The sequence below is a fragment of the Lentzea sp. NPDC003310 genome, assembly GCF_040610935.1.
Lineage (GTDB): Bacteria > Actinomycetota > Actinomycetes > Mycobacteriales > Pseudonocardiaceae > Lentzea.
This window is the reverse complement of record NZ_JBEXNC010000012.1, coordinates 1-55599: the sequence shown is the minus strand read 5'-3', so window position 1 is coordinate 55599 and position 55599 is coordinate 1. Positions and strand designations below refer to the sequence as shown.

The window sequence follows — 55599 nt, the reverse complement described above, 5'->3', positions numbered from 1 at the left end:
GAACCTCGTGCCGAGGTCGGTCTTGGTGGGCGCCGAGCCGGTCATGCCACGACAGTGCCACGGCCGCACGGGACGAAAGCGGCGAAACGGCCTGTGATCAACAGGGTGTCCCCAGGTGTTCAGCGGGCGTTCAGGTGGTTGAACCGGCGCCACCGCGTGGGGCTCATCCCGTGCACCTTGCCGAACGTCCGCGCGAAGTAGCCCTGGTCCGGGATGCCCACCTGCCGCCCGATGTCCCCGACCGGCAGGTCGGTCACGGCGAGCAGCCGCCGCGCCTGGACCATGCGGCGCTCGGTGATCCACTCCTGCACCGTGCGGCCGGTCCGCCTGCGCACGGTCGAGGTGAGGTGGCCGGGGGAGATGCTGACCGCGGCGGCGACCTCGCGCAGCGACAGCGGTTCCGGGTAGCGCCGCTCGATCACGTCGAACACCTCGGCCAGCAGCGGTTCGGCGTTCTCGCGCAGGTCGCCGACGACGTCCGCGGCGAGCCTCGACACCCCGACCAGCACCAGCGTCAGGTGTGCGGACACCGCCTCCCGGTAGCCGTCACGGCGGTGGTGGAGCTCGTCGTGCAGCGCCTCGACGCGGGTGGTCCACTCGGCGCGCGCGTCCTCGGGGACCCGCAGCCGCAACGCGCCGGTCGCCCCGCCGTGGACGAACGGGAACAGCAGCGGGTGCGTGCGCCAGGCCAGGTGCGCGCCGGGCGTCTCCGGGCCGAGCGCGTCCGCTGTGAAGAAGACGCCCCAGCCGCGGGCGCCCAGCAGGTCGTCGCTGCGGGCCTGGCCCATCACGTCGCCGGGCGCGATGACGAACAGGTCGCCTGCCTCGACGTGGCGGACCTGGCGGCCGTGCCGCACCACGCCGCCTGCGGCCTGGAAGTAGGCGATGCCGGGGAAGTCGTGCGAGTGGGCCTCGTGCGAGCCGTCGAAGTCCGCGCCGTGGCCGAGCCGCATCGCCGCCACGGCCAGCTCCCCGGGTTGCGGCCGCCAGGCGTACTGCGCGGGCTCGTCACCGGTCACGGGCGTTCGCTGGGTTCGCACCGTCAGATCATCCCATTCAAACCGTGGATCGACACAGAATCCGGGTCACGCGGCGGTTCAGAATGAGTTCATGACCGAAATATCGTCCCAGGAGCGGAACTACCTGCCCGGCATGGGCAAGCACTACCTGCTGCCCCTCTACGAGGTCGTGCACCGGGTGTCCGGGCTCTCCGGCGTGCACGGCGAGATGGTCGCGGCGGCGGGGCTGAGCAGCGGTCAGCGCGTGCTCGACGTCGGGTGCGGGACCGGGAACCTGTTGCGGACCACGGGGAAGCGGCACCCCGGCGTCGAGCTGTTCGGCGTCGACCCCGACCTGAAGATGCTCGCGCGGGCGGAGCGCAAACTGCGCCGCGCCGGGCTGCCCGCGCGGCTCGACAAGGGTTTCGCGCAGGAGTTGGCGTTCCCGGACGCGTCGTTCGACGTCGTGTTCTCCAGCCTGATGCTGCACCACCTCGACACCCCGTCGAAGGACGAGATGCTCGCCGAGGTCCGGCGCGTGCTGCGGCCCGGTGGTGCGCTGGTGCTCGCCGACGCCGTGTTCCACGACCACGGCCACGCGAAGGACCACCTGCGCGACAACGTCGGCGACGCCGTGCCGAAGCGGATCGCGGCGGCCGGGTTCACGGCCGAGCCGACCAGGCTGCACAAGCTGCGGTTGTTCGGCACCGTGGGGATCGAGGTCGCGAGAGTCCACTAGGGACAGGTCCATTGTCGACCTATTGAACGCGCACGATGTTGCTTGGCTACCAACGGATCCAATGGATCACGAACTTTCCGGTTGTTGTCGTGGGAGCGCGTTCGCCCATCTAAGCTGCGCGCCGTGACAGACGCGAGTGGAAGTCTGGTGGCGCAGCGCTACCGGCTCGTCCAGGTGATCGGTGCCGGCGGCATGGGCCGGGTGTGGCTCGGCCGTGACGAGGTCATCGGCCGTGAGGTGGCCATCAAGGAACTGCTGCTGCCCGCCGGGCTCGACGCGCAGCAGCGGGCGTTGCTGTGCCAGCGCGCCATGCGCGAGGCCCAGCTCGCGGGCCAGCTCAACCACCCCGGCATCGTCACCGTGCACGACGTGGTCGAGTACAACGGCACCCCGATGATCGTGATGGAGTTCGTCCGCGGCGGGTCGCTGTCGGACGCCATCAAGGCGCAGGGCGCGCTGCCGCCGGACCAGGTCGCGTACATCGCCACGTCGATGCTGAGCGCGTTGCGGGTGGCCCACCAGGCCGGAATCGTGCACCGCGATCTCAAGCCCGCCAACGTGTTGCTGTCCGGCGACCGGGTCGTCATCACCGACTTCGGCATCGCGCGGCTCACCGGCGACGTCCCGCTCACCACGGACGGCTCCATCGTCGGCACGCCCGCGTACATGGCGCCCGAGCAGGGCACCGGGGCGCCGATCACCCCGGCGACGGACCTGTGGTCGCTCGGCGCGACCCTCTACGCCGCCGTCGAGGGCAGGCCGCCGTACCAGGGCCAGGACTTCATGACGACCCTGTCGATGCTGCTCACCCAGGACCCGCCGCCGCCGCAACGTGCCGGGCACCTCGCGTCGTTGCTGGGTGGGCTGCTGCGCAAGAACCCCGCCGAGCGCGCGTCGGTCGACCAGGCTCTCGCGATGCTCGCCGGAGCACCCGTCGTGCTGCCGGTCGTGGCCCGGAAGTCCTCCGTGCACCGCCGCACGGCGCTGCTGGCCGGTGTCGGTGCGGTCGTCGCGCTCGGTGGCGGCACCGCGTGGTGGCTCACCTCGAAGAACAAGGACGGCGAGTCGGCCCAGTTGCCGTCCACCGGTGGCAACGACAAGCCCGCCGCGAACAAGGAGGGCGGGTCCGAGCAGTCCACGACCTCGGTCTCACAGCCGAGCGGCCCGCAGGAGATCGCCGAGCACGTCCAGCTCGCCGACCACAAGGCGTCGGTCTCCTCGCTCGCGTGGAGCCCGGACGGCAAGGTCCTAGCGAGCGCCGAGGACGGCCTGGGCGACGGCGGCGCCCTCGTGCGCATCTGGGACACCTCCACCAACAAGATCATCGGCACCGTCCAGAACCCGGACGGCCCCGGCGGCGCGTCGGCGTGCGCGGTGGCGATCAGCCCGGACGGCAAGATCCTCGCGGCCGGCGGCAACCGCACCGGCGACTTCACCACGTACCTGTGGAACCTCTCCGACCGCTCGATGATCGGCGGCCTGGACGAGAGCCGCTCGATCATGAAGACCCTGCGCTTCCACCCTGACGGCAAGACGCTGGTCGGCATCACGCACACGGGCCGCCTGCAGGTCTGGGACGTGGCCACGCGCAAGGTCAAGATCGGCCTGACCGAGGCGCGGGGCAGCAGCGCCCTGTCGTACAACCGCGACGGCTCGCTGCTCGCCTACGCGGGCAGCAAGTACCAGGAGATCAAGATCGTCGACCCGGCCACCGGCAAGACGGTCAAGACGATCAACGACTCCACCGGCGACGGCGGCTCGTTCTCGCCCGACGGCAAGACCCTCGCGGTGGTCGACGGCGACGGCAAGAACAGCATGCAGCTCTGGGACGTGGCGTCCGGGCAGAGCAAGTCGGTGTTCCTGCGCGCGGACGACGGCCTGACGCTGTCCAGCGCGGTGTTCCACCCCGACGGCCAGACGGTCGCGGCCTGGGGCCAGGGCAACTTCATCCAGCTGTGGGACGTGGAGACGAAGAAGATCCGGGCCACGGTGATCGGGGCGAGCGGGCAGATCGAGGCGGTGGCGTTCTCGCCGGACGGCAAGCGGATCGCGGCCGGCGGCGACGACAAGATCGTGCGGATCTGGAAGCTCTAGAGGGCTTCCAGTTCGGTTACTTCGATCCCGTGCCGTTCCAGGGTGTCCGCGAACGCCTCGATGACGTTGCCGTACTGCCAGCGCTCTGCGGCGGACGTCAGGAGGATCCCGGCGTCCTTGAAGGCGCCGGGCTGGGTCGTGCTCGGCGTGCGGGAGACCGGCACGAGCAACCCGGACGCGATCCGGACCTCTTGGTCCCCGACCCGGTCGTGCTGGGTGCGGTCGGCGGGGACCCGGTGGTCACAAGGTCGTCCATGGCTGGTGAACATAGCGTCACCGATCCGTCACACAGGAGGAGAACCACCGAAACGAGTGCTTCGTAGCGTCGAACTCCATGACCCTTGATGAGGTTGTGGAGCGCGCGCCGGCTCCCGCGGCGTCCAAGGAGACGCTCGAGGACTACACGCTGCGGTTCGCCCCGCGGTCGTACCGGCGCTGGACGCCCGCGGTCGTCGGGGCGTCCGCACTGGGCGGCATCGCCTACATGGCGGACTTCTCGATCGGCGCCGGGATCGCCCTGACCCACGGCACCGGCAACGCGTTGCTGGCCATCGGCTTCGCGGCGATCGTCATCTTCGTGACCGGGTTCCCGCTCGCCTACTACGCGGCCCGGTACAACATCGACCTCGACCTGATCACCCGCGGATCGGGCTTCGGCTACTACGGCTCGGTGATCACCAGCGTGATCTTCGCGAGCTTCACGTTCATCTTCTTCGCGCTCGAGGGCTCGATCATGGCCCAGGGCCTGCGGTACGCACTGGGCCTGCCGCTGTGGCTCGGGTACCTGGTGTCGACGCTGGTGATCATCCCGCTGGTGATCTACGGGATGAAGGTCCTCGCGAAGCTGCAGAGCTGGACGAACCCGCTGTGGCTGCTGCTGATGGTGGCGCCGCTGCTCTACCTGGTGGTCGCGGACCCGTCGTCGGTGAGCCGGTGGCTGTCGTACGGCGACAAGGGCGTGAACGCCGCGGCGGTCATGCTCGGCGCCGGGGTGTGCCTGTCGCTGATGGCGCAGATCGGCGAGCAGATCGACTACCTGCGGTTCATGCCGCCGCGCACCGCCGCGAACCGCCGCGCGTGGTGGACCGCGACGGTGCTCGCCGGGCCCGGGTGGGTCGTGTTCGGCGCGATCAAGCAGGCGATCGGCGCGTTCCTCGCGATCTACGTGCTGGACGCGGTCGGCAAGGCCGCGGCGGTCGAGCCGATCGAGCAGTTCACGGGCGTGTTCAAGCAGTTCATGCCGGCGTGGCTGGTGGTGCCGCTCGCGCTGGTGCTCGTCGTGCTGAGCCAGGTGAAGATCAACGTCACCAACGCCTACTCGGGGTCGCTCGCGTGGACGAACTCGTTCACCCGCGTCACCCGGCGCTATCCGGGGCGGCTGGTGTTCGTGCTGGTCAACCTCGCGATCGCGCTGGTGCTGATGGAGGCGGACATGTTCAGCTTCCTCAACAACCTGCTGAGCTTCTACTCGAACTGCGCGATGGCGTGGGTCGTCACCGTCGCGGCGGACATCGCGATCAACAAGTACGTGCTGAAGCTGTCGCCGAAGCAGCCGGAGTTCCGCCGCGGCATGCTGTTCGCGGTGAACCCGGTGGGCGTCGGCTCGTTCCTCGCGTCCTCGATTCTGTCCATCTCGGTCTACTTCGGACTGTTCGGGCCGGGCATCCAGCCGTACTCGCCGCTCGTCGCGGTCGGCATCCCGGTCGTGCTGACGCCGTTGCTCGCGATCGTCACACGCGGCCGGTTCTACCTGCGCCGCACCGACGACGGCATCGCGGAGCCGCTGCTCGACGAGGACGGTAACCCCAGCGGCACGCGGTACGACTGCGTGGTGTGCGGGGAGTCGTACGAGCGGCCGGACATGACGGCCGGCGCGCAGGGCGGTGAGATCTGCTCGCTGTGCCTGAGCACCGACCGTGACGGGCACCACGTGCTCCCCGCCTCCTGACCGGCGTGGCTCCCCGGGCGAGGTCCGTTCCGATCGAGCAAACTGCACGTCATGCAGGAATGGGCCTTGCTCGCCGTCACGGCCGTGCTGATCATCGTCGCGGTGTCGTACTTCGCGCCGAAGCTGGGGGTCGCGGCACCTGTGCTGCTCGTGCTGGTCGGCATGGCCTGCAGTCAGCTCCCCGGAGCGCCACACCTGTTCGTGGAACCCGAGTGGATCCTGACGATCGTGCTGCCGCCGATCCTGTACTCGGCGGCGGTGAACGTGCCGGTCGTGGACTTCCGGCGCGACTTCCGGACGATCGGCGCGCTGTCGGTGCTGCTCGTCGTCGTGTCCGCTTTCGGCACCGGCCTGCTGATCTGGTGGCTGCTGCCGGAGATCGGCTTCGCGGCGGCGCTGGCTCTCGGCGCCGTGATCAGCCCGCCGGACGCGGTCGCGGCCACGTCGATCGGCAAGCGCCTGGGCCTGCCGCCGCGGCTCGTCACCATCCTGGAGGGTGAGGGCCTGGTCAACGACGCGACCGCGCTCGTCCTGCTCCGCACCGCGATCGTCGCCATCACGGCCAGCGTCACGTTCGCGGGCGCCCTGGGCGACTTCGCGTTCGCCGTGGCGGTGGGCGTGGTCGTCGGCTTCGTCGTCGGCCTGGTGTCGGTGTGGGTGCGCTCGCGGATCCAGGGCCAGCCGGTGCTCACCACCGCGATCTCGTTCGTCGTCCCGTTCCTCGCGTTCATCCCGGCCGAGGAGCTGCACGCGTCCGGCGTGATCTCCGTGGTGGTCGCGGGCCTGATCACCGGGCACCTGAGCGCGCGCAAGTTCAGCGCGCACGACCGGCTGTCCGAACGCACCAACTGGCGCACGATCCAGCTGCTGCTGGAGAACGGCGTCTTCCTGCTGATGGGCTTCGAGCTCACCTCCGTCATCGGCGCCGTCGCGGACGACGGCGTGGCGCGGACGTTGCTGATCGGCGTGCTGGCCACGGTGGCGCTGGTCGTGCTGCGGGTGACGTTCATGATCCCGACCATCGCGATGCTGCGCCGCCAGCAACGCCGGGCCGACGAGTTCACGAGCAAGCTCGACTCCTTCGTGGACCGCTTCCTCGCGCGCGGCCCGCAACCCGGTTCCGAGAAGCGCTACGACCGCGGAGTCCGCGCGCTGCAACGCAAACAGGCCGACGTCGCCTTCTACGCGAGCGAGGGCCTGAGCTGGCGCGGCGGCGCGGTGCTCGCCTGGTCGGGCATGCGCGGCGTGGTCACGCTGGCTGCGGCCCAGACCCTGCCGACCGACCTCGCGCACCGCGACGAGCTGATCCTGATCGCCTTCAGCGTCGCCATCCTGACCCTGGTCGTGCAGGGCGGGTCGCTGCCGCTGGTCATCCGCTGGCTCGGCATCCGCGGTAACGACGAGGAGCATGAGCGCCGCGAGTACGCCCGGCTGGCGGCCGAGCTGATGACGGCGAGCCGGACGTTGCTGGAGAGCTCGACGCTGTGCCGCGAGGACGGGCGGCCGTTCGACGACCACCTGCTGGAGCAGACGCTGGAACGCGTCGTCGCGATGAGCGAGGGCATCGAGAAGAAGTTCCTGGAGCAGGACCCGGACAGGGCGCTGCACCAGCGGCTGGAGCTGCAGCGGATGATGACCGACGCGCAGCAGAGCGCCCTGCTGGACGCGCGGGCGAGCGGCACCTACGCGTCGCACACGCTGGAGCGGGCGCAGAACTTCATCGACAGCCAGAGCGCGCGGTTCACGGCCTGATCAGAACGGGTCCCCGCCCACCCGCGCCCGCACGTCCACGGTGTTGCGCGGCGACGCCCCCAGCGTCAGCCGCGACACGATCCGGTACCGGTCCCCGCGGTAGATCGAGTGCACGTACTCGACCTGCCGCCCCTGCTCGTCGGTCGTCAGCCGTTCGAACAGCAGAGCCGGTGCCAGCACGGGAACCGCGAGCAGCGACGCCTCCGAGTCGTTCACGACCGTGGGCTCGATCGACTGCACCGCCTCGGAAACGTGGACGCCGTGCTCGCGCAGCCGTTCGTAGAAGTCGCCGGACTCCATGTCGTGCAACGTCAAGCCCGGCGCGACCGCGGCCGGCACGTGCAGGTACTCGAGCGCCATCGGCTCGCCGTCGACCAGCCGCAGCCGGGCGATGTAGTGGATCTCGGCGGCGGGGGAGAGGTGCAGGCGCCGGCCCACCCGTGCGCCGGCCGGGATGCGGGCGTGTTCGAGCACGCGGGACGACCAGGTGCCCGAGGCCTGGGGCAGGGACATGGAGCCGGTGTCGGACACCATCTCCTGGGTGATCTTGGCGCGCGCCACGAACGTGCCCCGGCCGTGCTGGCGGACGAGCAGGCCGGTGCTGACCAGTTCCTCGACGGCCGAGCGGACGGTGGGGCGGGACACCGAGAGTTGCTGGCACAGCACGCGTTCGGCGGGGATCGGGGCGCCCGCCGGGTGGGTCTCGATGAGTTCGAGCAGGTAGTCGCGGACCCGCTCCCGCTTGAGGATCGCCTCGGCCATGCCCCTCCGCTCCGTCGGCGGCCAGTATGGCATACCACTGGTAAGTAACCAGTCTGTTGAAGCGCGGGACCGCTCTCACGCGTCCAGCCAGGGGATTGACCTGAGAAGTGGTCTATGCCACTTTCTACTTCACCCGTCGAGACCTGACCAATTGGTCACATCCCAGCGAGAGGTGAGTCGTGTCGCGCTCCGCTGCCTTACTCGTCCTGGCGCTCGCCCTGTCCGCCTGCGGTTCGCCCGCCGGTGGAGGGGAGAAGCAGGAGATCACCGTGTGGCTCATGAAGGACACGGCCACGGACGACTTCGTCCAGAAGTTCGAGACCGAGTTCGAACGGGACCACTCGAACCTCGACCTCAAGATCCAGATCCAGGAGTGGAACGGCATCACGCAGAAGGTGACCAGTGCTCTGGCCAGCACTGATCCGCCCGACGTGATCGAGGTCGGCAACACCCAGGTCGCCCAGTACGTGGCCAGCAAGGGCGTGACCGACCTGTCCGGCAAGAAGAGCGAACTGCAGGGTGACGACTGGATCCCGGGGCTCGCCGAACCGGGCGCGGTCGACGGCAAGCAGTTCGGCATCCCGTTCTACGCGGCCAACCGCGTGGTCATCTACCGCACGGACCTGTTCGAGGCCGCGCAGGTCACGCCGCCCAAGACGCGCGCGGAGTGGCTCGCCGCGACCGCCAAGCTCGACCAGGGCGAGCAGCAGGGCATCTACCTGCCCGGCCAGAACTGGTACACGCTGTCCGGCTTCGTCTGGGACGAGGGCGGCGACCTCGCCGAGCAGGACGGCGACAGGTGGAAGGGCACGCTGAACACGCCGGAGGCGTTGGCGGGCATGGACTTCTACAAGCAGCTCCAGGCGCTCGGCGACGGGCCGAAGGACGCCGACGAGGCCAAGCCGCAGCAGACGGACGTGGTCGCGGGCGGCAAGGTGGCGCAGTACATCGCGGCACCCGGCTCGGCGAAGCTCGTCATCAAGGCCAACCCGGCGCTGGAGGGCAAGATCGGGTTCTTCCCGATCCCCGGCAAGACCGCGGACAAGCCCGGTGCGGTGTTCACCGGCGGTTCCGACCTGATCATCCCGCTCGCGTCGAGCCGCCAGGACGGCGCGTACGAGGTGGTCAAGGCGCTCGCCGGCGAGAAGTGGCAGGTCGAGCTCGCCAAGACGATGAACTACGTGCCGAACCGCAAGTCGCTCGCGTCGTCGGTCGGCGACGACCCCGGCACCAAGGCGATGGCGGCCGGCGCGGCCAACGGGTTCGCCACCCCGAACTCGCCCAACTGGGCGGCGGTCGAGGCCCGCAACCCGATCAAGGAGTTCCAGACCGCGGTCCTCACCGGCGCCGATCCGAAGTCGGCGGCGGCGAAGGCCGACGAAGTGATCACCCAAGCGCTCAACTCCGGCAAATGACGCTCCTCGCGGAAAGGCCGGTGCGGGAGACCGCGCCGGCCGTCCCGAAACGCCGCAAGCGCTCGGTCCTGCCGTACCTGCTGATCGCGCCGACCGTGCTCACCACGGCCTACCTGCTGCTGTACCCGTTGGTCCGCAACGTGATCATCTCGCTGCAGGAGTTCGGCCTGCCGCAGCTGGTGCGCGGTGACGCGAGGTTCGTCGGCCTGGCGAACTACGCGAAGGTGCTGAACGACCCCGAGTTCTGGGGCGTGGTCCGCCGGACGCTCGTGTTCACGGCGATCAACGTCGTGCTGATCATGGTGCTGTCCACGCTGGTCGCGCTGCTGCTCGTCCGGCTCGGGAAGTGGTTGCGGTTCCTCGTGATGGGCGGGCTCGTGCTCACCTGGGCGACGCCGATCATCGCGGCGACCACGGTGTTCCAGTGGCTCTTCCAGTCGCGGCTCGGCGTCGTGAACTGGGCCCTGGTCGCGCTCGGCTTCGAGGAGTACCGCGGCTACACGTGGTTCGCCGACGGCGACGCGACGTTCGGCATCCTCGTGGCGCTGATCGTCTGGCAGTCGGTCCCGTTCGCCGCGCTGTCGCTGTACGCGGCGATGATCACCGTGCCGCAGGAGCTGTACGAGTCGGCGCGGATCGACGGCGCGGGTGCCTTGCGGGTGTTCACCACCATCACGTTCCCGATGCTGCGCGCGATGTTCGGCCTCATCACGTGCCTGGAGGTGATCTGGGTCGTCAAGGCGTTCGTGCAGATCTGGGTGATCAGCCAGGGCGGGCCCGGCCGGGCCACGACGACGCTGCCGGTCTACGCGTTCCAGGTGGCGCAGTCGTTGCAGCGCTACGACCTCGGCGCGGCGGTGTCGATGCTCATGGTGCTGCTGCTCGTGCTCGCACTGCTGGCGTACTTCCGCCAGCTCTACCGGCAGGAGCAGGAAGCATGATCCTCGGACGGATCTCCCGCACCACGGCGGCACTGGTGGTGTTCGTCCTCTCGGTGTTCCCCGTGTACTGGATGGTCCTCACGGCCTTCAAGCCCACCAAGGACATCCAGAGCGAGACGCCGACGTTCCTGCCGCTGCCGATCACGTTCGAGCACTTCGGCACGGCGATCGCCGCGAAGGGGTTCTTCTCCTTCTGGCGCAACAGCCTCCTCGTCGCCGGCGGTGCCGTGCTGCTGGCCCTCGGCGTGGCGCTGCTCGCGGCGTTCGCGATCGCGCGGCTGCGCTGGAAGGGCCGGAGGGCGTTCGTGCTCATGGTGTTCATCGCGCAGATGACGCCCTGGGAGGCGCTGCTGATCCCGATCTACGTGATCGCGAGGGACACCGGCATGCTCGACACGCTCTGGGTCCTCACGCTCGTCTACTTCATGATGACGCTGCCGTTCACCATCGTGACGCTGCGCGGGTTCCTCGCCGCCATCCCGGTCGACCTGGAGGAAGCGGCGCAGGTCGACGGCTGCACGCGCGGGCAGGCGTTCCGCAAGGTCGTGTTCCCGCTGCTCGCGCCGGGTCTGCTCGCGACCTCGCTGTTCGGGTTCATCACCGCGTGGAACGAGTTCGCCTTCGCCAACGTGCTCATCATCAAGGACCAGGACGACCGCACGCTGCCGGTCTGGCTGTCGTCGTTCAACAACACCTTCGGCACCGACTGGGGGGCCACCATGGCCGCGTCGACGCTGTTCATGCTGCCCGTGCTGCTGATCTTCATCGTGCTGCAGGGCCGGGTCACCACCGGCATCGTCGGAGGGGCGGTGAAGGGGTGATCGTCCCGCTCCCGACCAGGATGGTCCGCCGCGGCAAGGGGTTCACGCTCGACTCCGGCACGAGCGTGCGCGTCACGCCCGGCGCCGAGCCCGCGGCACGGCTGCTGCGCACGCTGCTCCGGCCCGCCACCGGACTCCCGCTGCCGCTCTCGGACGACGGCCAGGTGCTCTTCGCGCTGGACCCGAAGCTCGTCGGCCTCGGCGCGGAGGGCTACGCGCTCACCGTCAACGAGCACGGCGTGATGCTGCGTGCCGCCACCGCGAACGGTCTCGCGCACGGCGTCCAGACCCTCCGCCAGCTGCTGCCGGTGGAGGCGCTGCGGGCGCGCCGGGTGTCCGATGTGGACTGGGCGTTGCCCGGCACCGACATCCGCGACGTGCCCAGGCTGCCGTGGCGCGGGTTCATGCTCGACGTGGCACGGCACTTCCAGCCCGTGCCCGTGCTGCGCCGGTTCATCGACCTGATGGCGTTCCACAAGCTCAACGTCCTGCACCTGCACCTGACCGACGACCAGGGCTGGCGCATGCCGGTGCCGAGCCACCCGCTGCTGACGTCGGTCGGCGGCTGGCGCAGCGAGACCAACGGCGACGGCGTCCCGCACGGCGGCACCTACACCCGTGCCGAGCTGGAAGGCCTTGTCGCGCTCGCCGCCGAGCGCGGCGTCACGGTCATGCCCGAGATCGAGATGCCCGGCCACGCCCGCGCCGCGCTCGCCGCCTACCCCGACCTCGGTGTCGCGCCGGAACCCCTGCCGGTCTGGACCCGCTGGGGCATCAGCGACGCCGCGTTCGGCCTGCACGCGCTCGGGTTCGTCCGCGAGGTGCTCGCCGAGGTGCTGGAGGTGTTCCCGGGCGAGCATGTCCACCTCGGCGGCGACGAGTGCCTGCTGCCCGAGGACGTGCACGGCCAGTTCCTGCGCCAGGCGAGCCGGTACGTGCTGGACCGGGGCCGTGTGCCCGCCGCCTGGGAACCCACCGGCGACGCGCGCTCGGTCCTGATGCCGTGGAAGGACGAGACCCAGGCGGAGAAGGCGCTCGACCGCGGCCAGCCCGTCGTGATGGCCCCGCACACGTCCACCTACCTCGACTACCCGCGGTCGGACGACCCGCGCGAACCCGCCGGCCAGCCCGGCTACGTCGTCACGACCCGCGACGTCTACCACGTGCCGCTGCCCGACGGCGTGCTCGGTGCCCAGTGCCAGCTGTGGACCGAGCACGTGCGGTCGCGGGACCACCTGGAGTACCTGGCATTTCCCCGACTCGCCGCGCTGGCCGACACCCTCTGGTCCCAGCGCCCCGAGTGGGAGGGCTTCACCACCCGGATGCGCCTCCACTCGGAAAGGCTCGCCGCCCTGTCCGTCCCTGCCGAAATGAGGAGAGAACGTTGCGAGCACTCGTAGCCGCGTCGTGCGCGGCGCTGGCGGTGGCCGCACTGGCCGTCGCACCGAACGCGTTCGCCGCCGACGCGATCACCGCCCAGTACCGGACCAGCGCGTCCGGTGCGACCACCGACCAGTCCGAACCGTGGTTCAAGCTGGTCAACTCCGGTACGACGAGCGTGCCGCTGTCCGACGTGAAGATCCGCTACTACTTCAAGAGCGAGACCCCCGACGTGGGGTACCGGTTCGCCTGCTCGTGGGCCGTGCGCGGCTGCGGCAACGTGACCGGCCAGTTCGGCACCCTCAACGGCGGTGCCGCCGACCGGTACCTGGAGGTCGGCTTCACCTCCGGCGCCGGTGCGCTCAACCCCGGCGCCGACTCCGGCGACCTGCAACTCCGCTTCTACCGCACCAACTGGGGCCCGATCACCCAGACCGACGACTACTCGTTCCGCGCCCAGAGCTCCTACTCGGCCTGGAACAACGTGACCGTGCACCGCGGCGGCACGCTGCTGTGGGGCACCCCTCCCGGTGGCACCCCGCCCACCACCACGACGACCACGACGACGCCGCCGAACCCCAACGGCGCCAAGATGTTCGACGACTTCGCCTACAACAACTCGAGCGACTCGCGGATCAGCCAGCGCGGCTGGACCGTGCGTTCGGGCGCGGGCGGCCCCGGTGTCCCCGGAGCCGAGTGGGACGCGTCGCGCGTGACGTTCCCGACCGTCGACGGCCAGAAGGTCCTGCGCCTCGACTCGTGGAACAACGGGTCCGCCGCGAAGCAGACGGAACTGTTCCACCAGCGCAAGTTCTTCGAGGGCACCTACGCGGCCCGCGTGAAGTTCAGCGACGCCCCGGTCTTCGGCCCGGACGGTGACCACGTCGTGCAGACGTTCTTCACCATCACCCCGCTCGACGCTCCGATGGCGCCGAACTACGGCGAGATCGACTTCGAGTACCTGCCCAACGGCGGCTGGGGCGAGCAGGGCAACATCATGTACGAGACCACCTGGGAGACCTACCAGAACGAGCCGTGGGTCGCGGACAACATCCACAACTCCCAGCGCCAGAGCTACAACGGCTGGCACGACCTCGTGTTCCAGGTGGCGAACGGCAGGGTGAAGTACTACATCGACGGCAACCTCGTCGCCGATCACGGCGACAAGTACTACCCGGAGACGCCGATGTCGGTCAACTTCAACCTGTGGTTCATCTCGGGCGGCCTGCAGGGCAGCAGCGCCGAACGCGCGTACCAGCAGGACGTCGACTACGTGTACTTCGCCAAGGACCAGGTGCTCAGCCCGGCCCAGGTGAAGACGGCGGTGCAGGACTACCGCACCGCGGGCGTCACGCACACCGACACCGTGTGAGGCCTCGGCGGGCGTCCCGGCTCTCTCCGGGGCGCCCGCCTACTCACCGGCCAGGTCGTCCACCAGCCGCGCGACGTCCGGCTCGCCGCACCCGCGCCGCAGGTGGTGGGACGGCGCGTCCGCCAGGTGCGCGAGGTCGGGCGGCAACACGCCTTTGTCGAGCGAGAAGCGCAGTCCGACGAGCACTGGGACGACCTCGCGTTCCGCCTGGTGCGCCAGCACCAGTTCGCGGCGCACGCGGTCCTCCGGGTCGTCCAGCAGCCGCACCCCGTCGGCGTCCGTCAGGTTCTCCCAGTGCCTGCCCACCAGTGCGATCACCGTCTCGCACCCGCGCACGGCCTGCTCGACCGCCGTGGCGTGCTCCGGTGCCGGGCGCGCGTCGCGGAACACCGCCTGCTCGCCGAACCGCCCGCTCAGTTCCCGGTGCAGCAGTTCGGGAACCGCCTCGGCGTCGGCGCCGCGGTAACTGATGAAGAAGCGGGGACCGGTGGGCGACGGCGGGGCGACCCGCACACCGTGCGGCTCCAGCACTTCCGCCAGCCACGGCAGGTGCTCCGGCGCGTCGAGCGCCCGTGCTTCCCCTGTCGAGGCGGGCGCCTCGCACCGGTCGTCGAACAGCACGATCGTCTCGCGCGGGCTGTCGGCGGCCGACTGCCAGAGCAGGCCGTCCGCCCACGGCACCTGGTCGTGCAGCCAGGCGGCCCACTCCCTGGTCGTGCCGAACCGGTGCGGAGGGGCGGTCGTGAGCCACCTGTCCTGGTGCACCCCGTCGAGGTCCTGCGCGGAGTACAGGCGGACGAGGTTCAGCTCGGCGGTGGTGCGCACCTCCGACAGGACCTGGCCCGCGAGCGCGGCGCGCGGCAGGATCCGCCGCAGGCCCGGGGTGCCCGCGAACTCGCGCAGGAACCGTTCCGCGACAGCGGTCTCCGGTGCGGCGGACAGGCAGAGGGTCCGGTGCGCGGCACCGGCGCCCGCGTCGAACCGGCCGCCGCCGAACACCCCGCGGTGCCGCGGGTCGAACACCCCGGCGTCGCGCGCGGCGGGGTGCACGCGGAAGAACACCCGGCCGGCGGGGACGATCTCGCGCACGGGGTGGCCGGTGAGCCACGGCGGAGGCGGGTGGTCCGGCACCGGGTCAACCCTCCACGACCGCGACGGCGGCGGTCACCAGCACGTCGTCCGGCAGGCGGTCGACGAGGTCGAACGGCGGTCCGGCGAGCCAGACGTTCGTGCTGAACCACCAGTCCGCCGCGCCCCACGGGTCGTCGTGCGCGCGCAACACCCGGTTCACCCGCACCACGACCTCCAACGGCTCGCCGCATTCGTCGAACTGGAACAGCGGCACCGCCGCGGTGCCGTCGTCGCGCGGCAGCCGGATCACCCCGGGCACGTCGACCACGTGCCCGTGCGCGCGCAGCTTCGCCGCCGACTCCCAGTCGTGGGTCAGGATCCGCTCCTCGGCGCTGCGCGGGCGTCCGAACCGCAGCGGGTCGCCCGACAACGAGACCAGCAGGCGGTCCAGGCTCGCCACCTCCTCGGCGCTCGTGCGCCGCGGGCCCGCCTCGGCGAACACCGGGTCGTCGTGCGGCAGGCGTTCGCCGAGGATCCGGGTGAGCGCGTGCGCGAGGGCCACGCGCTGGGAGGCCTTGGCGGCGGACCGCACGGCGCCCACCAGTTCGCGCACCTGCCTGCGCCCGTCGTCGCCGAGCAGACCGGTCACCCTGTCCCAGTCCGCCACGAGCGCGCCGATGATGTGCCGCGTCGCCACCGCCACCACTCCCGATCTCGTGCTGACGATTGTGCCTCGCGGGCACCGGGAATGTTCGGACAGAAACAGGACAGTTGCCGGTCGCCGGACACGACAGGGGATCAGGCTGGGTCGACCGGCGTGCCGCCGGCGCGAGGCCCACCACCACAGGGGTTTGAGGAGCTGGGCAGGCAGATCCCGGGACGTGCAGCCGGCACGAGGTCCACCACCGCAGGGTTTGAGGCGGGGCCGGGCAGGCCGATCCCCGAACACGCGGCCGGCACCTGGGGGTCCGGCGCTGGGGGAAGGGAGCGGCCGTCGTGTCGCCACGCTGGAAGCAAGCGTCGATCGTGCTCGGCCTGGTCCTGCTGGGGGTGGTGGTGGGGGCGGTGTGCGCCCTGCTCGGGATCGAGCGCCCGGCGGTCTACGTGGTCCTGGCCGCCGTCGTGCTGGTCGTGGTGCCGCCGCTGGTCAGGCGCCGAGAGCGGCGTCGCAGGTGACCGTCTCGCCCGGCTTGCCGGTCTTCGCCGCGAGCTCCTTCACCCCGTCCAGCAGGATGCGGCACGTCAGCGCCTGAGCGCCGCGGGGTGTCGCGGACACCTTCGCCGTCTCCCGGGCGTTGACGACGACCTCGAGCTGCCACGGCAACGGCTTCTCGGTGGTCACGGTCTGCGGGCGCTGGTTGCGGTACCGGGTGGCGGACTCCGCGTACGTGACCTCCGCGAGCGTCTCGGCGGGCTCCGCCGACACCTCGTAGGTGATGGCCCAGGCCTTGCCGGTCAACGTCGTCCAGCCGCCGAAGTGGTTCACCAGCAGCACGGTGCCGCCGCCCACCACGCCCAGCACGGCGAGGACGACCAGGAGCGTCTTCATAGGACAGACGGTAGTCACGGCCGGACGCACCGGCATCGTTCAGCGGAGTGACTCGCGGGTCATCCCGCAGGACGACTCACTTGAGCAGCAGGCGGACCGTGAGCTCGAGGCGGTTCGCGACGTCGGTCGCGGTGGCGCGGCGGGTGACCCAGGCGACCAGGTTCGACAGCCACACGTCGCTGATCACGCGGGCGATGGCCTTCTGCTCGTCCGTGGCCGGCTCGTCGCTCATCGCCTTGGTGAACATGGACTCCATCAGCAGCGAGACCCGGTCGATCTCGGCGCCCGCCGACGCGTCGGCGAAGGTGAACGCGCGCGTCATCGCCTCGGTGAGGTGCGGGTTGCGCTGCAGCCCGCGGGTGATGCGGCCGAGGACGAACAGCACGCGCTCGTACGGCGACTCGCCGGGCACGGTGGTGCGGTCCATCTTCTCCTGGGCGCGCTCCAGCTCCACGGCGAGGCTCGACACCAGCAGGTGGACCTTCGAGGGGAAGTAGCGGTACAACGTGCCCAGCGCGACGTCCGCCCGGTCCGCCACCGCGCGCATCTGGACGGCGTCGAACCCGCCCTTGGACGCCAGCGCGATGGTCGCGTCGACGATCCGCTTGCGACGTTCGCGCTGTGCGGCCGAGCTGAGCTCGTCGCCCGCCATGAGCGCGTCCGTGCGCGACTTCGAAGGTGACACGGAGATGATCCTCCTGAAACGTGTTGCAGCTGCCTCCGCATCATACTCGATCGGTTTCGCAGCCATGATCTGTTGCTCGAAATAGAACACGTTCTATAAACTTCTTCACGTCCTGTGAGGAGGCCGCATGCCGATCGCCACGACCGGGGAACAGCGCGCGCTGCGCGACAGCGTGGACGCCGCCAAGGGTGAGTGGGCCGATCTCGTCAAGGTCGGGTTCTTCGAGGTGACGCGGGAGGGCGGCACGGTCGCCGATCTCGCGGTGATGCTGGAGCGGGCCGCCGAGAACCTGGTTCCCGGGCCGTTGCTGCCCACGGCCCTGGTGTCGGTGCTGTTCCCGGACTTCGAGGGGGTCGCGGGGTTCGGTTTCAGTGCCGGTCACGTGGTGGGCGCGGCCGAAGCGACGCACATGTTGCTCAGAGCGGACAACTGGATGCTCGTGCCCGCCGGGCAGGTCACGGTGACACCGCTGGAAGCCGTGGACCACTCACGTTCGCTGGCCTCGGTCGTCGTCGACGCGCCCGGTGACGCCGTCGCCGACCCGACCGACCTCGCCGTGACGCTGATGGCCGCGGAGGCGAGCGGGGTCGCGGCGTGGTGTCTGAACACCGCTGTGGAGTACGCGAAGCAGCGCTTGCAGTTCGGGCGCGTCATCGGGTCCTTCCAGGCGGTGAAACACCTCTGCGTCGAGATGCTGTGCCGGGCGGAGCAGGCCTCGTCGGTCGCGTGGGACGCGGCGCGAACCGGTGGTGAAGACCCGTTGGCGGCGGCGGTCGCGGGTGCGGTGGCGTTCGACGCGGCGGTGCGCAACGCCAAGGACTGCATCCAGGTGCTCGGCGGCATCGGCTTCACCTGGGAGCACGACGCGCACCGCTACCTGCGCCGGGCGGTGGCGCTGCAACAACTCGCGGGCGGCGTGGCCTTCTGGCGTCGGCGGGTGGCGGAGCTCGCGCTGGCCGGGTCCCGCCGCTCGTACTCGCTGGACGTCGAACGCGATCCCGAGGTGGCGGCGTTCGCCGAGGAGATCGCCGGGCTCGACCCCGCGGGGCAGCGGGAACGGCTGGCGGACAGCGGTTTCCTGGCGCCGCACTGGCCGAGGCCGTACGGGCAGGACGCCGGCCAGGCGCGGCAGCTGGTCATCGACAGCGAGTTCGCCCGCGCCGGGGTCCGCCGTCCGGACCTGGTCATCGGCGGCTGGGCCGGCCCGACGATCCTGCGCCACGGGACCCCCGAGCAGCAGGCGCGGTTCGTGCCGCCGACGCTGAGCGGTGAGCTGACCTGGTGCCAGCTGTTCAGCGAACCCGAGGCGGGCTCGGACCTGGCGTCGTTGCGCACCAGGGCCGACCGCGTCGAGGGCGGCTGGCAGCTGACCGGGCAGAAGGTGTGGACGTCGCTCGCGCACCAGGCCGACTGGGCGATCTGCCTGGCCCGCACGGACTTCGGCGTCCCGAAACACAAGGGGATCACGTACTTCCTGGTCGACATGCGGTCGGCCGGCGTGGACGTGCGGCCGTTGCGCGAGATCACCGGCGACGCGCGGTTCAACGAGGTCTTCCTCGACGAGGTGTTCGTGCCGGACGACTGCGTGGTCGGCGAGGTGAACGACGGCTGGCGGCTCGCCCGCACGACCCTCGCCAACGAACGCGTCGCGATGGGCTCGGCCCTGGGCGAACCCCTCGAACAGGTGCTGAGGTCACCGGCCGCTGCCGAGCACGCCGAACGGCTGGGTGCGCTGGTGGCGCAGGGTTTGGCGGTGTCGCTGCTGGACCTGCGGGCGAGCCTGCGGGTGCTGAGCGGGCAGGGGCCGGGTGCGGAGTCGAGCGTGCGCAAGCTCGTCGGCGTGCGGCAGCGGCAGGACGTCGCGGAGTTCGCGGTCGAGCTGCTCGGGCCGGACGGTGCCGCCGACGGCGCGGAGGTGTACGAGTTCCTGCTGAGCCGCTGCCTGAGCATCGCGGGCGGGACGACGCAGGTGTTGATGAACCTGGCAGGCGAGCGGATTCTCGGCTTACCGAGGGAGCCCTAGATGGATTTCCAGCTCGACGAGACCCAGCAGGAGATCGCCCGGTTGGCGGCCGACGTGCTGGGCAGGGAGAGCGACACCCCGTGGAAGGCGTTGGGGGAGGCGGGACTGCTGGCCCTGGCCGTTCCGGAACGGCTCGGCGGTGACGGGCTCGGCGTGCTGGAGACGGCCGTGCTGCTCACCGAGGTCGGCCGGCGGGCGGTGGACGTGCCGGCGCTGGCCACGCTCGCGCTGGGGGTGCTGCCGATCGCCCGCCACGGCACCGACGAGCAGCAGGACGCGTTGCTGCCGTTGGTGACCGAGCAGCACGGCGTGCTGACCGCGGCGTTGAGCGAACCGTCGCACCCGCTGCCCGCCAGACCGGCGACGACGGCGGGACCGGACGGCATCACCGGCGTGAAGATCAACGTGCCGTTCGCGGCCGAGGCGCGACGGATCCTGGTCAGCACGGACGCGGGTGTGTTCGTCGTCGACCCGGCTCAACCAGGTGTGTCCATTGTGGACGGGACGGTCCGGCTGGAGGGTGCTTGCGGCGAGCTGCTGGAGGGCGCGGCCGACGACCTCCGCCGGTTCGCGCTCGTCGGCGCGTGCGCGGTGGCGGACGGCGTCCTGGCCGGAGCCCTCGACCTCACCGTGCAGCACGTCGCCACCCGCCACCAGTTCGGCAAGCCGCTGGCCACCTTCCAGACCGCGGCCTGCCTCGTCGCGGACGTCTACATCGCCTCCCGCACGCTGCACCTGGCCGCGCTGACCGCCGCGTGGAGCCTCGACGACGCCGACCTCGACACCGCCGCGTACTGGCTCGCGGCGGAGGCCCTGCCGGCCGTGCACACCTGCCACCACCTGCACGGCGGCCTCGGGCTCGACATCACCTACCCGATGCACCGCTACTACGGCGCGGCCAAGGAGCTGACGCGGTTCGTCGGCGGAGTGGAGCACCGCTTGGGGGCCATCGATGTTCATTGACCTCACCGCGGAGCAGCGCGCGTTGCGCGACGAGCTCCGCGAGTACTTCGCGACCGTCATGTCCGACGCCGAACGCGAGGCGATGCTCACCGAACGGCACGGCGCGACGTACCGCGAGCTCGTGAAGCGCCTCGGCCGCGACGGACGGCTCGGCGTCGGCTGGCCGCGGGAGTACGGCGGACTCGGCTTCGGGCCGGTCGAGCAGCAGATCTTCGTCAACGAGGCGGCCCGCGCGGACGTGCCGCTGCCGTACGTGACGCTGCAGACCGTCGGCCCCACGCTGCAGACCTACGGCACACAGGAGCAGAAGGACTTCTTCCTGCCGAAGATCCTCAGCGGCGACCTGCACTTCGCCATCGGGTACACCGAACCCGAGGCCGGCACGGACCTGGCCGCGTTGCGCACCAAGGCAGTCCTCGACGGGGACCACTACGTCGTCAACGGCCAGAAGATCTTCACGACCGGTGGTCACGACGCCGACTACGTGTGGCTCGCCTGCCGGACCGGTGCGCCGGACTCGCGGCACAAGGGCATCACGATCCTCATCGCCGACACCACCGATCCCGGCTACTCGTGGACGCCGATCATCACGTGCGACGGCGCGCACCACGTCAACGCCACCTACTACAACGACGTCCGGGTGCCGGAGAACCGCCGCGTCGGCGAGGAGAACAAGGGCTGGCGCCTCATCACCACGCAGCTCAACCACGAGCGCGTCATGCTCGGCCCGTCCGGCCGCATCGGGGCGTTGATCGAGCGCGTGCACGGCTGGGCGGCGGAGCGGGAGCTGCTCGGCGAACCGGACGTCCGGCGGGCGCTCGCCGAGGCACGTGCCGTGCACCGCGTGAACGAGCTGCTGAACTGGCAGGTCGCGAGCGGCGAACTGGAGGTCGCGGACGCGAGCGCCACCAAGGTGTTCGCGGCCGACCGGACCCAGCGCGTCGGCCGCCTGCTGGAGGAGCTGGTCGGCCGCCACGGCGCGGACGGGGAGCTGGTGCGCTGGCTCGACGTCCAGGCGCGGCGCAACCTCGTGCTGACGTTCGGCGGCGGGGTGCAGGAGATCCAGCGCGAACTGATCGCCAACATCGGACTGGGACTGCCACGGGTGGTGCGATGACCGACATCGAGAAGGAGGCAGCGCGCATCGCCGAACAGGGCGAGTGCGCACCGCGGCTGGCACGGGACCCGGTCAACCAGCCGATGATCAACAACTGGCTGGAGGCCATCGGCGACCGGCACCCCGGCTACGACGGCGTCGCGCCGCCCGCGATGGTGCAGGTGTGGACGATGGCCGGGCTGCACGGCCAGCGCACGCTCGACGACCCGCTCGGGCAGATGATGACCGTCCTCGACGAGGCCGGGTACACCTCGGTGGTCGCGACGAACAGTGACCAGACCTACCACCGGTACTTGAAGGTCGGCGAGCAGCTATCGGTGACGACGAGCCTGGAGGACGTCACCGGGCCGAAGCGGACGGGCCTGGGCGAGGGCTGGTTCGTGACGACCCGCAGCACGTGGTGGGTCGGGGACGAGGCCGTCGCCGAGATGCGGTTCCGGGTGCTGAAGTTCAAGCCCGCCGCCAGGCCCGAACCGAAGCCCGAGGAGCCGAAGGCGCTCCAAGCCATTCGCCCGTCCGTCAACCGCGACACCGAGTACTTCTGGGAGGGCACCCGGCAGGGCGAGCTGCGCATCCAGCGGTGCGGCGGGTGCGGGCTCCTGCGCCACCCGCCGGGCCCGATGTGCCCGGAGTGCGGTGCCACCAAACCGACCTACCTGGTCTCGGACGGCCACGGCGTGATCTACAGCTACGTCGTGCACCACCACCCGCAGGTGCCGGGCAAGCGGACCCCGTTCGTCATCGCCCTCGTCGAACTCGACGAGGGCGTGCGGATGCTGGGCGAGTTCGACGGGGAGCCCGCCATCGGGCAGCGCGTCGAGGTCGTGTTCACCAAGGTCGACGACGAGCTGACCATGCCGAGCTGGAGGCCCCGTGCGGATCGGTGATTCCCTGCCCGAGTGGCACGTCGAGGCCACCCCGACGTTCGTGATCAGCACCGCGCTGGCCACCCGCGACTTCCAGGACGTCCACCACGACCGCGACCTGGCGGTCCAGCGCGGGTCGAAGGACATCTTCATCAACATCCTCACCACCACCGGACTCGTGCAGCGCTACGTCACGGACTGGGCGGGCCCGGAAGTCCTGGTGCGCCAGGTGAACATCAAACTCGGCGCACCCTGCTTCGCCTACGACACGCTGAAGTTCTTCGGCCAGGTCGTCGGGCGCGAGGAGCAGGACCTGACCATCGAGGTCGTCGGCCGCACCGACCACGGCGACCACGTCACCGGAACCGTGCGGATCGAGGTGCCCGCGTGAACGCCGCGATCGTCGGGATCGGCGCGACCGACTTCTCCAAGGACTCCGGCCGCAGCGAGCTCCAGCTCGCCGCCGAGGCCGTCCGGGCCGGACTCGCGGACGCCGGCCTGGACCCGTCCGATGTGGACGGACTGGTCAGCTTCACCATGGACACCAACGCCGAGATCGCCGTCGCGCGCGAGCTCGGCATCCCGGAGCTGACGTTCTTCAGCCGCGTCCACTACGGCGGTGGAGCCGCGTGCGCCACGGTCCAGCAGGCCGCGATGGCCGTCGAGACCGGCGCGGCGAAGGTCGTGGTCTGCTACCGGGCGTTCAACGAGCGGTCGGGACACCGGTTCGGGCAGGTGCAGACGGCGGCGGCCGCCAACATCGACAACAGCTGGTCGTACCCGATGGGGCTGGGCACCCCGGCGGCGATGGTCGCCATGTTCGCCCGCCGGTACATGCACGAGTACGGGGCGACGTCCGAGGACTTCGGCCGGATCGCGGTGATCGACCGCAAGCACGCCGCCACCAACCCGCACGCCTGGTTCCACGGCCGGCCGATCACGCTGGACGACCACCAGGCGTCGCGCTGGATCGCCGAACCGCTGCGGCTGCTGGACTGCTGCCAGGAGAGCGACGGCGGGGTGGCGCTCGTGGTCACGTCGGCCGAGCGCGCGCGAGACCTGCCGAACAAGGCCGCGCACGTGCGGGCGGCGACCCAGGGCAGCGGCGCCGACCAGTTCACGATGACGAGCTACTACCGCGACGACCTGACCCGTCTGCCCGAGATGGGCGTGGTGGCGCGGGGTCTGTGGGAGAGGTCGGGGATCGGTCCGTCCGATGTGGACGTCGCCGTGCTCTACGACCACTTCACGCCGTTCGTCCTGGTGCAGCTGGAGGAGCTGGGCTTCTGCGGCAGGGGAGAGGCCAAGGACTTCGTCGCGTCCGGTGCGCTCGAGCTGGACGGCGCACTGCCGCTCAACCCGCACGGCGGCCAGCTCGGCGAGGCCTACCTGCACGGCATGAACGGCATCGCCGAAGGCGTCCGGCAGATCCGCGGCACGGCGGTGAACCAGGTCGCGGACGTCCAGCACGTCCTGGTCACCGCCGGCACCGGCGTCCCGACCAGCGGCCTAGTCCTCGGCCAGGGTTAGCAGCGCGTCGGTCAGCACGGGGCGGTCCCCGGCGGACGTCGTCACGACGAGCCGCGGACCGTCCCGCCACACCCTGGTCGTCAGCGTCTCGCCGGGGAAGACCACGCCCGCGAACTTCACCCCGAACGACCTCACCTGCTCCGGCCCGTCGAGCACCGCGTCGACCACCGCCCTGCACACCACGCCGTACGTGCACAGCCCGTGCAGGATCGGCGCGTCGAACCCGGCCGCGGCGGCGAACTCCGGGTCGGCGTGCAGCGGGTTGCGGTCGCCGCAGAGCCGGTACAGGTAGGCCTGCTGCGGCAGGGTCGGGGTCTCGATCACGTGGTCCGGCTCGCGGTCCGGCACCTCGACCCTGCCGGACGGTCCGCGATCCCCGCCGAACCCGCCCTCGCCGCGGGCGAAGATGCTCGACCGGGTCGTGAACAGCGCGTCGCCGCCGGGGGTGAACGCCGTCGCCTCCTGCACGATCACCGCGGCCTTGCCCTTGTCCCACACATCGGAGATCCGCGTCCGCAGCACGGCCTCGCCCGACGCCGGCAGCGGCGCTGGCACGGTGATCTCCTGCGTGCCGTGCAGCACCCGCGCGAGGTCGATGTCGACGCCGGGGAACGACACCACCGGCGCGGCCGTCTCGTGGAAGCGCGGCGCGACCACACCGAACGTGGGCAGCACCCGCAACCCCCGCTCGTAGACGTAGCGGAGCTCCGTCGCGCCCAGCGCCAGGTGGTAGAGCAGCACGTCGGACTCGGCCCAGGAGAACTTCACCTCGGGCAGCTCCGCCCCGACGGCGACGGCGGGATCGATCGGCATCAGGCGCCCCTCACTCGTAGCTGATCTTCACGGTGTCGGTGACCGGGACCGACTGGCACGCCAGCACGATGCCCTCGGCGATGTCCTCGGAGTCGAGCACGTCGTTGTTCAGCATCTTCACCTCGCCCTCGACCAGCCGGCAGGCGCACGCGCTGCACGCGCCCTCGCGGCACGAGTACGGCGCGTCGAGGCCGTTGTCCAGCAACAGGTCCAGCAGCTTCGTCCGGGCGGGCCACGGGAACCGGTGCCGCTCACCGTCCAGCTCCACCTCGACCACGGCGTCGGGCCGGTCGTCGACCAGCGGCTCGACCGAGGAGAACGGATCACTCGACAGCGACACGAACTTCTCGACGTGCACGACCGGAACGTCGTGCAACGCCTGGCGCGCCGCCTCCATGAACGGCGCCGGCCCGCACACGAACGCCTCGTCGCACGGACGGACGAACGCCCGCAGCCCGTGCGGCAGGCCCTGCACCGACTCCAGCCAGTGCACGACGGTCAGCCGGTCCGGGTGCGCGCGGGCCAGCTCGGCCAGCTCGGCCGCGAAGATCACCGACGACTCGTCCCGGTTGGCGTAGAACAGGAACACCCTCCCGGAGCCACCCGTCAGCACGGCCCGGATGATCGACATGACCGGTGTGATCCCGCTGCCCGCGGCGAACGCGAGCAGCGTGCCGTCGAGCGACGAGGGCGTGAACACCCCGGCCGGGGCCAGCACGTCGAGCTCCATGCCCGCGCGCAGCTCGGAGCACATCCAGCGCGACCCGTACCCGTCAGGCGTGCGCTTGACGGTGATCTTCAGCGGCTCGCCCGGTGCGCTCGACAGCGAGTAGCAGCGGGCCACCTCGCCCGCCCGCACGGTCAGGAACTGGCCCGGCCGCGGGGAGAACGAGGCACCCGACAGCACGAACGAGCGCGCGTCGGCGGTCTCCTCGACCACGGCCTCGACCCGCAGCCGGTGCACCTCAGCCATCGGCGACCTCCAGGAACCCCTCGCGCACGGCCTTCTCGATGCTGTCGCGCAACCGCAGGCACGTCGGCACCAGCGCGGCCCGCGCACCGCACAGCTCGGGGCAGTCGCGCGTGTCCGAAAGCCACTGCACCGACGTGTGCTGCGGGCTGTTCTTCTTGACCAGCACCCGGTTCCCGCAGTCGCAGCCCACCGGAACCATGCCCCCGACCAGGAACTCGTCGCGCTCGCTCACGTCGCCTGCTCCTGACGGGCGAGGTTCTCGGCGACCTCCTTCTCCCAGACCTCGATCGCCCGGCTCGTGTCGACCTCGAACTCGAAGCGCCGCACCATGTCGTCGCTGACGTCCTCGACGTCCACGTAGAACTGCTCGTACCAGCGCCGCAGCTGGTAGACCGGCCCGTCCTCCTCGCACAGCAACGGGTTGTCGACGCGCGACTTGTTCTGCCAGATCTCCACGTCCTGCAGGAACCCGACGCCGATGCCACGCGCGAACTTCGCCGCGATCTTGTCCGCGTGCACGTCGTCCACGCCCGGCAGCTTCTTCACGATCGCGCCCCACTGGAGCTTGAACGACGTCGGCGAGATCGGGTAGTGGCAGTTGATCAGGACCGTCTCGATCTCCAGTCCCTTGTAGTCGTTCCACAGGTAGTCGATCATGTACGACGGCCCGTAGTACGCCGCCTCCGAGCGCACCTCGACGTCTCCGGTGTAGTTCGACCCCATCGCCACGTCCGGACGGCCGCGGGTGGTCAGGTACTGCGAGGCGACGTGGCCCTCCATCACGTTCTTGAAGTACGTCGGGAACGCGAAGTGGATGTAGAAGAAGTGGGCCATGTCGACGACGTTGTCGATGATCTCGCGGCAGTTCGCGCCGTCGATCACGACGGAGTCCCAGGTCCAGTTGCTCCACTCGTCGCTGAACGCCGACTCGATGCGCGGGATCGTGACGTGCTCGGGCGGTGGGTTGCCCTGCGGGTCGTTCCACACGAAGAGCTGCTTGTTCTCCTCCAACGTGATCCACGACCGCGTGCGCGCCCGCAGCGGAACCCGCTTGGCATAAGGGATGTCGACGCAGCGGCCGTTGCCCGCCCAGCGCCAGTCGTGGAACGGGCAGGCGATGGTGTTGCCCTTGACCGTGCCCTGGGTGAGGTCGCCACCCATGTGCCGGCAGTACCCGTCCAGCACGTTAATCTTGCCGTCGTCGGTCGCGAACACCACGAGCTTCGTGCCGAACGCCTCGACGGCGTGGGGTTTGCCGTCGCGGAAGTGGCTCGCGAGGCCGAGGCAGTGCCAGCCGCGCGCGAACCGGGCCGGCGGCGCGCCCGCGTCGATCGTCCGCACACCGTCCTGCGTCATCGCTCTCCTCCAGAGATGTCGAGGCCGGCGAGGTACCCGAACGTCATCGCCGGTCCGAGGGTGGCGCCCGCGCCCGCGTAGGTGTGGCCCATGACCTGGGCGCTGGTGTTGCCCGCCGCGTACAGGCCGTCGATCACCGACCCGTCCTCGCGCAGCACGCGCGCCCGGGTGTCGGTGCGCAGGCCGCCCTTGGTGCCGAGGTCGCCGGGCACGATCCGGACCGCGTAGAACGGGCCGGTGGTCAGCGGCGCGAGGTTGGGGTTGGGCTTGGTGCGCGGATCGCCGTAGTAGCGGTCGTAGGCGCTGTCACCGCGGTGGAAGTCGGTGTCCCTGCCGTCGACGGCCAAGGTGTTGAACCGCCGCACGGTGTCCACGAGCTCGGGAAGGTCCGCGGCCTGCGCGAGCTCTTCGAGAGTCGGCGCGGTGAGCACGGATTCTTTCCAGCGCCGGGGGAGCGGGCGGCGCGGCGGGATGCCGCAGAACGGGTAGCGGCCGCGGTAGGACTGGTCGAACACGAGCCAGGTGTCGCCGGTCATCGCGTTGACCACGTCGATGTAGGGAGCGGCCTCGTTCACGAACCGGCGACCGGTCCGGTCGACCAGCACGCAACCGGGCAGCGACCGTTCGGCGAGCAGGAAGTACGGGCCGCGCGGCAGCGGCACCGACGGTCCCCACCAGGCGTCGTCCATCAGACCGACGGCCGCTCCGGCCCGTTGCCCGGCCTCGATGCCGTCGCCGGTGTTGGCCTTCGCGCCGACCGTCCACTCGGTACCGATGTTCTGGTGTTGTTTGCGCAGCTGCTCGTTGTGCTCGAACCCGCCCGCTGCCAGCACGACGTGCCTCGCGGAGAGGATCTTCTCGCCGACGAGGATCCCGGCCACCCGGCCGTTCTCGAAGTGCAGGTCGGTCATGGCGGTGCCGAGCCTGATCTCGACGTCCAGCTCCTTGAGCCCTGCCCTGAGCCCGGCCGACAGGGCCTGGCCCATGGTGAGGCGGCGGCCCGGCAGGAACCGGCGGGCGAAGACCTTGGCGGCGGTGACGATGCCGCGCGGGTGCCGCCCGATCAGCGTCAGCCACCGGTAGTCGGTCTGGGTGATCACGATGCCGGCCGGCGTCGGCACGTACGGCGGTTCGAGGTCGGCGATCTCCGCGCCGAGCAGTTTCGTGTTGAACGGCAGCGGCTCGACCGAACGGCCGCGCGGCTGGCCGCCGGGCGCCTCCGGGTAGTAGTCGGCGTACTCGCGGACCCAGCGGAACCTCAGCGGCGTGTTCGCCACGACGAACGCGAGCATCGCGGGTCCTCCGTCGAGGAACGCCTGCCGCAGGTCGGCCGGGACCTCGGGGGCGATGTGCGCCAGGTACTCGCTCGCCCGCTGCGGCGAGTCGGGCACGCCGTTGGCGGCGACCACGGCGTTGTTCGGCACCCAGATGCCGCCGCCCGACCGCGCGGTGGAGCCGCCGTAGTGCTCGGCCTTCTCGACGATCAGGGTCTTCAAGCCGTGTCGAGCGGTGCAGAGCGCGGCTGTCATACCCGCCGCGCCGCTGCCGACGACGATCACGTCGTACATCGCACCTCCCCGGAGCTCAGACTAGAACAGGTTATAGTTCTGAGGCGGTTTGGCGCTATGGTGTAGGAGTTCCAGGCAAGTCGACTCACCAAGAACCTGTTTCTGGAGGGTTGCGTGGAAGTCACCGCTGACGTGGTCGTCGTCGGCTTCGGCGCGGCCGGCGCGTGCGCCGCCGTCGAGGCTGCGGCGTCCGGTGCGTCCGTGGTGGTGCTGGACCGGTTCGGCGGTGGCGGTGCGACCGCGTTGTCCGGCGGCGTGGTCTACGCGGGTGGCGGGACGCGGCAGCAGGTCGAGGCCGGGGTCGCCGACTCGGTCGACGCGATGTACGCCTACCTCCAGCACGAGGTCCGGGACGCGGTCTCGCCCGCCACGCTGCGACGGTTCTGCGACGACAGCGCGTCGATGCTGGCCTGGCTGGAACACCTCGGCGTGCCGTTCGACGCGCGGGTCGCGCCGTTCAAGACCTCGTACCCGACCGACGACTACTACCTCTACCTCTCCGGCAGCGAGGACGCCTGGCCCGACCCGGCGCCACGCGGGCACCGGACCAGGGCGAAGGGCACGTCGGGCAGGGAGTTCTTCAGTCGCCTGGCCCAGGCGACCCGGCGCGCGGGCGTGCGGGTCATGCCGCAGACCCGAGCCTTGGAACTGGTCCAGGAGAACGGCCGCGTCACCGGCGTGCGGTGCCGCACGCTCACCGGCCTGCCGCGACTGCTCCACCGCGCTTTGTCCAGGGCGGGCGCCAAACCGTGGCTCTACTACCCGCCTTTGGGCAGGAGGCTGTTCGGGCTGGCCGCACGGCTCGAACGGTTCGGCCGGCCGCTGGTGATCACCGCTGGGCAGGGCGTGGTCATCGCGGCCGGCGGTTTCATCGCGGACCGGGCGCTGGTGCACGAGCACGCCCCGGCCCATCGCGGCGGCCTCGCGCTCGGCACGCCCGGCGACGACGGCGCGGGCATCCGGCTCGGCGTCGCCGCCGGTGGGAAGACCGCGCGCATGGACAAGATCTCGGTGTGGCGGTTCGTCACGCCGCCCAGCGCGTTGCAGCGCGGGGTCCTGGTCGACTCGGCCGGGCGGCGGTTCGGTGACGCGAAGCTCTACGGCGCGGCCAACGGGAGTGAGATCGTCGCGCGCGGCGGCAAGGCGTGGCTGCTGATCGACGACGAGATCCTCCAGGTGGCGAAGGCGCAGGTGAAGACCCAGACCGCGCCGTTCCAGCGCTGGCAGGTCCGCTACCTGCTCGGCCGCGGCCTCGTCACCGCGCCGACGATCGAGGCTGTGGCCGCGAAGGCCGGGATCGGTGTGCCGGAGGCGGTCGGCACACCGCCCTACTCGTTGATCGACGTGTCGGTGCGCGCGGGGTTCGGCTACCCGTGCCCGATGCTCACGCTCGGCGGACTCGTCGTGGACGAGGACACCGGTCAGGTGCAGGGGGTTCCGGGTCTGTACGCGGCGGGCCGGTCGGCGGTCGGGGTGTGCTCGGAGTCCTACGTCAGCGGCCTGGCGCTCGCCGACTGCGTCTTCTCGGGCCGGCGTGCGGGACAGAACGTGGTGAAGGAGGCCAGGTGCTGACGACCCAGAACAGGGAGGCCGCCGCGGAGCTGCTGCGCGCGGCCGAACGCGACCGCGTGCCGATCAGGCCGCTGGTGGAGCTGTACCCCGAGATCGACGTGGTGGACGCCTACGAGATCCAGCTGCTCAACGTCCGCCACCGCAACCGGGACGTCATCGGCCACAAGGTCGGGCTCTCCTCGCTCGCGATGCAGCAGATGATGGGCGTCGACGAACCCGACTACGGCCACCTCCTCGACGACATGCAGCTCGCGGGCACCGCGGACGCCTCGGCCTACCTCTACCCGCGGGTCGAGGTGGAGATCGCGTTCCTGCTGGCCCGCGACCTGCCCGGCGAGGGCTGCACGATCGAGGACGTGCTGGACGCGACGGAGTTCGTCGCGCCGGCCATCGAGCTGATCGACAGCCGGATCGAGAACTGGCGGATCGGGCTGCAGGACACCATCGCGGACAACGCGTCGTCGGCCGGGTTCATGCTCGGCTCCGAGCGCGTGCGTCCGTCCGAACTGGACATCGGCGCGGTGGCGGCCACGTTGCGGCGCAACGGCGAGGTGGTCGCGGAAGGACGCGGTGACGCCGTGCTGGGCGATCCGGCGATCGCGGTGGCGTGGCTCGCGCAGAAGGTCGCGAGCTTCGGCGTCCGGCTGCTCGCGGGCGACATCGTGCTGCCCGGGTCGTGCACGCGCGCCATCGACGCGAGGCCCGGCGACGAGTTCCACGCCGAGTTCACCGGACTCGGATCCGTTGACCTGAAGTTCGAATAGGGGTGACTGGGTGAAGGCGGCCATCGTCGGCTCCGGCAACATCGGCACCGACCTGCTCTACAAGCTCCTGCGCTCGGACGCGCTGGAACCGCGCTGGATGGTGGGCATCGACCCGACCAGCGAGGGCCTGCGGCGCGCGGCCGACCGGGGGCTCGAGGTGTCGGTCGACGGCGCGGAGTGGTTGCTCCGCCAGGACGAGCTGCCGGACATCGTCTTCGAGGCGACGTCCGCGGCGGTGCACCGGGCGAACGCCCCGCGCTACGCCGAGGCGGGCATCCGGGCGGTCGACCTGACCCCCGCCGCGGTCGGCCCGTACGTCGTGCCGCCGGTGAACCTCGGCGAGCACCGGGACGCCCCCAACATCAACCTGATCACCTGCGGTGGCCAGGCCACGATCCCCATGGTGCACGCCGTGTCGCGGGTCGTGCCGGTGTCGTACGCGGAGATCGTCGCGAGCGTCGCCTCGGTGTCGGCGGGGCCGGGCACGCGGGCCAACATCGACGAGTTCACCCGCACCACCAGTCGCGGCATCGAGGCGATCGGGGGTGCCGAACGGGGCAAGGCGATCATCGTGCTGAACCCGGCCGACCCGCCGATGATCATGCGCGACACGATCTTCTGCGCGATCCCCGAGGACACCGATCCGGACCCGATCACGGACTCGATCGCGCGGATGGAGACCGACATCCGGTCGTACGTCCCGGGATTCCGGCTGCTGCGCGAACCGCAGTACGACGCGGGCCGGGTCGCGATCTTCGTGGAGGTCGCGGGCGCGGGCGACTTCCTGCCGGAGTACGCCGGGAACCTCGACATCATGACGGCCGCCGCGACCAAGGTGGGGGAGGAGATCGCCCGTGCAGCTCAGATTGACCGACACGTCACTGCGTGACGGCTCGCACCACAAGCGGCACCAGTTCACGGCCGAGGACGTGCGCTCGATCGTCGCGGCCCTGGACGGCGCCGGGGTGCCGGTGATCGAGGTGACGCACGGCGACGGGCTGGGCGGGTCGTCGTTCAACTACGGCTTCAGCCACACCCCCGAGCAGGAGCTGATCAAGGTCGCGGTGGAGACGGCCCAGCAGGCCAAGATCGCCGTGCTGATGCTGCCGGGCGTCGGGGTGAAGGACGACATCCTGGTGTCGCAGGACAACGGCGCCTCGATCGTCCGGATCGCCACGCACTGCACCGAGGCCGACGTCTCCGTGCAGCACTTCGCATTGGCTCGCGAACGCGGCCTGGAGACCGTCGGATTCCTGATGATGGCGCACTCCCAACCGCCGGAGGCGTTGGCGAAGCAGGCGCGGATCATGGCCGACGCGGGCTGCCAGTGCGTCTACGTCGTCGACTCGGCCGGAGCCCTCGTGCTGGAACAGGTCTCCGAGCGGGTGGAGGCGCTGGTCGCGGAACTCGGCTCGGACGCCGAGGTCGGCTTCCACGGGCACGAGAACCTCGGCCTGAGCGTCGCGAACTCCGTCGCCGCGGCACGGGCCGGCGCGCGCCAGATCGACGGCAGCGTGCGCGGGTTCGGTGCGGGCGCGGGGAACACGCCCCTCGAGGCGTTCGTCGGCGTGTGCGACAAGCTCGGTTTCGAGACCGGCGTCGACTTCTTCAAGATCGTGGACGCGGCCGAGGACGTCGTCCGGCCCGTCATGCCCGAGGAGTGCCTGCTCGACCGGATGGCGCTGATGATGGGGTACGCGGGCGTCTACTCCAGCTTCCTCAAACACGCTTACACGCAGGCACAACGCTACGGCGTGTCCGGCGCGCAGATCCTCGTCCGCGCGGGTGAGCGCAAGCTCGTCGGCGGCCAGGAGGACCAGCTGATCGACATCGCACTGGAGCTGAGCAGGGAGAAAGTCCGATGAGCGAGGAAATCCTCGGCAAGGTGCGGGAACTGCTGCCCGCGCTCGCCGACCGCGCGGCCGAGGCGGAGGAGCTGCGCCGGGTGCCGCCGGAGTCGGTGAAGGCGTTGCAGGAGGCCGGGTTCTTCCGGATGCTGCAGCCCGCGCGCTACGGCGGCCACGAGTCGCACCCGCTCGACTTCTACCGCGCCGTGCGGATGATCGGCAGCGCGTGCGGGTCGACGGGCTGGGTCGCGTCGGTGCTGGGCGTGCACCCGTGGCACGTCGGGCTGTTCGACGACCGGGCGCAGGCCGAGGTCTTCGGTGAGGACCAGGACACGCGGATCTCGTCCTCCTACGCGCCGACCGGCCGTGCCACGGCGGTGGAGGGCGGGTTCCGGTTCAGCGGCAAGTGGAGCTTCTCGTCGGGCTGCGACCACGCGACGTGGGTGCTGCTCGGCGGTCTCGTGATGAACGACGAGGGCAAGCCGGTCGACTTCCGCACGTTCCTGCTGCCGATCTCCGACTACACGATCAACGACGTGTGGGACACGGTCGGCCTGCGCGGCACGGGCAGCAACGACATCGTGGTGGACGACGTGTTCGTGCCGGAGCACCGGGCGCTGAGCATGCAGCACACCGCGCGCTGCAAGTGCCCCGGCCAGGAGGTCAACCCCGGGCCGTTGTTCCGCATGCCGTACGGCACGATCCACCCGTACGCGGTGACGGCGCCGATCATCGGCATGGCGACCGGGGCGTACGCGCTGCACGTCGACGCGACCCGGGAACGCGTCCGGGCGGCGTACCTCGGCGAGAAGTCGATCGACGACCCGTTCGCGCAGGTGCGGATCGCGACGGCGGCGGCCGACATCGACGTGGCGTGGTGGACGCTCGAGAAGGACATCAGCGAGGAGTGGGCGCACGCCGTGGCGGAGACGAGGATCCCGCTCGACCTGCGCCTGCGGGCCCGGCGCGACCAGGTGCTCGGCAGCGGGCGGGCGCTCGCCGCGATCGACCTGCTCTTCGAGAGCGCGGGCGGCAAGGCGATCAACGCCGGACTGCCGTTGCCCCGCTTCTGGCGCGACGCGCACGCCGCACGGGTGCACGCGGGCAACGACCCGGAGCGCGTGCTCGTGCTGTACGGCAAGAACGAGCTCGGCATCCAGGTCCGCGACGGGCTGTTCTGAGGGGGCTTTGGTGAGCGTACGACTGCACTACCACGAAGCCGGTGCCGACAATGCCGAGACGCTGGTCATGCTGCACGGCGGCGGGCCGGGCGCGTCGGCGATGTCGAACTTCCGCGCGAACGTCCCGGTGTTCGCGAAGTCGTTCCGGGTGCTCGCCGTCGACATGCCGGGCTACGGCCAGTCGGACAAGCCCGCCGAGCACGACCAGTACTTCTCCTTCGCCGCCAGGGCGTTGAAAGACCTGCTGGACTCGTTGGGGGTCGAGCAGGCGCACATCCTGGGCAACTCCCTGGGCGGTGGCACGGCGGTCCGGTTCGCTCTCGACTTCGGGAAACGAGCCGGCCGGTTGGTCCTGATGGGGCCGGGAGGGTTGTCGCTCAACGTCTTCTCGCCCGACCCGACCGAGGGCGTGCGCAAGCTCAGCGCGTTCGCGCGGACCCCCACGCGGGAGAAGATCGAGGAGTTCCTGCGGATCATGGTGTTCGACCAGTCGCTGATCACCGAGGAGCTGATCGACGAACGGTTCGAGGCGGCGCGGCAGCCGGAGTCGTTGCGGGCGATGGCCGCGCTGGGCAAGTCGTTCTCCGGCCCGGACTTCGAGCAGGGCATGCTCTGGCGCGAGGCTTATCGGTTGCGCCAACGGGTGTTGCTGGTGTGGGGCCGCGAGGACCGCGTGAACCCGCTCGACGGCGCGTTGCTCGCCACGAAGCTGATCCCGCGCGCACAGCTGCACGTGTTCGGCGGGTGCGGGCACTGGGCGCAGCTGGAGAAGTTCGACGAGTTCAACAGGCTCGCCCTCGACTTCCTGACGGAGGCGTGATGGGAATCCGGTCGCTGGGGTACCTGCGGATCGAGGCCACCGACATGGACCGGTGGCGCGAGTTCGCGCTGAAGATCCTCGGCATGGTCGAGGGCAAGGGGACGACGCCCGGCGCGTTGTACCTGCGGATGGACGACTTCCCGGCCCGACTGGTGATCGTGCCGGGCGACACCGACCGGCTGCAGGCCTCCGGCTGGGAGGCCGCGACCGAGGCGGAACTGGAGGAGGTCGCGAAACGCCTTGCCTCGGCCGGGGTCGCCTACGTCGAGGGCACCGCGGAGGACCTGGCGGAACGGCGGGTGAACGGACTGATCCGGTTCGAGGACCCGTCCGGCAACACGCTGGAGGTCTTCCACGGCGCGGCTTTGGAGCACCGGCGGGTCGTGTCCCCGTACGGGCACCGGTTCGTGACGGAGGAGCAGGGCCTCGGGCACGTCGTGCTGTCCACTTCGGACGACGAGGCCGCCCTGCACTTCTACCGCGACGTGCTGGGCTTCCGGCTGCGCGACTCGATGCGCCTGCCCCCGCAGTTCGTCGGCAGGCCCGCCGACGGACCGCCCGCGTGGCTGCGGTTCTTCGGCTGCAACCCGCGCCACCACAGCCTCGCGTTCCTGCCGATGCCGACGCCGAGCGGCATCGTGCACCTGATGGTCGAGGTCGAGAACACCGACGACGTGGGCCTGACGCTCGACCGCGCGCTGCGGCGCAAGGTGCCGATGTCGGCCACGCTGGGCCGGCACGTCAACGACCTGATGTTGTCGTTCTACATGAAGACGCCCGGCGGGTTCGACGTCGAGTTCGGTTGCGAGGGACGGCAGGTGTCCGATGAGGACTGGATCGCACGCGAGAGCACGGCGGTGAGCCTGTGGGGACACGACTTCAGCGTGGGCTTCCAGAAGTAATGCGGTCAGAGGCAGGAGCCCGCTACCGCTCCGTGCTCGGGCACTTCTGCACCGGGGTGACGGTGGTGACCGGCATGTCCGCCGACGGCCCGGTCGGGTTCGCCTGCCAGGCGTTCGCGGCGCTGTCGCTGGACCCGCCGCTGGTCGTCTTCTGTCCACAACGGACCTCGCGGAGCTGGGCGGCGATGGCGTCGTCCGGCTCGTTCTGCGTGAACGTGCTGGCGGAGGACCAGCGGGAGATCTCCACGGTGTTCGGCCGCGCGGGTGCGGACAAGTTCGCCGGCATCTCGTGGACCCCGTCCCCGACCGGCGCACCGGTGCTCGACGGCGCGCTGACGTGGGTCGACTGCGAGGTGTCGGTGGTGCACGACGCCGGTGACCACCACATGGTCGTCGGCGCGGTGGTGGAGCTCGGACCGGTGCGCGAGGCGCAGCCGCTGCTGTTCTACCGCGGCCGCTACGCCTCGCACGCCGAGCTGGACACCCGCGGGTGGTCCGGCGAGGTCCTGGACAACCTGCTGACGTGGCAGCGCCAGTCGGAGTGGAGTTAGTGCCGTGACGGTGGGTCTGCGGCGCTCGGCGGGTGGTGCCGCGCCCGTTGGTGGTCACGGCACCGGCGCCGGTTTCCGGCGCTCAGCGGGGCGTGCTGCGCCCGTCCGTGGTCACGGCGCCAGGCTCCGGTGCTCAGCAGGTCGTGCCGGGCCCGGTGGTCATGGCACCCGCGCCGTGACGAGCCAGCACGCCGCCGGGATCCGCACCTCGTCGTCGTGCACGAACCCGTCGAACGCCTTCCGCACCCCGTCCATCAACGAACCGCGCTCCTCCTCCGGCGCCTCTCTCAGAGCGCGCGACACCGGCCCCATGTTGCTCAGGTACGGCACCAGCAGGTCCGCGGGCATGGTGCACGTCCGGTCCACCGGCGTGACCTCGACTCCGGTCCACCCGGCCTCACCCAGCACCGCGCGGGTGTGGTCCGGGTCCGCGAGCGAGTGCGGGCCCGGCCCGTTCGGGTCCGGTGCCGGGGCGTCGGGCGCCAGCCTGGCCGCGACCTCGGAGGCGGTGGTCATGAACGGGTTCTCGTCCCGGCCGCGCCACGTCACGAAGCCGAGCTCGCCGCTGGCGGCCTTGCGCAGGTTCGCGAAGGCGGCGGTGGGGTCCGCGAAGAACATCACCCCGAACCGGCTCACGACCAGGTCGAAGTCGGTGTCGAAGGCGTGCACCTGCGCGTCGGCCCTGACGAACTCCGCCTTGCCGTGCGCACGCGCCGCCGCCAGCATCGACTCGGCGATGTCGACGCCCACGCAGCTCGCGCCGGTGGCGTCCGCGATCGCCCTCGTGACCGCGCCCGTGCCGCAGCCGACGTCGAGCACCCTGGTGCGCGGCCGTTGCCTCGCGACCTCCACGAGCAGGTCCTCGAACGGCTTCAGCACCAGACCCACGATGTCCTGCGCCTGCGCCCAGCCCTCCCCGGCGGTGTTCCACCAGGTGGCCTGCTCGCTGTTCACCTCAGATGTCATGCTCCTACCGTCCTACTTCAAGTCGGCTTGAGGTCAAGTGTCGTGGACTCCGCGGAGATCGGCATCGGCGAGGTGGTCCGCCGCTCGGGCGTGCCGGCCTCGACGTTGCGCTACTACGAGGAACGGGGCCTGATCGCGTCGGTGCGGCGCCAGGGCATGACGAGGGTGTTCTCCTCGGGCGTGCTGGAGCAGCTCGCGTTGATCGCGGTCTGCCGCACGGCGGGGTTCTCGCTGGACGAGATCACGCTGATGTTCTCGCCCGACGGCCGCCCGTCGCCGAACCGCGCGATGCTCGCCGCGAAGGCCGACGAGCTGGACGCGACGATCCGCAAGCTCGCGCTGATGCGGGACGACCTGCGGCACGCGGCGGCGTGCCCGGCGCCGACGCACCTGGAGTGCCCGACGTTCCGCCGCGTGCTGGGCCAGGCCTAGGCGCTTGCGCCGAGCGGCGTAACGCCGGAGCGTCCCGCTGCGACGAGCAGGCACGGACTGGCGCGGCCGGGAGGTGCTGGTGGACGTTGATCTGAAGCGACGCGGACCCGTCGTACTGGGACTGATCAGTGCGGCGATCGGTGCTCTCGGGACCGTGCAGACGCTGGTGGAGGTGGCGTCCGGGCAGGAGTTCAGCGTTCAGCAGCTCGCCTTCTGGTTCGGCGCGTCCGCCGTCGTGGTGTACGTCGCGGTGGTGGCGGCGGGGTTCGTCGCGGGTGTGGTGCTCGCTGTCGCGGAGTGGCTTTCCGGGGGTGGGCTGTCGTCCGCGTTCGAGTGGGGTGTCTTCATCGTCGGAGGGATGGCCGGGATCGCTTTCGCCGCGTACGTCGTCCTCCAAGGCGTGGTGTTCGACTACGACAGCGTGGACGCGTTCGGTCGCGGCGCGATCGGGGTGATCGGGATCGCCGCGTTCGCCGCGGGCATCTGGGCGTGGCGCCGAGCGGTCGCCACGCCCGCCGCCTGACGGCTACCGCACGCGCTGCCCGAGCCGTTCGAGGTGCACGGCCGGGCTGCCGAACAGCTGGCGGCTGCCGTGCGCCCGCTTGAAGTACAGGTGCGCGTCGTGCTCCCACGTGATCGCGATGCCGCCGTGCAGCTGGACCATTTCGGCGGCGACCTCGAACAGCGCCTCCGAGCAGTAGACCTTCGCCACCGCCGCGGACACCTCGTCGACGACGGCCCCCGCCGCCGAACGAGCGGTCTCGACCCGCACGTGCATGTCGGCCATCCGGTGCTTGAGCGCCTGGAACGAGCCGATCGGCCTGCCGAACTGGACCCGCGTCTTCGTGTGCTCGACAGTGAGTTCGAGGGCACGGGCCGCCGTGCCGACCTGTTCCGCGGCTAGTGCGGCCACCGCGGCGGTCCGGACGGCAGGCGACCAGTCGCCCAAGCGGTTCGCCGGTGTGTTGTCCAGGTGGACAGTGGCGAGCCGGCGGGTCCGGTCCATGGTCGGCGTGTGCTCGCGGCGGACGGCCGGGTCGACCTCGTAGAGGTGCGTGCCGTCGCTGACCAGGATGATCTCGGCCAGGTCGCCGTCGAGGACGTACCGCGCGGTGCCGCTGAGATGGTCGCCCGCGGCCGCGATCTCGGAGGCGTGCCAAGGCCAGATCAGGGTCGCGATCGCGCCGTCCGCGATGCGCCGCAGCAGCGTGCCGTCGGTTTCCGCCGCCAGCAGGGCTTCCACGGCGATCGCGCACGCCAGCAGCGGTGACGGCGTGAGCGTGCGGCCGAGTTCCTCCAACGCGATGCGGGTCTCGGCTCGCGTCGCCCCGGACCCGCCGTGCTCCTCGGGGATCGGCAGCACGCCGATTTCGGTGAGCCGCGCCCACACGGCCTTGTCGTAGCCGTGCGGCGTCTCGATCGCCGCGCGCACGTCCGAGTGCTTGTCGAGCAGGCCGCGCACGGCGTCCCGCAACGCGAGTTGTTCCGGTGTCACAACGCCTCCAGCACGCGTGCGCGGTGCATCGACGGACTGCCCCACGCCGTGCGCAGGGCTCTGGTCTGCAACAGGAAACGGCCGAGCTCGTGCTCCTCGGTGTAGCCGATGGCGCCGTGCACCTGCAGGGCGGTGCGGGCGGCCTGCCAGGCGGCGTCGGAGGTGGCGACCTTGGCGGCGGACACGTCCCTCGTGGTCATCGTGACCGCCGCGCCGTGCACGAGCGGCCGGGCGAGCTCCAGTCCGATGAGGACGTTCGCGAGGTGGTGCTTGACCGCCTGGAACTGGCCGATCGGCTTGCCGAACTGGGCACGGGCCTTGGCGTGTGACGTGGTGAGCTCGAGCAGCGCGCGGCCGAGTCCGAGTAGCTGGGCCGAGCAGGTCAGGACGCCGAGGTCGAAGGCGCGGGACGTGGGAACGCCGGTGGCGAGGACGGCGCCGGCGGCGAGCTCCACCAGGCGGCGCGCGGGGTCGACCGACTGCAGCTCTGCGGTCGCGGTGGCCTCGTGCAGGGTGTCCCCGTCGACGAGGAGGTAGCGGTCGGCCGCCACGGCGTGGGGGAGCAGCGGCGGGAACGCCACGGAGCACGACACCCCGTCCGGAGAGCCGGTCAGCGCCGGCACCACCGCCAGCGACTCCACCAGCGGCCCCGCCACGGCGTGGTGTCCCAGTTCCTCGAACACCACCACCAGGTCGACCGGGTCGGTCACCTCGTGAAGTCCCAGCGCCGCCAGGTCCGTTCTCCCGGCCGCCAGGAACCCGTGCAGCACCCCGGCCAGGTCCGCCTGCTCCGGCGAGAGCGTGAACATCATCGTGGCAACCCCAGGATCCGCTCGGCGATCACGTTGCGCTGGATCTCGTTCGTGCCCGCGTAGATCGGGCCGGACAGCGAGAACAGCCACCCGTCGCGCCACCCCGGCGCGACCTCGCCGAGCAGGTCGAGCGCCGTCTCGTGCAGCGCCACGTCCAGCTCGGACCAGAACACCTTCGTCACGCTCGCCGCCGGCCCGGACGGCGGCGAGGCGAGAGCGCCGTACGTGTGCAGCCGGTAGGCCTGCGCGCCGATCCACGCGTCCACCACGCGGTCGCGCAGCGCCGGGTCCGGGTTCTTGCGGTACAGCTCCACCAACCTGGACGCCGCCGCCGTGAAGCGGCCGGGGCTGCGCAGGGTGAGGCCGCGCTCGTTGCCCGCCGTGCTCATCGCCACCCGCCAGCCGTCGCCGACCTCGCCGACGACGTCGTGGTCCGGCACGAAGACGTCGTCCAGGAAGATCTCGGCGAAGCCCGGTTCGCCGTCGAGTTGGTTGATCGGGCGCACGGTCACACCGGAGGCGCGCAGGTCGAAGAGCAGGTAGGTCAGGCCCCGGTGGCGTTCGCCGGGACCGGTGCGGAAGAGGCCGAACGCGCGGTCCGCGAAAGCCGCGCGCGAGCTCCAGGTCTTCTGGCCGCGCAGCAGCCAGCCGCCGTCGCAGCGGACCGCCGTGCTGCGCAACGACGCCAGGTCGGAACCCGCCTCGGGCTCGGACCAGGCCTGCGCCCACACCTCGTCGGCACGGGCCATCGCGGGCAGGATCCGCGCGCGCTGCGAGTCGGTGCCGTGCGCGAACAACGTCGGCGCCAGCAGGAAGATGCCGTTCTGCGAGACCCGGCCGGGCGCCCCGGACGCGTGGTACTCCTCCTCGAACACCAGCCACTGCAGCAAAGACGCCTCGCGCCCACCGAACTCGGTGGGCCACGAGACCACCGACAGACGTTCGGCGGCCAGCCTCCGCTCCCACTCGCGGTGCTCCTCGAAGCCCACGGCGGTGTCCATCGAGGACAGTGGGCGCACGTGTGCTGCCAGCCACGAGCGCACCTCCGCCTGGAACGACAGCGTGGCGGCGTCCAGCGAGAGGTCCATCAGCCGGACGCCTTCTTCATCGACCGGGCGTCCATCCCGGCGAGCGCGTCCGTGCCGACCTCGGCGTTGTGCGCGTGGGCGAAGTGGTGCAGCCCGAACACCGAGTCCATGCCGGCCCGCATCCCCATCAGGTCCTCGGACTGGTTGACCGCCTTCTTGGCCAGCGCGAGCCCGAACCGCGGCATGGCGGAGATCCGCGCCGCCAGCGAGAAGGTCTCCTCCTCCAGCGACGACCGCGGCACGACCCGCGACACCATGCCCCACTCGTAGGCGCGCTGGGCGGAGAACCGGTCGCCGGTGAACAGCACCTCCTTGGCGGCGCGAGGCCCCAGCACCCACGGGTGCGCGAAGTACTCCACGCCCGGAATCCCCATGCGCACCACCGGATCCGCGAAGAACGCGTCCTCGGACGCCACGATGAGGTCGCACACCCAGGCGAGCATGAGCCCACCGGCGACGCACGCGCCCTGCACCATCGCGATCGTCGGTTTCGGGATCTCCCGCCACCGGCGGCACATCCCGAGGTAGACCTCCATCTCGCGGGCGAACCGGAGGTCACCGCCGTCCCGGCCGACGTGGTCCCACCACAGCACGGCCTTGCGCTCGAACGACGTGTCGACGTCGCGGCCGGGCGAGCCGATGTCGTGGCCCGCGGAGAAGTGGTCGCCGGCGCCCGCCAGGACGATCACCTTCACCTCGTCGTCGTCCACCGCGCGGGTGAACGCCTCGTCCAGGGCGTAGGTCATCGCCGAGTTCTGCGCGTTGCGGTACTCCGGGCGGTTCATGGTCACGACGGCGACCGCGTCCCGCCGCTCGTACGAGACTGTCACGCGTTCTCCTTGCGCAGTTGGGTTTTGAGGACCTTGCCCATCGCGTTGCGGGGGAGCGCCGGCACGAACTCGACCGCGCGCGGGACCTTGTAGTTCGCGAGCCGCTCGCGGCAGAACCCGATCACCTCCGCGGCGGTCAGCGAGACTCCCGGCGCCGTCACGACGAACGCGAGCCCGACCTCGCCGAGCCGCGCGTCGGCCGTCCCGACCACGGCCACCTCGGCGATCCCCGGCAGCCGGGCGAGCGCCTGCTCGACCTCCGCCGGGTAGACGTTGAACCCGCCGCAGATGTACATGTCCTTGAGCCGGTCGGTGATCGACAGGTAGCCGTGCGCGTCGATCCGCCCGACGTCGCCGGTGTGCAGCCAGCCCTCGGCGTCGATCGCCGCGGCGGTGGCCTCCGGGTCGTCGAGGTAGCCCAGCATCACGTTCGGGCCGCGCAGCAGCACCTCGTCCTTCTCGCCCAGCCGCAGCTCGAACCCGGCCATCGGCGCGCCGCACGTGTGCGCGACGGTCTCCGGCGGGTCACCCGGCCGGCACATGGTCGCGACCACGGCCTCGGTCAGCCCGTACGCCGTGAGCACCGTCAGCGACAGCTCGGCGCGCAGCCGTTCGACCAGCACCACCGGCACGACCGCCGCACCCGTGACCACGAGCCGCAGGCTCGACAGGTCGAACGAGCCGCGGTCGGGGTGGTCCAGCAGCGCCTGGAGGATCGTCGGCGGGCCGGGCAGCACGGTGATCCGCTCCCGCTCGATCAGCCGCATCGTCTCGACGACGTCGAACACCGGCTGCGGCACGATCGTCGCGCCGGTCAGCACGCACGCCAGGATTCCCGCCTTGTAACCGAAGGTGTGGAAGAAGGGGTTGACGATCAGGTAGCGGTCCGCCGCCGTCAGCTCGCCGCACGCCGCCCACGCCTCGGCGACCCCGAGCGACTGCCGGTGCGCGCTCATCGCCCCCTTGCTGCGCCCGGTCGTGCCCGACGTGTACATGACGTCGCAGAGCTGATCTTCCGTCAGATCGGGGAGATCGACCGGTGCGGCCTCCCAGGTCACCGGCAACCGCACCACCGCGGGCAGGTCCCGCGACAACGCGCGCAGCTCCGCCTCCCGGTCCCGCCCGAGGAACTCGCCCTCCACCACCAGCACCCGTGCGGCGCTGCGGCGCAGCACGTCCAGCGTCTCCGTGGCGGTGAACCGGGTGTTGACCGGAACCAGCGCCGCCCCCGCGTGCAACGCCCCGAGCGCGGCCACGACCCACCGGGCGGAGTTGGGCGCGCACAACGCGACCCGGTCACCCGGACGGACGCCCAGCCCGGCGAGTGCGCGGGCGGCGTCCCGCACCGCCGACCGCAGCTCGAGCCAGGAGAGGCGAACCTCCCCGTCCACCAACGCCTCCGCGTCGATGTACGAAGCAGCGGCGCGGTCGAGCGCGGCTGAAACCGTTTGCCTGCTTGGAACGTTCGACACGACGCCCTCCAAAGCAAGTGCTTGGTAGGTTAGAGTATGGCCCATGGAGTCCTTCCGGCGCGAGGTGCGGGAATGGTTGTCCGCCAACCTCGTCGGTGAGTTCGCTGAGCTGCGCGGCCTGGGGGGACCCGGCCGCGAGCACGAGGCGTTCGAGGGGCGGCTGCGCTGGCACCGGCACCTCGCGCGGAGCGGGTGGACGTGCCTCGGCTGGCCCGGCGAGCGCAGCGTCGAGGAACAGGTCGTCTTCCACGAGGAGTACGCGGAGGCCGACGCCCCGGCGAAGGTCGACATCGTCGGCGAGGGCCTGCTCGGCCCCACGCTCGTCGCGTTCGGCACCCCGGAGCAGAAGCAGCGCTTCCTGCCGAAGATCCGCAGCCTCGACGAGCTGTGGTGCCAGGGCTACTCGGAACCGGGAGCGGGCTCCGACCTAGCGTCCGTGCAGACCAAGGCCGTCCTCGACGGCGACCGGTGGGTGATCACCGGCCAGAAGATCTGGACGTCCAACGCGCACTACTCGGACTGGATCTTCGTCCTTTGCCGCACCGAACCGGGTTCCCAGCGGCACCACGGCCTGTCGTACCTGCTCGTGCCCCTGGACCAGCCGGGCGTCGAGGTCCGCCCGATCCGCCAGCTCACCGGCACGTCCGAGTTCAACGAGGTGTTCTTCGACGGCGCCGTCACCGACGCGGCCAACATCGTCGGCGCGCCCGGCGAGGGCTGGAAGATCGCCATGGCCACGCTCGGGTTCGAACGCGGCACGGCGATGCTCGGCCACCAGGTCGCCTTCCGCCGGCAGCTCGACGCGGTCATGGCCACCAGCGACGACGAACGGCTCACCAGGGCGTGGCTCGACCTGCACGTCATGCGCTCGCACACGATGCGGACGCTGAACGACGAGCCCGGGCCGGAGGCGTCGGTGCTGAAGCTGTTCTGGGGCGGCTGGCACCGCAGGCTCGGCGAGCTCGCGATGGACTCCCTCGGCCCCGAGTCGATGATCGACGACAACGAGTGGCAGCGGCTGTTCCTGTTCAGCCGCGCGGAGACGATCTACGGCGGCTCCGACGAGATCCAGCGCGAGATCATCGCCCACCGAATCCTGGGGCTGCCGAGATGACGAGCCACGACCTGCTCGAGGACAAGATCGTCGTGGTCACGGCCGCGGCCGGCACCGGCATCGGCTCCGCCACCGCCCGGCGCTGCCTCGAAGAGGGCGCCACGGTCGTCATCAGCGACTGGCACGAGCGCCGGCTCAAGGAGACGCACGAGGCGCTGGGCACCGCCCACGCCGTGCCGTGCGACGTCACGAACGAGCAGCAGGTGCAGCACCTGGTCGACGAGACGGTGGAGCGGTACGGCCGCATCGACGTCATGGTCAACAACGCGGGCCTCGGCGGCGAGAAGCCGATCACGGACATGGCCGACGACGAGTGGGCGCGCGTCCTGGACGTCACGCTCAACGGCACCTTCCGCTGCACCAGGGCCGCGTTACGCCAGATGGTCGTCCAACGAAGCGGTGTCGTCGTTAACAACTCGAGTGTGATCGGCTGGCGTGCCCAGAAGGGTCAAGCCCATTACGCCGCAGCGAAAGCGGGCGTCATGGCGCTCACCCGGTGCGCCGCGATGGACGTCGCCGAGCACGGCATCCGGGTGAACGCCGTCGCGCCGAGCTTGGCGGCGCACCCGTTCTTGACCAAGGTCACCAGTGAGGAGTTGCTGACGGAACTGGCGTCCCGCGAGGCTTTCGGGCGCGCCGCCGAGCCCTGGGAGGTCGCGAATGTGATCGTGTTCCTCGCCAGCGACTACTCGTCCTACCTGACGGGCGAGGTCGTCTCGGTGAGCAGTCAGCACCCGTGAGGAAGGAACGACCGATGAGCACCCGGAGGGCGCAGCTGTTGGAGCTCGCCGCGCAGATGTTCGCCGACCGAGGCTACGGCCAGACCACGGTCAGGGACATCGCGGACGCGGCGGGCATCCTGTCCGGCAGCCTGTACCACCACTTCGACTCGAAGGAGTCGATGGTGGACGAGATCCTGCGGACGTTCCTGGACGAGCTGTTCAGCTCGTACCGGGAGATCGTCGAGGCCGGGTTCGGCCCCAAGCAGACGCTGAAGGCGCTGGTCGTCGCGTCGTTCGAGTCGATCGACACGCGGCACGCGGCGGTCGCGATCTACCAGAACGAGGCCAAGCACCTCACCGGCCTGGAGCGGTTCTCCTACATCGACGACCGCAGCGTCGAGTTCCGCAAGCTGTGGACGGTGCTGCTGGAGGAGGGCATCAGCGCGGGCGTGTTCCGGGCCGACCTCGACGTGGACGTGGCGTACCGGTTCATCCGCGACACGGTGTGGGTGGCCGTGCGGTGGTACCGGCCGGACGGCGGCCTGTCGGCGGAGTCGGTCGCCGACCAGTACCTCGCGATCCTGCTCGACGGCATCGCCACGGGCCGCCGGAAGAACTCCAAGACGTAGCAAGGGACGCAGAAGGAGGGCCCTCGTGGCCGAGGCGTACATCATCGAGGCTGTGCGGACCCCGGCGGGCAGGCGTGGTGGCGAGCTGAGCCACGTGCACCCCGCGGATCTCGGCGCGCACGTGATCACGGCGCTGCTCAACCGCGTCGACGTCGACCCGACGGACGTGGACGACGTGATCTTCGGCTGCGTGGACACCGTCGGCCCGCAGGCGGGCGACATCGCGCGGACGTCCTGGCTCGCGGCCGGGTTCCCGGAACAGGTGCCGGGCGTGACGGTCGACCGGCAGTGCGGGTCGAGCCAGCAGGCGCTGCACTTCGCGGCGCAGGCGGTGATGAGCGGCACGGCCGACGTCGTGGTGGCGGGCGGCGTGCAGAACATGTCGCAGGTCCCGATCGGCTCGGCCACGACGGCCGGATCCACGGCGGCGAGCCCGTTCGAGGGCTGCGAGGGCTGGCGGCACCGCTACGGCGACGAGGAGATCAGCCAGTTCCGGGCCGCCGACCTGATCGCGGTGCGCTGGGACCTGTCCCGGCGCGAGATGGAGGACTACGCGCTGCAGAGCCACCTGCGGGCGATCACCGCGATCAAGGAGGGCCGCTTCGACCGCGAGATCGCCCCGGTGGACGGGATCGCGGCCGACGAGTGCCCGCGTCCGGACACCAGCGCGGAGAAGATGGCCAAGCTGCAGCCGTTGCGGCCGGGAGGCCGGACGACCGCCGCGCTGTCGTCGCAGATCTCTGACGGCGCCTCGGCGGTGCTGGTCGTGTCCGAACAGGCGGTGCGCGAGCACAAGCTCACGCCGCGAGCGCGCGTGCACCACATGTCCGCGCGCGGGTCCGACCCGATCTACATGCTGACCGCGCCGATCCGGGCCACGAAGTACGCGCTGCAACGCGCCGGGATGTCCATTTCGGACATCGACCTGTTCGAGATCAACGAGGCGTTCGCGTCGGTCGCGCTGGCGTGGGCCAAGGAGCTCAAGGTCGACCTCGGCCGCGTGAACGTCAACGGCGGAGCGCTCGCGCTGGGCCACCCGATCGGCGCGACCGGCACGAAGCTCTTCACGACGTTGCTGCACGAACTCGAACGCACCGGTGGCCGCTACGGGCTGCAGACGATGTGCGAGGGCGGCGGTCAGGCCAACGTGACGATCATCGAACGGCTCTGAGCCGGTCGATCGCCGCCTCGGCGTCCGCCACGATCCCCTCGATCAGGTCCGCGCACGTCGGCAGGTCGCCGAGCAGTCCGGCGACCTGACCCGACGCGAGCACGCCCGCGTCCGTCCTGCCCTCGACCAGACCGGCCTTCAGCAGCATCGGCGTGTTCGCGGCCATGACCACCTGCGACCAGGTGAGGTCCTTGCCGTGCCTCATCGCCAGGCCCTCGCGGATCATCGCGCGCCAGCTCAGCCCGGTGTGCCGCCGGAACCTCGCGGCGTTGGCGACGGCCCGCGCGAGGCTGCTGATCCGCCCGGCCTTCTCCAGGTGTTCGACCAGGTCCGACCGCAGGACCCGGTGCGGCAGGCCGTCGACGCGTGTGGTGACGACCGTGCCGTTCAGATCCCGTTGCAGGTAAGCCTGTTTGACCGCGTCCGGCACGGTGCTCTCCTGGGTGAGCAGGAACCTCGTGCCCATCGCGATTCCGGCCGCACCGTACGCCAGCGCGGCGGCCAGGCCCCGTCCGTCGAAGAACCCGCCGGCCGCGACCACCGGGATGTCCACGGCGTCCAGCACGCTCGGCAGCAGCAACGTCGTCGCGACGCCACCGGTGTGCCCGCCGCCTTCGCCACCCTGCACGATCACCGCGTGCGCGCCCCACTGCGCGACCTTCTCCGCGTGCCGGGCCGCGCCGATCGACGGGACCACGACGACACCGGCGTCGCTCAGCTTCGCGATCATGTCCGGTTTCGGGGCCAGCGCGAAGGAAGCGACCTTGACCTGCTCGCGGATCAGCAGGTCGATCCGCTCCGGCGCGTCGTGCGCGTCCGCCCGCAGGTTCACCCCGAACGGCGCGGACGTGCGCGACCGGGTCTCCTTGATCGCGACTTCCAGTTCGGCGTAGGTCATGGTCGCGGACGCGAGGATGCCGAGCCCGCCCGCTTCGGCCGTCGCGGACACCAGGCGCGGGCCCGCGACCCAGCCCATCCCGGTCTGCACGACCGGGTGCCGCACGCCGACCAGGTCGGTGAGCGCGGTCCTCACGCCGGAACCTCCCTGTCCCGCTTGCCCTCCGGGTCGAGCCTGGTCCTGATCAGCTCCAGTTCCTCGTCGGTCGGCAACCGGGTCTCGGTGACGTCCTGCGCGACCAGGGGGAACGACGTCTGCTTCTGCACCTCGTCGACCGACACCCCGGGGTGCACGGAGACGACGCGCATGGAGTGGTCGGGGGTGGCGAAGTCGAGCACCGCCAGGTTCGTGACGACGCGGTGGACGTCGTGGAACGGGCCGGTCGCGCGGTCGTAGCCGACGCCGGACACCACGTCCACGGCCTCGACCAGCACGCGCGGGCTGTGCCGCGGCACCCAGTAGCTGGTGCGGTGGTTGACGGTGTTGCCGGGAGCGCCGCGGAAACCCAGCAGCTGCCGGCTGGGACGCGCGTGGTCGCCGATCGCGGAGATGTTCTGGTTGCCGAACCGGTCGACCTGGTTCGCGCCCATCACGACGTGCCGCCGTCCGTGCGCGACGACGTCGAACACCCGCCGGTACGGCAGCCAGCCCTCCACGACGCCGTCCGGCGTGAGCAGGAAGGCCTCTCCGTCGCTCAGCAGCAGGTCCGGCTCTGTGGTGAGCCGGGCGAGCTTCGCGCCCAGCGACGGGACGAGGCCCATCGGGCTCGCGAGCGTCTCGCCGGCGCCGAGGAACAGATCGGCGCAGGCCGCGACGCAGACTTCGGCGCGCGTGATGTCGCTCATCCGACGAACCTCTCGTAGAAGCCGGGCCACTGCTCGAGATCGGCGGCCGCCGTCGCGTACTCGCGTTGCAGCGCCTCGTCCCGGCCGTAGTCGGGGACGCAGCTCGTGAACCCCGCGCCCCCAGGGGCCTCCACCACGCCGTCGACCATCATCCGGTTGAGCAGCAACGTCTGCGGCGGTCCGTCGAAGGTCTCCACGACCCGCTCGCACGAGACGTACCGCCGGTCCGCGGCCAGGCAGAACAGGTCGTCGAAGTACGGGTCCGGGCCGAGGTACTGGGCGTTGCCGTGCCGGTCCGCGCGGTTGAGGTGCACCAGTGCGACGTCGAGCCGCAACGCCGGCATCGCGACCAGCTCCTCACCGTCGTCATAGGGCGAGGTGACGGTCTTGAGCTGGGGCGCGTACTTCAGCACGTCCGACCCGAGACCCGCCCTGATCGGCAGGAACGGCAGCCGGTGGCCCGCCGCGCGCAGTCCCGTCTGGAACATGCCCTCGTCCAGTTCGAGGACCTCGATCGCACCGGTCTCGCGCGCCCGTTTGAACCACGGATCGTACGGGATCGAGTCGAGCGAGACGAAGCCGTAGACGAGCTTGCGGACCTTGCCCGCCGCGCACAGCAACCCGGCGTCCGGGCCGCCGTACGTGACGACGGTCAGGTCCTCGACGCCCGACCGCAGCAGCGCCTTGAGCAGGGTCATCGGTTTGCGTCGCGACCCCCAGCCGCCGATGCCGACGGTCATCCCGCTCTTGATCTCGCCGACGACCTCGTCAGCTGTCATTCGCTTGTCGCGCATGATTTCCGTCCAGGAAGGCCTGCCGGGCGTGGTCCGACACACCGGTGAGGTTGAGCTCGAAGGTGAAGCCCTGCTCGAAGCGGTAGCTGTGGTGCACGCGGTGCGGGTCGATGCCGTTGATGGCCTCCTTGGCCGCGCGGATCACCGCCGTGTCCTTCTTCGCGATCTCCTTGGCGATCTCGCGCGCCGCGTCGTCGAGCTGTGCGCGGGGCACGACCTCGACCACGCTGCCGTGGTGGTGCAGCGTCTGCGCACTGACGTTGCGGGCCGTGTAGTAGAGCGTTCTCATCAGGTGCTGCGGCACGAGCCGGGCCAGGTGCGTCGCCGCGCCGAGTGCGCCGCGGTCCACCTCGGGCAGCCCGAACGTGGCGTCGTCGGACGCGACGATGACGTCCGCGTTGCCGACCAGGCCGACGCCGCCGCCGAGGCAGAAGCCGTTCACCGCGGCGATCACCGGCACCTCGCAGTCGTACACGGCCGCGAAAGCCTTGGCGCACCCGCGGTTCGCCGCCACCAGCGCGTGGTAGCCCTCGGCGCGCTGGATCTCCTTGAGGTCGACGCCCGCGCAGAACCCGCGGTTCTCGGCCCTCAGGATCACCACCCGCGCGTCCGGGTCCTCGCCCGCGGACGTGATCGCCCTGGCCAGGTCGAACCAGCCCTGGGAGGGGATGGCGTTGACCGGGGGATAGTCGACGGTGACCTCGATGATGCCGTTTTCGGTGTGGCTGCTGGAGATTCCCATCGCGCCGCCTTCCGAACCAAGCGATTGCTTGGTAATTTAGCAGCGCCGGAGCGACCGGGGTAGGTGCATGTGGAACTGGACCTCGACGGAGCAGTCGTCCTCGTGACGGGCGGCGTGCGGGGTGTCGGGCTCGGCATCACCCGCGCCTTCCTGGCGGCCGGGGCCGTCGTCGTGACGTGCGCGCGCCGGCCTGCCGAGGTGGACGGCGCGTCGTTCGTGCCGTGCGACGTGCGGGACGCGGAGCAGGTGGCCGGGCTGGTCGACGGCGTCGTGGCCGAGCACGGACGGCTGGACGTCGTGGTCAACAACGCTGGCGGGGCGCCGTTCGCGTTGGCGGACAAGGCGTCGCCGCGGTTCCACTCGAAGATCGTCGAGCTGAACCTGCTGGCGCCGTTGCTGGTCTCGCAGGCCGCCAACGCGGTCATGCAGGCGCAGGCGGCGGGCGGGTCGATCGTGAACGTCAGCAGCGTGAGCGGACGGCGGCCGTCACCGGGCACGGCGGCGTACGGCGCCGCGAAGGCCGGGCTCGACAACCTGACGTCGTCGCTGGCCGTCGAGTGGGCGCCGAAGGTCCGGGTCAACGCGCTGGCCGTCGGGATGGTGCGGACCGAGCAGTCGCACCTGCACTACGGCTCCGAGGCGGGGATCGACGCCGTGGCGCGGACCGTGCCGCTCGGACGGCTGGCCTCGCCGGACGAGGTCGGTGCCTGCGCGGTGTTCCTGGCCTCGCCGCTGGCATCCTACGTGAGCGGCGCGACCCTGCTCGTGCACGGCGGGGGAGAGGCACCCGCGTTCCTGACCGCAGCCGAGGGGGGAGCTCCATGAGCCGGGTCGTGATCGTGACGGGGGCGGGGCGGGGCATCGGCCGCGCCCACGCGCTGGCGTTCGGCGCCACCGGGGCGAGGGTCGTCGTGAACGACCTGTCCGCGGCGGTCGCGGGCGAGGTGGCGGACCTCATCGGGCCACGGGCGATCGTCAACACCGACGACGTCGGCACGTGGGCGGGCGCGCGGCGGCTGGTGCAGACGGCGGTCGAGACCTTCGGCGGCCTCGACGTGCTGGTCAACAACGCGGGCATCGTGCGCGACCGCATGGTCGTCGGGTGCAGCGAGGACGAGTGGGACGAGGTCGTCCGCGTGCACCTCAAAGGCCACTTCGCGACGCTGCACCACGCCGCCGCGCACTGGCGGGCCGTGCACAAGGCGGGGGGCTCGGTCACCGGCCGGGTGATCAACACGTCGTCCGGCGCGGGGCTCTTCGGCAGCGTCGGCCAGGCGAACTACTCGGCCGCCAAGGCGGGCATCGCCTCGCTGACGCTGGTCGCGGCCGCGGAACTGGCCCGGTACGGGATCACGGTCAACGCCATCGCGCCGGCTGCGCGCACCCGGATGACCGAGGCGACGTTCGCGGACATGATGGCGGCGCCGGAGGAGGGGTTCGACGCGATGGCGCCGGAGAACGTCTCGCCGCTGGTCGTGTGGCTCGGCAGCGAGGAGGCCGGGGACGTGACCGGGCGGATGTTCGAGGTCGACGGCGGGCGGGTGTGCGTCGTGCACGGGTGGCGGCGCGGCCCGGAGATCGACAAGGGCGAGCGCTGGTCGCCCGACGAACTGGGCGCCGTGGTGCGCAAGCTCGTCGCCGACGACCACCCGGTGCCGGTCTACGGAGCCGAGTAACGTCGATCATGTGACCCGCCTGGACTCCCACGCCACCGTCGCGGCCGCGCTGTCCCGGCTCGATGACGCCGAGCTGAGCGCCCTGCTGGAGCGGGCCGAGCCGGGTGTGGCGGGGATCGGCGGGCCGACGGCGTTGCTGGATGTCGCGGGCACGCGGGTGTTCGTGAAGCGCCTGCCGGTCACCGACCTGGAGCTGCGGCACCCCGGCTCGACCGCGAACCTCTACGACCTGCCGATGCGCCTGCACTACGGCGTCGGCCTGATCGGGGCGGCGGGCTTCGGGGCGTGGCGTGAACTGGCCGTGCACGCCATGACGACGGACTGGGTGCTGGAGGGCTCGTACGACGGCTTTCCGCTGATGTACCACTGGCGCGTGCTGCCGCACCCCGGTCAGGCGTTGCCCGAGGAGCTGGAGCAGGCCGTGGGCTACTGGGGACCGGAGGTCGGTCCCCGGATCGAGGCGCTGCGGGAGTCGACGGCGAGCATCGCGCTGTTCCTGGAGTGGTTCCCGCACACCCTGCACGACTGGCTCAACCGCCAGGACGACCTCGAGTCCGCCTGCGAGCTGGTCGAACGGGAGCTGGCGGCCGGGGTGGAGTTCATGGGCTCCCAGGGCCTGCTGCACTTCGACGGCCACTTCCGGAACGTGCTGACCGACGGTTCCCGGCTGTACTTCGCCGACTACGGCCTCGCGATCTCCTCCCGGTTCGAGATGTCGGAGGAGGAGACCGCGTTCTTCGCCGAGCACCGGGACTACGACCGCCACTACACGGTCACGCACCTGCTGATGTGGTTCGCGTACGCGTTGCGGTCGGAGGGAGTTCCGCCGCGGGTTCTTGCCGTGTTGGACCGCCACAACGACGTCGCCGCGGTGATGAAGGACTTCTACCGCCGGTTCCAGCACGAGAGCCGGCGGGCGGGGTACCCGTTCAGATCCGTTCGATGATCGTGCCGGTGGCCAGCGCGCCGCCCGCGCACATCGTGATCAACGCCGTGGTGGCGTCCCGCCGCTCCAGCTCGTGCAGCGCGGTGGTGATCAGGCGCGTGCCGGTGCTGCCGACGGGGTGGCCGATCGCGATGGCGCCACCGTTGACGTTGACCCGGTCGAGGTTCGGCCGGTGCACCGCCGCCCACGACAGCACGACGGACGCGAACGCCTCGTTGACCTCGAACAGGTCGATGTCCGACATCTTCATGCCGCTGCGGTCGAGCAGGCGCGCAGTGGCGTCGACCGGACCGTCCAGGTGGTAGTACGGGTCCGAGCCGACCAGGCACTGGGTGACGATCCTGGCGCGCGGCTTCAACCCGTGCCGCTTGGCGAACTCCTCGTCCACCACCATCACGGCCGAGGCGCCGTCGGAGATCTGTGACGACGTGCCGGCGGTGTGGACGCCGTCCGGCACGACGGGTTTGAGCGCCGCCAGCGCTTCCAGGCTCGTCTCGCGCAGCCCCTGGTCGGTGTCCACGAGCTCCTCGCCGACCTTCACCGGCACGACCTCGGCGGTGAACCGGCCCGCCGCCCACGCGGCCCGCGCCCGGTTCTGCGACTGCACGCCGAACCGGTCGACCTCCTCGCGCCCGATGCCACGCCGTTCGGCGACCCGTTCGGCGGCCACGAACTGGTTGGGCAGGTCGATCGCCCACGAGTCGGGGCGCGGCATGCCGGTCTCGCCGATGTTGCTGCGCAGCGGCACGCGGCTCATCGCCTCGACCCCGCACGCGATGCCGGCGTCGATGGCGCCCGCGGCGATCAGGCCCGCGACGAGGTGCGTGGACTGCTGCGCCGACCCGCACTGGGCGTCGACCGTGGTGCAGCCGGTGGTCTGCGGCAGGCCCGCGTGCAGCCACGCGGTCCTGGTGATGTTGTTGGACTGCTCGCCCGCCTGGGTGACGGTGCCGCCGATGACCTGTTCGACCGTGGACGGATCGACACCGGTCCTGTCGAGAAGACCTCGTTGTGCCGCACCGAGGAGCTCGGCCGCGTGCAGGCCGGACAACCAGCCGTTCCGCCTGCCGATGGGCGTGCGCACCGCTCCCACGATCACCGGACTGCCCACGCGAGCCTCCTCGGAAACTAGAACACGTTCCTTTGTAGCTCCAGATTGGCCGTGTGGGGGCTTCAGCACAAGCCGCAAGCGTGTTTGAATCGGATAGAACGCGTTCCACCTAGGAGGTGCCTGTGGGCAAGCCGCGCATCCCGGAAGGCTTCGACTTCACCGACCCCGACATGTACGCGAGTCGGCTGCCGTTCGAGGAGTTCGCCGAACTGCGCCGCACGGCGCCGATCTGGTGGAACTCCATCCCTCAGGGATCGGCGGGGTTCCCCGACGACGGGTTCTGGGTGGTGACGAAGCACCGCGACGTCAAGGAGGTCTCGCGCAACAGCGAGCTGTTCTCCAGCCGCGAGAACACGGCGATCATCCGGTTCAAGGAGGACATGCCGCGTGACAACATCGAGATGCAGCGGCTGCTGTTGCTGAACATGGACCCGCCGACGCACACCAAGCAGCGCGGGATCGTGTCGCGCGGCTTCACGCCCCGGGCGGTCAACAGCCTGCGGGAGGCCCTCGCCGCACGAGCCGAGCAGATCGTGGCCGAGGCGCTCGAGAAGGGCAGCGGCGACTTCGTCTCCGACGTGGCCTGCGAGCTGCCGTTGCAGGCCATCGCGGAGCTGATCGGCATCCCGCAGGACGACCGGCGCAAGATCTTCGACTGGTCGAACCAGATGATCGCCTACGACGACCCCGAGTTCGAGATCGAGCCGCTGACGGCGGCCACCGAGCTGCTCGGGTACTCGTGGACGATGGCGGAGGACCGGCGCAAGTGCCCGCGGTCCGACATCGTGACCAAGCTCGTGCAGGCCGATGTGGACGGCGCCGGGCTCGCGTCGGAGGAGTTCGGGTTCTTCGTGCTGCTGCTGGCGGTGGCGGGGAACGAGACCACTCGCAATGCGATCACGCACGGGATGAAGGCGTTCTTCGACCATCCTGAGCAGTGGGAGTTGTTCAAGTCTTCTCGGCCGGCCACTGCTGGGGACGAGATCGTTCGGTGGGCCACGCCGGTGGTGTCTTTTCAGCGGACTGCCATGGCGGACACCTCGTTGGGTGGGGTGGAGATCAAGGCGGGGCAGCGGGTGGGGATGTTCTACTCGTCTGCCAATTTTGATGAAGAAGTGTTCGAGCGGCCTACCGAGTTCGACATCACCCGGGATCCCAATCCTCATTTGGGGTTCGGGGGGAGTGGGGCGCACTTCTGCATCGGGGCGAACCTGGCTCGGTTGGAGATTGATTTGATCTTCAACGCCATTGCTGATGCGATGCCGAACATCCGGCAGGTTGCGGAGCCTCGGCGGTTGCGGTCCGGGTGGTTGAACGGGATCAAGGAGTTTCAGGTCCAGTACTCCTGACGGGGTGGCGTGCGACCTGTCACCGTGCGTCCCGTCGCTTTCCAGCGTGGTCACCTTTGCTCGTACCGAGCCGGTGCCGGACATCGCCGCTTCGCGACGATCGCGATTGGGGCTTGACTTCGGGGCCCTTGCGA

Annotated in this window: 57 protein-coding genes; 34 read left to right on the top strand and 23 right to left on the bottom strand. The window is 70.7% G+C overall.

Annotated elements, in window-relative coordinates:
• Positions 1-119: 119 nt before the first annotated feature.
• Positions 120-1040, bottom strand: coding sequence for an AraC family transcriptional regulator (locus ABZX02_RS25100; RefSeq protein ID WP_355301183.1), 921 nt, complete (start codon positions 1038-1040; stop codon positions 120-122).
• 70 nt (positions 1041-1110) lie between these two features.
• Here ABZX02_RS25100 and ABZX02_RS25095 point away from each other — a divergent pair, with 70 nt between their 5' ends.
• Both ABZX02_RS25095 and ABZX02_RS25090 read left to right on the top strand, forming a co-directional pair.
• Positions 1111-1737 (top strand): methyltransferase domain-containing protein, encoded by a 627-nt coding sequence (locus ABZX02_RS25095; RefSeq protein ID WP_355301181.1) that lies wholly within the window; start codon positions 1111-1113, stop codon positions 1735-1737.
• A 123-nt stretch (positions 1738-1860) separates the two neighbouring features.
• Complete coding sequence (locus ABZX02_RS25090; RefSeq protein ID WP_355301179.1) at positions 1861-3831, top strand: serine/threonine-protein kinase; 1971 nt, start codon at positions 1861-1863, stop codon at positions 3829-3831.
• Here the strand turns inward: ABZX02_RS25090 and ABZX02_RS25085 are convergent.
• A complete protein-coding gene (locus ABZX02_RS25085) occupies positions 3828-4100 on the bottom strand; it encodes a hypothetical protein (protein WP_355301177.1) in 273 nt (90 codons plus the stop codon). The two genes, ABZX02_RS25090 and ABZX02_RS25085, sit on opposite strands and share 4 nt — an antisense overlap.
• Before the next feature lie 65 nt (positions 4101-4165).
• Between ABZX02_RS25085 and ABZX02_RS25080 the strand changes: the two genes are divergently transcribed.
• Both ABZX02_RS25080 and ABZX02_RS25075 read left to right on the top strand, forming a co-directional pair.
• Entirely contained in the window at positions 4166-5779 is a 1614-nt protein-coding gene (locus ABZX02_RS25080) for a cytosine permease (RefSeq protein ID WP_355301175.1), read from the top strand.
• 51 nt (positions 5780-5830) lie between these two features.
• Complete coding sequence (locus tag ABZX02_RS25075; protein WP_355301174.1) at positions 5831-7531, top strand: sodium:proton antiporter; 1701 nt, start codon at positions 5831-5833, stop codon at positions 7529-7531.
• Here ABZX02_RS25075 and ABZX02_RS25070 read toward each other — a convergent pair whose 3' ends face one another.
• A complete protein-coding gene (locus ABZX02_RS25070) occupies positions 7532-8293 on the bottom strand; it encodes a GntR family transcriptional regulator (RefSeq protein ID WP_355301172.1) in 762 nt (253 codons plus the stop codon).
• A 179-nt stretch (positions 8294-8472) separates the two neighbouring features.
• Between ABZX02_RS25070 and ABZX02_RS25065 the strand changes: the two genes are divergently transcribed.
• Genes ABZX02_RS25065 through ABZX02_RS25045 form a run of 5 tightly spaced genes read left to right on the top strand, consistent with a single transcriptional unit; the run spans position 8473 to position 14222 of the window.
• Complete coding sequence (locus tag ABZX02_RS25065) at positions 8473-9708, top strand: extracellular solute-binding protein (protein WP_355301170.1); 1236 nt, start codon at positions 8473-8475, stop codon at positions 9706-9708.
• Entirely contained in the window at positions 9705-10649 is a 945-nt protein-coding gene (locus ABZX02_RS25060) for a sugar ABC transporter permease (protein ID WP_355301168.1), read from the top strand. The genes ABZX02_RS25065 and ABZX02_RS25060 overlap by 4 nt, the downstream gene beginning before the upstream one ends.
• Positions 10646-11470 carry a carbohydrate ABC transporter permease gene (locus ABZX02_RS25055; protein WP_355301166.1) on the top strand — a complete coding sequence of 275 codons (825 nt, stop codon included), beginning with the start codon at positions 10646-10648 and terminating at the stop codon, positions 11468-11470. The genes ABZX02_RS25060 and ABZX02_RS25055 overlap by 4 nt, the downstream gene beginning before the upstream one ends.
• Positions 11467-12870 carry a beta-N-acetylhexosaminidase gene (locus tag ABZX02_RS25050; protein ID WP_355301164.1) on the top strand — a complete coding sequence of 468 codons (1404 nt, stop codon included), beginning with the start codon at positions 11467-11469 and terminating at the stop codon, positions 12868-12870. The genes ABZX02_RS25055 and ABZX02_RS25050 overlap by 4 nt, the downstream gene beginning before the upstream one ends.
• A complete protein-coding gene (locus ABZX02_RS25045; protein WP_355301162.1) occupies positions 12855-14222 on the top strand; it encodes a cellulose binding domain-containing protein in 1368 nt (455 codons plus the stop codon). The genes ABZX02_RS25050 and ABZX02_RS25045 overlap by 16 nt, the downstream gene beginning before the upstream one ends.
• Positions 14223-14261: 39 nt before the next feature.
• On the opposite strand, the gene ABZX02_RS25040 is transcribed toward ABZX02_RS25045, so the two are convergent.
• A complete protein-coding gene (locus ABZX02_RS25040; protein ID WP_355301160.1) occupies positions 14262-15353 on the bottom strand; it encodes an RES domain-containing protein in 1092 nt (363 codons plus the stop codon).
• 4 nt (positions 15354-15357) lie between these two features.
• A complete protein-coding gene (locus ABZX02_RS25035; RefSeq protein WP_355301159.1) occupies positions 15358-15990 on the bottom strand; it encodes a hypothetical protein in 633 nt (210 codons plus the stop codon).
• A 299-nt stretch (positions 15991-16289) separates the two neighbouring features.
• On the opposite strand from ABZX02_RS25035, the gene ABZX02_RS25030 reads away from it, so the two are divergent.
• Positions 16290-16469, top strand: coding sequence for a hypothetical protein (locus tag ABZX02_RS25030; RefSeq protein WP_355301157.1), 180 nt, complete (start codon positions 16290-16292; stop codon positions 16467-16469).
• Here the strand turns inward: ABZX02_RS25030 and ABZX02_RS25025 are convergent.
• Together ABZX02_RS25025 and kstR are read right to left on the bottom strand one after the other, a co-directional pair.
• On the bottom strand, positions 16441-16842 hold the full coding sequence (locus ABZX02_RS25025) for an MmpS family transport accessory protein (RefSeq protein ID WP_355301155.1): 402 nt from the start codon (positions 16840-16842) through the stop codon (positions 16441-16443). The two genes, ABZX02_RS25030 and ABZX02_RS25025, sit on opposite strands and share 29 nt — an antisense overlap.
• Before the next feature lie 76 nt (positions 16843-16918).
• Complete coding sequence (gene kstR, locus ABZX02_RS25020) at positions 16919-17494, bottom strand: cholesterol catabolism transcriptional regulator KstR (protein WP_245786411.1); 576 nt, start codon at positions 17492-17494, stop codon at positions 16919-16921.
• 160 nt (positions 17495-17654) lie between these two features.
• On the opposite strand from kstR, the gene ABZX02_RS25015 reads away from it, so the two are divergent.
• From ABZX02_RS25015 to ABZX02_RS24990, 6 genes are read left to right on the top strand one after another with little or no spacing between them, the layout of a single operon-like run.
• On the top strand, positions 17655-19550 hold the full coding sequence (locus tag ABZX02_RS25015) for an acyl-CoA dehydrogenase family protein (protein WP_355301153.1): 1896 nt from the start codon (positions 17655-17657) through the stop codon (positions 19548-19550).
• On the top strand, positions 19551-20513 hold the full coding sequence (locus ABZX02_RS25010) for an acyl-CoA dehydrogenase family protein (RefSeq protein WP_355301151.1): 963 nt from the start codon (positions 19551-19553) through the stop codon (positions 20511-20513).
• On the top strand, positions 20503-21630 hold the full coding sequence (locus tag ABZX02_RS25005) for an acyl-CoA dehydrogenase family protein (protein ID WP_355301149.1): 1128 nt from the start codon (positions 20503-20505) through the stop codon (positions 21628-21630). Before ABZX02_RS25010 ends, ABZX02_RS25005 begins: the two co-directional genes overlap by 11 nt.
• The gene (locus ABZX02_RS25000) at positions 21627-22517 is read left to right on the top strand and encodes an OB-fold domain-containing protein (RefSeq protein ID WP_355301147.1); all 891 of its coding nucleotides are present in this window, start codon (positions 21627-21629) and stop codon (positions 22515-22517) included. Before ABZX02_RS25005 ends, ABZX02_RS25000 begins: the two co-directional genes overlap by 4 nt.
• Positions 22504-22887 carry a MaoC family dehydratase gene (locus tag ABZX02_RS24995; RefSeq protein WP_355301145.1) on the top strand — a complete coding sequence of 128 codons (384 nt, stop codon included), beginning with the start codon at positions 22504-22506 and terminating at the stop codon, positions 22885-22887. The genes ABZX02_RS25000 and ABZX02_RS24995 overlap by 14 nt, the downstream gene beginning before the upstream one ends.
• On the top strand, positions 22884-24026 hold the full coding sequence (locus tag ABZX02_RS24990) for a lipid-transfer protein (protein ID WP_355301143.1): 1143 nt from the start codon (positions 22884-22886) through the stop codon (positions 24024-24026). The genes ABZX02_RS24995 and ABZX02_RS24990 overlap by 4 nt, the downstream gene beginning before the upstream one ends.
• On the opposite strand, the gene ABZX02_RS24985 is transcribed toward ABZX02_RS24990, so the two are convergent.
• Genes ABZX02_RS24985 through ABZX02_RS24965 form a run of 5 tightly spaced genes read right to left on the bottom strand, consistent with a single transcriptional unit; the run spans position 24006 to position 28736 of the window.
• Positions 24006-24839, bottom strand: coding sequence for a MaoC/PaaZ C-terminal domain-containing protein (locus ABZX02_RS24985; protein WP_355301142.1), 834 nt, complete (start codon positions 24837-24839; stop codon positions 24006-24008). The genes ABZX02_RS24990 and ABZX02_RS24985 overlap by 21 nt on opposite strands.
• Before the next feature lie 10 nt (positions 24840-24849).
• Positions 24850-25812, bottom strand: coding sequence for a ferredoxin--NADP reductase (locus tag ABZX02_RS24980; RefSeq protein ID WP_355301140.1), 963 nt, complete (start codon positions 25810-25812; stop codon positions 24850-24852).
• A complete protein-coding gene (locus tag ABZX02_RS24975; protein ID WP_355301138.1) occupies positions 25805-26044 on the bottom strand; it encodes a hypothetical protein in 240 nt (79 codons plus the stop codon). Before ABZX02_RS24975 ends, ABZX02_RS24980 begins: the two co-directional genes overlap by 8 nt.
• Entirely contained in the window at positions 26041-27168 is a 1128-nt protein-coding gene (locus ABZX02_RS24970) for a Rieske 2Fe-2S domain-containing protein (protein ID WP_355301136.1), read from the bottom strand. Before ABZX02_RS24970 ends, ABZX02_RS24975 begins: the two co-directional genes overlap by 4 nt.
• A complete protein-coding gene (locus tag ABZX02_RS24965; protein ID WP_355301134.1) occupies positions 27165-28736 on the bottom strand; it encodes an FAD-dependent oxidoreductase in 1572 nt (523 codons plus the stop codon). The genes ABZX02_RS24970 and ABZX02_RS24965 overlap by 4 nt, the downstream gene beginning before the upstream one ends.
• 114 nt (positions 28737-28850) lie before the next feature.
• Here ABZX02_RS24965 and ABZX02_RS24960 point away from each other — a divergent pair, with 114 nt between their 5' ends.
• From ABZX02_RS24960 to hsaB, 8 genes are read left to right on the top strand one after another with little or no spacing between them, the layout of a single operon-like run.
• Positions 28851-30308 (top strand): FAD-binding protein, encoded by a 1458-nt coding sequence (locus ABZX02_RS24960; RefSeq protein ID WP_355301132.1) that lies wholly within the window; start codon positions 28851-28853, stop codon positions 30306-30308.
• Positions 30302-31072, top strand: coding sequence for a 2-keto-4-pentenoate hydratase (locus tag ABZX02_RS24955; protein ID WP_355301130.1), 771 nt, complete (start codon positions 30302-30304; stop codon positions 31070-31072). Before ABZX02_RS24960 ends, ABZX02_RS24955 begins: the two co-directional genes overlap by 7 nt.
• Positions 31073-31082: 10 nt before the next feature.
• Positions 31083-31961 carry an acetaldehyde dehydrogenase (acetylating) gene (locus ABZX02_RS24950; protein WP_355301128.1) on the top strand — a complete coding sequence of 293 codons (879 nt, stop codon included), beginning with the start codon at positions 31083-31085 and terminating at the stop codon, positions 31959-31961.
• Positions 31927-32937 (top strand): 4-hydroxy-2-oxovalerate aldolase, encoded by a 1011-nt coding sequence (dmpG, locus tag ABZX02_RS24945; RefSeq protein ID WP_355301126.1) that lies wholly within the window; start codon positions 31927-31929, stop codon positions 32935-32937. Before ABZX02_RS24950 ends, dmpG begins: the two co-directional genes overlap by 35 nt.
• A complete protein-coding gene (hsaA, locus tag ABZX02_RS24940; RefSeq protein ID WP_355301125.1) occupies positions 32934-34100 on the top strand; it encodes a 3-hydroxy-9,10-secoandrosta-1,3,5(10)-triene-9,17-dione monooxygenase oxygenase subunit in 1167 nt (388 codons plus the stop codon). Before dmpG ends, hsaA begins: the two co-directional genes overlap by 4 nt.
• 10 nt (positions 34101-34110) lie before the next feature.
• Positions 34111-34920 carry a 4,5:9,10-diseco-3-hydroxy-5,9,17-trioxoandrosta-1(10),2-diene-4-oate hydrolase gene (gene hsaD / locus ABZX02_RS24935; protein WP_355301123.1) on the top strand — a complete coding sequence of 270 codons (810 nt, stop codon included), beginning with the start codon at positions 34111-34113 and terminating at the stop codon, positions 34918-34920.
• Positions 34920-35822 carry an iron-dependent extradiol dioxygenase HsaC gene (gene hsaC, locus ABZX02_RS24930; protein WP_355301121.1) on the top strand — a complete coding sequence of 301 codons (903 nt, stop codon included), beginning with the start codon at positions 34920-34922 and terminating at the stop codon, positions 35820-35822. Before hsaD ends, hsaC begins: the two co-directional genes overlap by 1 nt.
• Complete coding sequence (gene hsaB / locus ABZX02_RS24925; RefSeq protein ID WP_355301120.1) at positions 35822-36373, top strand: 3-hydroxy-9,10-secoandrosta-1,3,5(10)-triene-9,17-dione monooxygenase reductase subunit; 552 nt, start codon at positions 35822-35824, stop codon at positions 36371-36373. The genes hsaC and hsaB overlap by 1 nt, the downstream gene beginning before the upstream one ends.
• Before the next feature lie 159 nt (positions 36374-36532).
• Here hsaB and ABZX02_RS24920 read toward each other — a convergent pair whose 3' ends face one another.
• On the bottom strand, positions 36533-37339 hold the full coding sequence (locus ABZX02_RS24920) for a class I SAM-dependent methyltransferase (RefSeq protein WP_355301118.1): 807 nt from the start codon (positions 37337-37339) through the stop codon (positions 36533-36535).
• A 42-nt stretch (positions 37340-37381) separates the two neighbouring features.
• On the opposite strand from ABZX02_RS24920, the gene ABZX02_RS24915 reads away from it, so the two are divergent.
• Together ABZX02_RS24915 and ABZX02_RS24910 are read left to right on the top strand one after the other, a co-directional pair.
• Positions 37382-37771 carry a helix-turn-helix domain-containing protein gene (locus ABZX02_RS24915; protein ID WP_355301116.1) on the top strand — a complete coding sequence of 130 codons (390 nt, stop codon included), beginning with the start codon at positions 37382-37384 and terminating at the stop codon, positions 37769-37771.
• A gap of 79 nt (positions 37772-37850) precedes the next feature.
• Positions 37851-38294 carry a hypothetical protein gene (locus tag ABZX02_RS24910; RefSeq protein WP_355301114.1) on the top strand — a complete coding sequence of 148 codons (444 nt, stop codon included), beginning with the start codon at positions 37851-37853 and terminating at the stop codon, positions 38292-38294.
• Between the two features lie 3 nt (positions 38295-38297).
• On the opposite strand, the gene ABZX02_RS24905 is transcribed toward ABZX02_RS24910, so the two are convergent.
• From ABZX02_RS24905 to ABZX02_RS24885, 5 genes are read right to left on the bottom strand one after another with little or no spacing between them, the layout of a single operon-like run.
• Entirely contained in the window at positions 38298-39266 is a 969-nt protein-coding gene (locus ABZX02_RS24905) for an acyl-CoA dehydrogenase family protein (protein ID WP_355301112.1), read from the bottom strand.
• Positions 39263-40078 (bottom strand): acyl-CoA dehydrogenase family protein, encoded by an 816-nt coding sequence (locus tag ABZX02_RS24900; RefSeq protein ID WP_355301110.1) that lies wholly within the window; start codon positions 40076-40078, stop codon positions 39263-39265. The genes ABZX02_RS24905 and ABZX02_RS24900 overlap by 4 nt, the downstream gene beginning before the upstream one ends.
• A complete protein-coding gene (locus tag ABZX02_RS24895) occupies positions 40075-41166 on the bottom strand; it encodes an acyl-CoA dehydrogenase family protein (protein ID WP_355301108.1) in 1092 nt (363 codons plus the stop codon). Before ABZX02_RS24895 ends, ABZX02_RS24900 begins: the two co-directional genes overlap by 4 nt.
• Positions 41166-41996 (bottom strand): enoyl-CoA hydratase, encoded by an 831-nt coding sequence (locus ABZX02_RS24890; RefSeq protein WP_355301106.1) that lies wholly within the window; start codon positions 41994-41996, stop codon positions 41166-41168. The genes ABZX02_RS24895 and ABZX02_RS24890 overlap by 1 nt, the downstream gene beginning before the upstream one ends.
• Complete coding sequence (locus ABZX02_RS24885; protein WP_355301104.1) at positions 41993-43468, bottom strand: FadD3 family acyl-CoA ligase; 1476 nt, start codon at positions 43466-43468, stop codon at positions 41993-41995. The genes ABZX02_RS24890 and ABZX02_RS24885 overlap by 4 nt, the downstream gene beginning before the upstream one ends.
• Before the next feature lie 43 nt (positions 43469-43511).
• On the opposite strand from ABZX02_RS24885, the gene ABZX02_RS24880 reads away from it, so the two are divergent.
• The 4 genes from ABZX02_RS24880 to ABZX02_RS24865 are packed head-to-tail and all read left to right on the top strand — an operon-like array spanning position 43512 to position 47104.
• Positions 43512-44582, top strand: coding sequence for an acyl-CoA dehydrogenase family protein (locus tag ABZX02_RS24880; RefSeq protein WP_355301102.1), 1071 nt, complete (start codon positions 43512-43514; stop codon positions 44580-44582).
• Complete coding sequence (locus ABZX02_RS24875) at positions 44579-45322, top strand: SDR family oxidoreductase (RefSeq protein ID WP_355301100.1); 744 nt, start codon at positions 44579-44581, stop codon at positions 45320-45322. The genes ABZX02_RS24880 and ABZX02_RS24875 overlap by 4 nt, the downstream gene beginning before the upstream one ends.
• 14 nt (positions 45323-45336) lie before the next feature.
• Positions 45337-45933, top strand: a complete 597-nt coding sequence (locus tag ABZX02_RS24870) for a TetR/AcrR family transcriptional regulator (RefSeq protein ID WP_355301098.1) — start codon at positions 45337-45339, stop codon at positions 45931-45933.
• Positions 45934-45958: 25 nt separating this feature from the next.
• Positions 45959-47104 carry an acetyl-CoA C-acetyltransferase gene (locus tag ABZX02_RS24865; protein WP_355301096.1) on the top strand — a complete coding sequence of 382 codons (1146 nt, stop codon included), beginning with the start codon at positions 45959-45961 and terminating at the stop codon, positions 47102-47104.
• On the opposite strand, the gene ABZX02_RS24860 is transcribed toward ABZX02_RS24865, so the two are convergent.
• The 4 genes from ABZX02_RS24860 to ABZX02_RS24845 are packed head-to-tail and all read right to left on the bottom strand — an operon-like array spanning position 47088 to position 50383.
• Entirely contained in the window at positions 47088-48137 is a 1050-nt protein-coding gene (locus ABZX02_RS24860; RefSeq protein WP_355301094.1) for a nitronate monooxygenase, read from the bottom strand. The two genes, ABZX02_RS24865 and ABZX02_RS24860, sit on opposite strands and share 17 nt — an antisense overlap.
• Complete coding sequence (locus ABZX02_RS24855) at positions 48134-48847, bottom strand: CoA-transferase (RefSeq protein WP_355301092.1); 714 nt, start codon at positions 48845-48847, stop codon at positions 48134-48136. The genes ABZX02_RS24860 and ABZX02_RS24855 overlap by 4 nt, the downstream gene beginning before the upstream one ends.
• On the bottom strand, positions 48844-49641 hold the full coding sequence (locus ABZX02_RS24850) for a CoA-transferase (protein WP_355301090.1): 798 nt from the start codon (positions 49639-49641) through the stop codon (positions 48844-48846). Before ABZX02_RS24850 ends, ABZX02_RS24855 begins: the two co-directional genes overlap by 4 nt.
• A complete protein-coding gene (locus ABZX02_RS24845; protein WP_355301088.1) occupies positions 49616-50383 on the bottom strand; it encodes an enoyl-CoA hydratase family protein in 768 nt (255 codons plus the stop codon). Before ABZX02_RS24845 ends, ABZX02_RS24850 begins: the two co-directional genes overlap by 26 nt.
• Before the next feature lie 63 nt (positions 50384-50446).
• Between ABZX02_RS24845 and ABZX02_RS24840 the strand changes: the two genes are divergently transcribed.
• The 3 genes from ABZX02_RS24840 to ABZX02_RS24830 are packed head-to-tail and all read left to right on the top strand — an operon-like array spanning position 50447 to position 53005.
• Positions 50447-51208 carry an SDR family oxidoreductase gene (locus ABZX02_RS24840; RefSeq protein ID WP_355301086.1) on the top strand — a complete coding sequence of 254 codons (762 nt, stop codon included), beginning with the start codon at positions 50447-50449 and terminating at the stop codon, positions 51206-51208.
• Positions 51205-52059: an SDR family oxidoreductase gene (locus ABZX02_RS24835; protein ID WP_355301084.1), complete on the top strand. Its 855-nt coding sequence runs from the start codon at positions 51205-51207 to the stop codon at positions 52057-52059. Before ABZX02_RS24840 ends, ABZX02_RS24835 begins: the two co-directional genes overlap by 4 nt.
• 10 nt (positions 52060-52069) lie before the next feature.
• Positions 52070-53005 (top strand): hypothetical protein, encoded by a 936-nt coding sequence (locus ABZX02_RS24830; protein WP_355301082.1) that lies wholly within the window; start codon positions 52070-52072, stop codon positions 53003-53005.
• Here ABZX02_RS24830 and ABZX02_RS24825 read toward each other — a convergent pair.
• The gene (locus ABZX02_RS24825; protein WP_355301080.1) at positions 52989-54116 is read right to left on the bottom strand and encodes a steroid 3-ketoacyl-CoA thiolase; all 1128 of its coding nucleotides are present in this window, start codon (positions 54114-54116) and stop codon (positions 52989-52991) included. The genes ABZX02_RS24830 and ABZX02_RS24825 overlap by 17 nt on opposite strands.
• Before the next feature lie 122 nt (positions 54117-54238).
• Between ABZX02_RS24825 and ABZX02_RS24820 the strand changes: the two genes are divergently transcribed.
• Complete coding sequence (locus ABZX02_RS24820; protein WP_355301078.1) at positions 54239-55465, top strand: cytochrome P450; 1227 nt, start codon at positions 54239-54241, stop codon at positions 55463-55465.
• The last annotated feature ends 134 nt before the right edge of the window (positions 55466-55599 follow it).

Excerpts from the sequence above, each read along its gene's own strand:
- kstR (WP_245786411.1), bottom strand. The coding sequence starts at position 17,494 with ATGGCGGGCGACGAGCTCAGCTCGGCCGCACAGCGCGAACGTCGCAAG.
- ABZX02_RS25010 (WP_355301151.1), top strand. The coding sequence starts at position 19,551 with ATGGATTTCCAGCTCGACGAGACCCAGCAGGAGATCGCCCGGTTGGCG.
- ABZX02_RS24850 (WP_355301090.1), bottom strand. The coding sequence starts at position 49,641 with ATGCGCGACAAGCGAATGACAGCTGACGAGGTCGTCGGCGAGATCAAG.
- ABZX02_RS25005 (WP_355301149.1), top strand. The coding sequence starts at position 20,503 with ATGTTCATTGACCTCACCGCGGAGCAGCGCGCGTTGCGCGACGAGCTC.
- ABZX02_RS24985 (WP_355301142.1), bottom strand. The coding sequence starts at position 24,839 with ATGCCGATCGATCCCGCCGTCGCCGTCGGGGCGGAGCTGCCCGAGGTG.
- ABZX02_RS25075 (WP_355301174.1), top strand. The coding sequence starts at position 5,831 with ATGCAGGAATGGGCCTTGCTCGCCGTCACGGCCGTGCTGATCATCGTC.
- ABZX02_RS24970 (WP_355301136.1), bottom strand. The coding sequence starts at position 27,168 with ATGACGCAGGACGGTGTGCGGACGATCGACGCGGGCGCGCCGCCGGCC.
- hsaC (WP_355301121.1), top strand. The coding sequence starts at position 34,920 with ATGGGAATCCGGTCGCTGGGGTACCTGCGGATCGAGGCCACCGACATG.
- ABZX02_RS24835 (WP_355301084.1), top strand. The coding sequence starts at position 51,205 with ATGAGCCGGGTCGTGATCGTGACGGGGGCGGGGCGGGGCATCGGCCGC.
- ABZX02_RS24900 (WP_355301110.1), bottom strand. The coding sequence starts at position 40,078 with ATGATGTTCACGCTCTCGCCGGAGCAGGCGGACCTGGCCGGGGTGCTG.
- ABZX02_RS24895 (WP_355301108.1), bottom strand. The coding sequence starts at position 41,166 with ATGGACCTCTCGCTGGACGCCGCCACGCTGTCGTTCCAGGCGGAGGTG.
- ABZX02_RS24870 (WP_355301098.1), top strand. The coding sequence starts at position 45,337 with ATGAGCACCCGGAGGGCGCAGCTGTTGGAGCTCGCCGCGCAGATGTTC.
- ABZX02_RS25080 (WP_355301175.1), top strand. The coding sequence starts at position 4,166 with ATGACCCTTGATGAGGTTGTGGAGCGCGCGCCGGCTCCCGCGGCGTCC.
- ABZX02_RS24965 (WP_355301134.1), bottom strand. The coding sequence starts at position 28,736 with ATGTACGACGTGATCGTCGTCGGCAGCGGCGCGGCGGGTATGACAGCC.
- ABZX02_RS24855 (WP_355301092.1), bottom strand. The coding sequence starts at position 48,847 with ATGAGCGACATCACGCGCGCCGAAGTCTGCGTCGCGGCCTGCGCCGAT.
- hsaA (WP_355301125.1), top strand. The coding sequence starts at position 32,934 with ATGAGCGAGGAAATCCTCGGCAAGGTGCGGGAACTGCTGCCCGCGCTC.
- ABZX02_RS25055 (WP_355301166.1), top strand. The coding sequence starts at position 10,646 with ATGATCCTCGGACGGATCTCCCGCACCACGGCGGCACTGGTGGTGTTC.
- ABZX02_RS25070 (WP_355301172.1), bottom strand. The coding sequence starts at position 8,293 with ATGGCCGAGGCGATCCTCAAGCGGGAGCGGGTCCGCGACTACCTGCTC.
- ABZX02_RS24880 (WP_355301102.1), top strand. The coding sequence starts at position 43,512 with ATGGAGTCCTTCCGGCGCGAGGTGCGGGAATGGTTGTCCGCCAACCTC.
- ABZX02_RS25000 (WP_355301147.1), top strand. The coding sequence starts at position 21,627 with ATGACCGACATCGAGAAGGAGGCAGCGCGCATCGCCGAACAGGGCGAG.
- ABZX02_RS25085 (WP_355301177.1), bottom strand. The coding sequence starts at position 4,100 with ATGTTCACCAGCCATGGACGACCTTGTGACCACCGGGTCCCCGCCGAC.
- ABZX02_RS24845 (WP_355301088.1), bottom strand. The coding sequence starts at position 50,383 with ATGGGAATCTCCAGCAGCCACACCGAAAACGGCATCATCGAGGTCACC.
- ABZX02_RS25095 (WP_355301181.1), top strand. The coding sequence starts at position 1,111 with ATGACCGAAATATCGTCCCAGGAGCGGAACTACCTGCCCGGCATGGGC.
- ABZX02_RS24980 (WP_355301140.1), bottom strand. The coding sequence starts at position 25,812 with ATGGCTGAGGTGCACCGGCTGCGGGTCGAGGCCGTGGTCGAGGAGACC.
- ABZX02_RS25015 (WP_355301153.1), top strand. The coding sequence starts at position 17,655 with ATGCCGATCGCCACGACCGGGGAACAGCGCGCGCTGCGCGACAGCGTG.
- ABZX02_RS24920 (WP_355301118.1), bottom strand. The coding sequence starts at position 37,339 with ATGACATCTGAGGTGAACAGCGAGCAGGCCACCTGGTGGAACACCGCC.
- ABZX02_RS25025 (WP_355301155.1), bottom strand. The coding sequence starts at position 16,842 with ATGAAGACGCTCCTGGTCGTCCTCGCCGTGCTGGGCGTGGTGGGCGGC.
- ABZX02_RS24875 (WP_355301100.1), top strand. The coding sequence starts at position 44,579 with ATGACGAGCCACGACCTGCTCGAGGACAAGATCGTCGTGGTCACGGCC.
- hsaB (WP_355301120.1), top strand. The coding sequence starts at position 35,822 with ATGCGGTCAGAGGCAGGAGCCCGCTACCGCTCCGTGCTCGGGCACTTC.
- ABZX02_RS25060 (WP_355301168.1), top strand. The coding sequence starts at position 9,705 with ATGACGCTCCTCGCGGAAAGGCCGGTGCGGGAGACCGCGCCGGCCGTC.